The sequence below is a fragment of the Roseibium porphyridii genome (genome assembly GCF_026191725.2).
Taxonomy (GTDB): domain Bacteria; phylum Pseudomonadota; class Alphaproteobacteria; order Rhizobiales; family Stappiaceae; genus Roseibium; species Roseibium porphyridii.
In genome coordinates this window covers 1,427,299-1,484,969 of the sequence record NZ_CP120863.1, presented here as the reverse complement: position 1 = coordinate 1,484,969, position 57,671 = coordinate 1,427,299, and the positions used below count along the sequence as shown (strand labels likewise).

At 56.1% G+C, this 57,671-nt stretch carries 51 protein-coding genes (2 of these 51 only partly in view); 19 read left to right on the top strand and 32 right to left on the bottom strand.

Translation table 11 applies throughout. From position 1 onward, the window contains the following. From K1718_RS06975 to K1718_RS06955, 5 genes are all read right to left on the bottom strand, one after another. A protein-coding gene (locus tag K1718_RS06975) for a glycogen/starch/alpha-glucan phosphorylase (protein WP_265683307.1) crosses the window boundary here: on the bottom strand, positions 1-1,488 show its 5' portion. It extends 891 nt beyond the left edge of the window; only the first 1,488 of its 2,379 coding nucleotides appear in the window; its start codon is at positions 1,486-1,488; its stop codon lies beyond the left edge, outside the window. Between the two features lie 496 nt (positions 1,489-1,984). After that, positions 1,985-3,247 carry a ferredoxin reductase family protein gene (locus K1718_RS06970; RefSeq protein ID WP_265683305.1) on the bottom strand — a complete coding sequence of 421 codons (1,263 nt, stop codon included), beginning with the start codon at positions 3,245-3,247 and terminating at the stop codon, positions 1,985-1,987. Positions 3,248-3,268: 21 nt separating this feature from the next. After that, a complete protein-coding gene (locus K1718_RS06965) occupies positions 3,269-3,763 on the bottom strand; it encodes an EF-hand domain-containing protein (protein WP_265683303.1) in 495 nt (164 codons plus the stop codon). 26 nt (positions 3,764-3,789) lie between these two features. Beyond that, complete coding sequence (locus K1718_RS06960; protein WP_265683302.1) at positions 3,790-4,275, bottom strand: DUF1772 domain-containing protein; 486 nt, start codon at positions 4,273-4,275, stop codon at positions 3,790-3,792. 147 nt (positions 4,276-4,422) lie between these two features. After that, positions 4,423-5,439 carry an AraC family transcriptional regulator gene (locus K1718_RS06955; protein ID WP_265683301.1) on the bottom strand — a complete coding sequence of 339 codons (1,017 nt, stop codon included), beginning with the start codon at positions 5,437-5,439 and terminating at the stop codon, positions 4,423-4,425. Between the two features lie 404 nt (positions 5,440-5,843). Here K1718_RS06955 and K1718_RS06950 point away from each other — a divergent pair, with 404 nt between their 5' ends. Together K1718_RS06950 and K1718_RS06945 are read left to right on the top strand one after the other, a co-directional pair. Further along, positions 5,844-6,149 (top strand): hypothetical protein, encoded by a 306-nt coding sequence (locus tag K1718_RS06950; RefSeq protein ID WP_265683300.1) that lies wholly within the window; start codon positions 5,844-5,846, stop codon positions 6,147-6,149. A gap of 382 nt (positions 6,150-6,531) precedes the next feature. Beyond that, positions 6,532-7,158 (top strand): TetR/AcrR family transcriptional regulator, encoded by a 627-nt coding sequence (locus tag K1718_RS06945; protein WP_265683299.1) that lies wholly within the window; start codon positions 6,532-6,534, stop codon positions 7,156-7,158. A gap of 162 nt (positions 7,159-7,320) precedes the next feature. On the opposite strand, the gene K1718_RS06940 is transcribed toward K1718_RS06945, so the two are convergent. Further along, positions 7,321-8,484 carry a porin gene (locus K1718_RS06940; RefSeq protein WP_152500238.1) on the bottom strand — a complete coding sequence of 388 codons (1,164 nt, stop codon included), beginning with the start codon at positions 8,482-8,484 and terminating at the stop codon, positions 7,321-7,323. 571 nt (positions 8,485-9,055) lie between these two features. After that, a complete protein-coding gene (locus K1718_RS06935) occupies positions 9,056-10,000 on the bottom strand; it encodes an alpha/beta fold hydrolase (protein WP_265683298.1) in 945 nt (314 codons plus the stop codon). Positions 10,001-10,178: 178 nt separating this feature from the next. On the opposite strand from K1718_RS06935, the gene K1718_RS06930 reads away from it, so the two are divergent. Beyond that, positions 10,179-10,898: a helix-turn-helix transcriptional regulator gene (locus tag K1718_RS06930; protein ID WP_265683296.1), complete on the top strand. Its 720-nt coding sequence runs from the start codon at positions 10,179-10,181 to the stop codon at positions 10,896-10,898. A gap of 131 nt (positions 10,899-11,029) precedes the next feature. Here the strand turns inward: K1718_RS06930 and K1718_RS06925 are convergent, their stop codons facing one another. After that, on the bottom strand, positions 11,030-12,055 hold the full coding sequence (locus K1718_RS06925; RefSeq protein ID WP_265683295.1) for a LacI family DNA-binding transcriptional regulator: 1,026 nt from the start codon (positions 12,053-12,055) through the stop codon (positions 11,030-11,032). A gap of 143 nt (positions 12,056-12,198) precedes the next feature. On the opposite strand from K1718_RS06925, the gene K1718_RS06920 reads away from it, so the two are divergent. From K1718_RS06920 to K1718_RS06880, 9 genes are read left to right on the top strand one after another with little or no spacing between them, the layout of a single operon-like run. Continuing rightward, the gene (locus K1718_RS06920; RefSeq protein ID WP_152500234.1) at positions 12,199-13,278 is read left to right on the top strand and encodes a sugar ABC transporter substrate-binding protein; all 1,080 of its coding nucleotides are present in this window, start codon (positions 12,199-12,201) and stop codon (positions 13,276-13,278) included. A 56-nt stretch (positions 13,279-13,334) separates the two neighbouring features. After that, positions 13,335-14,852: a sugar ABC transporter ATP-binding protein gene (locus K1718_RS06915; protein ID WP_265683293.1), complete on the top strand. Its 1,518-nt coding sequence runs from the start codon at positions 13,335-13,337 to the stop codon at positions 14,850-14,852. Continuing rightward, a complete protein-coding gene (locus K1718_RS06910; protein WP_247649357.1) occupies positions 14,845-15,810 on the top strand; it encodes an ABC transporter permease in 966 nt (321 codons plus the stop codon). The genes K1718_RS06915 and K1718_RS06910 overlap by 8 nt, the downstream gene beginning before the upstream one ends. After that, on the top strand, positions 15,807-16,751 hold the full coding sequence (locus K1718_RS06905; RefSeq protein WP_247649356.1) for an ABC transporter permease: 945 nt from the start codon (positions 15,807-15,809) through the stop codon (positions 16,749-16,751). The genes K1718_RS06910 and K1718_RS06905 overlap by 4 nt, the downstream gene beginning before the upstream one ends. Then, entirely contained in the window at positions 16,748-17,701 is a 954-nt protein-coding gene (locus K1718_RS06900; protein ID WP_265683290.1) for an SMP-30/gluconolactonase/LRE family protein, read from the top strand. The genes K1718_RS06905 and K1718_RS06900 overlap by 4 nt, the downstream gene beginning before the upstream one ends. Positions 17,702-17,709: 8 nt before the next feature. Then, complete coding sequence (ltnD, locus tag K1718_RS06895; protein ID WP_418068130.1) at positions 17,710-18,600, top strand: L-threonate dehydrogenase; 891 nt, start codon at positions 17,710-17,712, stop codon at positions 18,598-18,600. Then, entirely contained in the window at positions 18,600-19,832 is a 1,233-nt protein-coding gene (otnK, locus tag K1718_RS06890) for a 3-oxo-tetronate kinase (protein ID WP_265683287.1), read from the top strand. Before ltnD ends, otnK begins: the two co-directional genes overlap by 1 nt. Next, positions 19,829-20,476, top strand: a complete 648-nt coding sequence (gene otnC, locus K1718_RS06885; RefSeq protein ID WP_265683285.1) for a 3-oxo-tetronate 4-phosphate decarboxylase — start codon at positions 19,829-19,831, stop codon at positions 20,474-20,476. The genes otnK and otnC overlap by 4 nt, the downstream gene beginning before the upstream one ends. After that, positions 20,473-21,231, top strand: a complete 759-nt coding sequence (locus K1718_RS06880) for a hydroxypyruvate isomerase family protein (protein ID WP_265683283.1) — start codon at positions 20,473-20,475, stop codon at positions 21,229-21,231. The genes otnC and K1718_RS06880 overlap by 4 nt, the downstream gene beginning before the upstream one ends. Positions 21,232-21,366: 135 nt before the next feature. Here the strand turns inward: K1718_RS06880 and K1718_RS06875 are convergent, their stop codons facing one another. From K1718_RS06875 to K1718_RS06830, 10 genes are all read right to left on the bottom strand, one after another. Beyond that, positions 21,367-22,122 carry a DUF3750 domain-containing protein gene (locus K1718_RS06875; RefSeq protein ID WP_265683281.1) on the bottom strand — a complete coding sequence of 252 codons (756 nt, stop codon included), beginning with the start codon at positions 22,120-22,122 and terminating at the stop codon, positions 21,367-21,369. Between the two features lie 272 nt (positions 22,123-22,394). Beyond that, a complete protein-coding gene (locus tag K1718_RS06870) occupies positions 22,395-22,793 on the bottom strand; it encodes a RidA family protein (protein ID WP_265683278.1) in 399 nt (132 codons plus the stop codon). A 145-nt stretch (positions 22,794-22,938) separates the two neighbouring features. After that, complete coding sequence (kynU, locus tag K1718_RS06865) at positions 22,939-24,126, bottom strand: kynureninase (RefSeq protein ID WP_265683276.1); 1,188 nt, start codon at positions 24,124-24,126, stop codon at positions 22,939-22,941. After that, positions 24,123-24,962 carry a tryptophan 2,3-dioxygenase gene (gene kynA, locus K1718_RS06860; protein ID WP_265683274.1) on the bottom strand — a complete coding sequence of 280 codons (840 nt, stop codon included), beginning with the start codon at positions 24,960-24,962 and terminating at the stop codon, positions 24,123-24,125. The genes kynU and kynA overlap by 4 nt, the downstream gene beginning before the upstream one ends. Next, the gene (locus tag K1718_RS06855; RefSeq protein WP_265683273.1) at positions 24,959-26,578 is read right to left on the bottom strand and encodes a benzoate-CoA ligase family protein; all 1,620 of its coding nucleotides are present in this window, start codon (positions 26,576-26,578) and stop codon (positions 24,959-24,961) included. The genes kynA and K1718_RS06855 overlap by 4 nt, the downstream gene beginning before the upstream one ends. A gap of 2 nt (positions 26,579-26,580) precedes the next feature. Next, positions 26,581-27,735, bottom strand: coding sequence for an acyl-CoA dehydrogenase family protein (locus K1718_RS06850; protein ID WP_265683272.1), 1,155 nt, complete (start codon positions 27,733-27,735; stop codon positions 26,581-26,583). Further along, the gene (locus K1718_RS06845) at positions 27,735-28,535 is read right to left on the bottom strand and encodes an enoyl-CoA hydratase family protein (protein ID WP_265683271.1); all 801 of its coding nucleotides are present in this window, start codon (positions 28,533-28,535) and stop codon (positions 27,735-27,737) included. Before K1718_RS06845 ends, K1718_RS06850 begins: the two co-directional genes overlap by 1 nt. Before the next feature lie 2 nt (positions 28,536-28,537). Continuing rightward, positions 28,538-29,011: a MarR family winged helix-turn-helix transcriptional regulator gene (locus tag K1718_RS06840; protein ID WP_152500221.1), complete on the bottom strand. Its 474-nt coding sequence runs from the start codon at positions 29,009-29,011 to the stop codon at positions 28,538-28,540. After that, entirely contained in the window at positions 29,008-29,751 is a 744-nt protein-coding gene (locus K1718_RS06835; RefSeq protein WP_265683270.1) for an SDR family NAD(P)-dependent oxidoreductase, read from the bottom strand. Before K1718_RS06835 ends, K1718_RS06840 begins: the two co-directional genes overlap by 4 nt. Next, positions 29,748-32,042, bottom strand: a complete 2,295-nt coding sequence (locus tag K1718_RS06830; protein ID WP_265683268.1) for a bifunctional salicylyl-CoA 5-hydroxylase/oxidoreductase — start codon at positions 32,040-32,042, stop codon at positions 29,748-29,750. Before K1718_RS06830 ends, K1718_RS06835 begins: the two co-directional genes overlap by 4 nt. Positions 32,043-32,396: 354 nt before the next feature. Here K1718_RS06830 and K1718_RS06825 point away from each other — a divergent pair, with 354 nt between their 5' ends. Continuing rightward, complete coding sequence (locus K1718_RS06825) at positions 32,397-34,958, top strand: GcvT family protein (RefSeq protein ID WP_265683267.1); 2,562 nt, start codon at positions 32,397-32,399, stop codon at positions 34,956-34,958. A 347-nt stretch (positions 34,959-35,305) separates the two neighbouring features. Here the strand turns inward: K1718_RS06825 and K1718_RS06820 are convergent, their stop codons facing one another. From K1718_RS06820 to iolD, 4 genes are read right to left on the bottom strand one after another with little or no spacing between them, the layout of a single operon-like run. Next, positions 35,306-36,136 carry a class II fructose-bisphosphate aldolase gene (locus K1718_RS06820; protein ID WP_265683266.1) on the bottom strand — a complete coding sequence of 277 codons (831 nt, stop codon included), beginning with the start codon at positions 36,134-36,136 and terminating at the stop codon, positions 35,306-35,308. Further along, complete coding sequence (locus tag K1718_RS06815) at positions 36,133-36,975, bottom strand: 5-deoxy-glucuronate isomerase (RefSeq protein ID WP_265683264.1); 843 nt, start codon at positions 36,973-36,975, stop codon at positions 36,133-36,135. The genes K1718_RS06820 and K1718_RS06815 overlap by 4 nt, the downstream gene beginning before the upstream one ends. Positions 36,976-36,985: 10 nt before the next feature. Further along, complete coding sequence (iolC, locus tag K1718_RS06810) at positions 36,986-37,984, bottom strand: 5-dehydro-2-deoxygluconokinase (RefSeq protein WP_265683263.1); 999 nt, start codon at positions 37,982-37,984, stop codon at positions 36,986-36,988. Next, positions 37,962-39,842, bottom strand: a complete 1,881-nt coding sequence (gene iolD, locus K1718_RS06805; RefSeq protein WP_152500212.1) for a 3D-(3,5/4)-trihydroxycyclohexane-1,2-dione acylhydrolase (decyclizing) — start codon at positions 39,840-39,842, stop codon at positions 37,962-37,964. The genes iolC and iolD overlap by 23 nt, the downstream gene beginning before the upstream one ends. Before the next feature lie 117 nt (positions 39,843-39,959). Between iolD and K1718_RS06800 the strand changes: the two genes are divergently transcribed. From K1718_RS06800 to K1718_RS06790, 3 genes are read left to right on the top strand one after another with little or no spacing between them, the layout of a single operon-like run. Continuing rightward, entirely contained in the window at positions 39,960-41,081 is a 1,122-nt protein-coding gene (locus K1718_RS06800; protein WP_265683261.1) for a Gfo/Idh/MocA family protein, read from the top strand. Between the two features lie 41 nt (positions 41,082-41,122). Further along, on the top strand, positions 41,123-42,025 hold the full coding sequence (locus K1718_RS06795) for a sugar phosphate isomerase/epimerase family protein (protein WP_265683260.1): 903 nt from the start codon (positions 41,123-41,125) through the stop codon (positions 42,023-42,025). Next, positions 42,022-43,161: a Gfo/Idh/MocA family protein gene (locus K1718_RS06790; protein WP_152500209.1), complete on the top strand. Its 1,140-nt coding sequence runs from the start codon at positions 42,022-42,024 to the stop codon at positions 43,159-43,161. Before K1718_RS06795 ends, K1718_RS06790 begins: the two co-directional genes overlap by 4 nt. Positions 43,162-43,228: 67 nt before the next feature. On the opposite strand, the gene K1718_RS06785 is transcribed toward K1718_RS06790, so the two are convergent. Next, positions 43,229-44,194: a LacI family DNA-binding transcriptional regulator gene (locus K1718_RS06785; RefSeq protein ID WP_247649354.1), complete on the bottom strand. Its 966-nt coding sequence runs from the start codon at positions 44,192-44,194 to the stop codon at positions 43,229-43,231. A 206-nt stretch (positions 44,195-44,400) separates the two neighbouring features. Here K1718_RS06785 and K1718_RS06780 point away from each other — a divergent pair, with 206 nt between their 5' ends. The 3 genes from K1718_RS06780 to K1718_RS06770 all read left to right on the top strand — a co-directional run bounded on the left by K1718_RS06780 (position 44,401) and on the right by K1718_RS06770 (position 47,463). After that, positions 44,401-45,342: a sugar ABC transporter substrate-binding protein gene (locus K1718_RS06780; protein WP_152500027.1), complete on the top strand. Its 942-nt coding sequence runs from the start codon at positions 44,401-44,403 to the stop codon at positions 45,340-45,342. Positions 45,343-45,536: 194 nt separating this feature from the next. After that, entirely contained in the window at positions 45,537-46,670 is a 1,134-nt protein-coding gene (locus tag K1718_RS06775; protein ID WP_152500026.1) for an ABC transporter permease, read from the top strand. 1 nt (position 46,671) lies between these two features. Further along, positions 46,672-47,463, top strand: coding sequence for an ATP-binding cassette domain-containing protein (locus K1718_RS06770; protein ID WP_152500025.1), 792 nt, complete (start codon positions 46,672-46,674; stop codon positions 47,461-47,463). A 141-nt stretch (positions 47,464-47,604) separates the two neighbouring features. Here the strand turns inward: K1718_RS06770 and K1718_RS06765 are convergent, their stop codons facing one another. The 9 genes from K1718_RS06765 to K1718_RS06725 all read right to left on the bottom strand — a co-directional run. Next, on the bottom strand, positions 47,605-48,288 hold the full coding sequence (locus K1718_RS06765) for a hypothetical protein (protein ID WP_173005910.1): 684 nt from the start codon (positions 48,286-48,288) through the stop codon (positions 47,605-47,607). A gap of 294 nt (positions 48,289-48,582) precedes the next feature. Then, on the bottom strand, positions 48,583-50,124 hold the full coding sequence (locus K1718_RS06760; protein WP_265683258.1) for a caspase family protein: 1,542 nt from the start codon (positions 50,122-50,124) through the stop codon (positions 48,583-48,585). Positions 50,125-50,267: 143 nt separating this feature from the next. After that, positions 50,268-51,551 (bottom strand): TRAP transporter large permease, encoded by a 1,284-nt coding sequence (locus K1718_RS06755; protein ID WP_265683256.1) that lies wholly within the window; start codon positions 51,549-51,551, stop codon positions 50,268-50,270. Beyond that, positions 51,551-52,099 (bottom strand): TRAP transporter small permease subunit, encoded by a 549-nt coding sequence (locus K1718_RS06750; RefSeq protein WP_265683254.1) that lies wholly within the window; start codon positions 52,097-52,099, stop codon positions 51,551-51,553. Before K1718_RS06750 ends, K1718_RS06755 begins: the two co-directional genes overlap by 1 nt. A 15-nt stretch (positions 52,100-52,114) precedes the next feature. Continuing rightward, the gene (locus K1718_RS06745; protein ID WP_265683253.1) at positions 52,115-53,152 is read right to left on the bottom strand and encodes a TRAP transporter substrate-binding protein; all 1,038 of its coding nucleotides are present in this window, start codon (positions 53,150-53,152) and stop codon (positions 52,115-52,117) included. A gap of 26 nt (positions 53,153-53,178) precedes the next feature. Next, positions 53,179-54,000 (bottom strand): putative hydro-lyase, encoded by an 822-nt coding sequence (locus tag K1718_RS06740; protein ID WP_265683251.1) that lies wholly within the window; start codon positions 53,998-54,000, stop codon positions 53,179-53,181. Positions 54,001-54,069: 69 nt separating this feature from the next. After that, positions 54,070-54,978 (bottom strand): LysR family transcriptional regulator, encoded by a 909-nt coding sequence (locus K1718_RS06735; protein ID WP_265683250.1) that lies wholly within the window; start codon positions 54,976-54,978, stop codon positions 54,070-54,072. 171 nt (positions 54,979-55,149) lie between these two features. Continuing rightward, on the bottom strand, positions 55,150-56,022 hold the full coding sequence (locus tag K1718_RS06730) for an amidohydrolase family protein (RefSeq protein WP_152500198.1): 873 nt from the start codon (positions 56,020-56,022) through the stop codon (positions 55,150-55,152). Between the two features lie 12 nt (positions 56,023-56,034). Then, positions 56,035-57,671, bottom strand: the 3' portion of a protein-coding gene (locus tag K1718_RS06725; RefSeq protein ID WP_265683248.1) for a feruloyl-CoA synthase. Its footprint extends 190 nt past the window's final position; only the last 1,637 of its 1,827 coding nucleotides appear in the window; its start codon lies beyond the right edge, outside the window — the gene reads right to left on this strand; the stop codon is at positions 56,035-56,037.

The window sequence follows — 57,671 nt, the reverse complement described above, 5'->3', positions numbered from 1 at the left end:
CTCCTTGTTCTGCCGCTTGGCCGCGCTGAAAGCATCCAGAAACGTGCGATCGCCGCTCTTTTGATTGAGCGCCTTCAACTGCTCCAGATCTCCGACCCAGCCTTCGCCGATCTCCTGCGTGACCAGTTCACTCAAGGGAGCGTTGCAGGTGTGCAGCCAGCGGCGCGGTGTAATGCCATTCGTCTCGTTGACGATTCGCTTCGGATGAATGCGGTTGAGATCCGCAAAGACAGTTTCCTTGACAAGGTCGGTATGAAGTGCGGAAACGCCGTTGACCTTGTGCGCCATGATGAAGGCAAGTTCCCCCATACGCACATGGTCCTGCTCCAGAATACGCGGGCTGCCAGGGTGCTTGGCCTGCTGGTCGTCCTCAATGGCGCGAATGATTTCCAGATGGCGTGGAAGAACCCGCCCCAATAGACCGATATGCCAGCGCTCCAGCGCCTCGGGAAGCAAGGTATGGTTGGTATAGCCCAGACACTGACGCGCCAGCCCGATTGCTTCGGCCATCGGGACATCATGTTCATCCACCATCAAGCGGACAAGCTCCGGACCGGCAATGGCCGGATGCGTGTCATTCAGCTGAATGGCGACGGCGTTTGGTAACTCTCGGATATTGTCATGGTCGCTCAGGAAACGGCGCAGCAGATCCATGATTGACGCCGCGGTAAAGAAATATTCCTGCTTGAGACGCAGTTCCTTGCCGGCATCCGTTGTATCGTCGGGGTAAAGCACACGGGAAATCGTTCTTGCCAATGCTTCGGAGCGGCCTGCCGCCAGATAGTCGCCACGATTGAAGCTCTTTAAATCGAATTTGGCTTCAGGTTTGGCCGACCAGAGACGCAAGGTGTTGCCCCAACTGCCCTTCCAACCGATAACCGGCGTGTCATAAGCTGTTGCCAGAACCGTTTCCCACGGGTGCCAGTGCGCCTTACCTTCGTGATGTTCCACATGACCACCGAAACCGATGCGGAACTGGACTTCCGGACGTGCAAACTCCCAGGCATTGCGCTGCGACAGCCAGGTCTCAGCGGTCTCAACCTGGCTTCCATCGACGAAGTCCTGTTTGAAAAGCCCGTGCTCGTAACGGATGCCGTAGCCATAGGCGGGAATGCCAAGGGATGCGAGAGAATCCATGAAGCAGGCCGCAAGCCTACCGAGACCGCCATTGCCAAGGGCCGCATCCGGCTCATTCAGGACGATAGCCTCATAGTCTTGCCCCAGTTCCGCCAACGCAGTCTTGGCTTCTTGAACAAGTCCAAGGTTCGCCGCTGTGTCTTCGACAAGGCGTCCGATCAGAAATTCCATCGACAGATAGTAAACGCGCTTCGCGCCGCTCTCATAGGTTTCGCGCGTGCTGCGAAACCAATGATCAACCATCCGGTCGCGCAGAGCGAGCGACAGTGCCACGCGCCAGTCGTAAACGGATGAATGCGCCGCGTCCTTGCCTTGCGAATTGCGCAGGTGTTTCAGGATTTCTTCTTTCATGTTCCGGCCTTTTGGACGTTCCCAGATCTCTTGCTTTTTGCGTCTTTCAAGACGCCGCCATCAGCCGCGACCTTATCGAAGCCCCTTTCCTTTTTCCATCGACCTGCCGAGCATAGTAATCGCTCGTGCGCGTTGCACACATTTTCTTCACATATAATTATTTCAATCGATTGATCCGGCGCGGTTCAGCCAATGGCGAACAGCAACCGCGCCCACAGAAAAAGCAGTCTCGTTCGTTCAGTGGGTGCTCTTCCAGAGGGCACAAACGGTCTTAGCCCAATCCAATGTTCCTATGACACAACAGGGTGAACCTGACACCCGGGGACGCATTGGTCGCCATACCAAGGTGAATTAATAACAGCGAGGCACAGACATTTCGGGCTTTGGCGCTTCAATGCCAAAGCCCGAAAGCTGATCATCCTTGCGATCAAGACAAGCTAATGAGATTAAACCAATGCAGCCATTGGCCGAGAACTTTTCAATGACCGCTCTATTGTCATCTGAATTCAAAAGCCTCGACGTGGATGGCCTTGCGCTTCACGCCTTCTTTTTTGAGGTCTTTCATCAATCCATCGACCATTGGTTTCGGCCCGCAGATAAAATACTCATACTCCGTGAGTTCGTCCGGCAGCCGTTCCTTCGCTGCATCGACACGCGCAAAGTCACCTTCATCGGAAAACAGAGGATAAAGCGTAAGGTTGCTTCGGTCTGCTGCGACGGCTTCGAGCTCCTCGAGAAATATCGCTTCTTCCCTGTTGCGAGCTGCATAAGCGAAATTGATTTCCCGATCGTCATCGGCACTCATTGCCCGCAGCTTTGAAAGGAACGGTGTGAGCCCTATACCTCCGGCGATCCAGACCTGCTTCTTGCACTCAGTCTTTGAGGCATCGAAGCGTCCATAAGGACCCCGAACGATGACTTCCCGTCCCGGCTGCAGTTCTTCGCGAACTTTACGCGTCCAGTCGCCAAGCACTTTCATGGTGAAACGCAGACGACGTTCGTTCGGCGCACTTGAGATTGTGAATGGATGAGGCTCCGACCAACCTTTGCCCTGTATCTCCACAAACGCAAACTGGCCCGGTTTAAACTTCAACATGTCGCCAACAGGCTTCAGAACGACTTCAGTGGCGCGTTCCAAAGAGTTTACGGTTTCTATTGTGAAACGCATGGCGGTGCGCTTGTTCATGCCGAACATGGTGTAGATGAGCGCGATCGTGCCAATCAAGGCTGCCAAAATCAGAACGATGCCCGAAGCACTAAATCGCTCGTAGAAGATCCCGGGTGCGTTCATGAAGTGGCCGATTACCAGGATATAGACCAAAGCCATGACCTTGTGTGGATTCCGCCAGCGGGAATAACTGATCTTGCGATTGAGAGCGACAAAGAGCCCGATCACCAGCAGAACCATCGACGCCATGCCGATCTGCGCTGACGGGAATGTTGAGCTGAGGATCGGGTCAACTCCTGCCGGAAGCTCCTTGGGAATACTGAAGAAGTGCACAAGGGCAAAAACTGCGGTGAATGTGCCTGCCACACGATGAACCTGATACATTCTATCCAGTCCACCGAACATTTCCTCGAAGACTTCCAGCCGCGTCGCCAGCACCACCGAACAGGTCATCAGCAGAAAACCGATGCCTCCCAGAAGTGTCGACAAGGTGGTTCGAAGGGAGTGCTGCTCGGGCGCGAAGGAGAGATGCAACACAGCGAAAACTCCAACCAGAGCGATGATGGCATTAATGCCTTGCAGACGCAGCATGACCTTGCCTCCTTTCCGGGTTTAGTTGTTCGTGGCCTGAGGGTGAATGGCAGCTTTGGCTGCCACGACAACAGAGAACCCTGAAAGATACTCCGGCTCGCTCAGCGTCTTGTCTTGATCCAGATCGGCGCGCAGGAAATCAAATTCGAGGGACTCGTCATACTCAGCTGCGGTTACCTGACTGTCCGCATTCCGATCCCAAAGCGCAAAGACCACACGCATAGCTGTTTTGAAGGCTTCGCTTTGGCCAGCGTCTTCGGCCGCGTTATGCATGCCAAAGCCCCAGTTGTAGAATTCGTCGAGCGTCAGAGCCTTGGAACTGTCATAGTCCATGGAGGAAAAAACATCGTCGCCAAAGCTCGAATACTCGCTGGGTGTCACCTTGCCATCGCCATCCTTGTCGATGGATTGAAAGGCCAGACCGGAAAGCTCTTTCCAATCATTGTCGGCAGCTGCGGTTGGCGGCACAAGCGCCAAGCAGGAAAAACATGCGATGGTTAGAATTGACCTTTTCATTTGAGGTTCCTCCAGGGTTGATGTGGTCACAGACCACTTGGCGTGATGAATCCAGTTGGTTTTTCAGAGACGTATCCGGCGCGCACCGCGCAGTAGAAACCGAGAATTCCCATGACGGTCCGGAACCAATGCATTTGTTGCCAGGTTGCTAACTCAGCAGTGCTCGCGTCCGCCCCCAGTGTTCCGCCTGCCAGCAGCGGGTTGGCCGTGCCGAAATAAGCCGGCAAGGTGGCGACCATCAGGAGGGTGGCCGCGGCAGCTGCAGCCAACCAGAATCTGGTCGGTTGCTTCTTCCAGATTGAAATCGCGGCAACAGTCATCACGGAGCCTGTCCCCAGAACGGTAAGAACAGCCATGGTGCCGCCCACGGGAAGCAGGTTTGCGCTAAATACTTGCGCGAACTCCGCCGGATCCAGACTTCGCCAGTACGGCACAAGACCGGTAGCAATCAGGAGTGAGCCACCCGCCAAAAGACCGAGCAAGACGGCCGCAAACTGTAAAAGCGCCTTCAATGTGCTTCTCCCTCTCCCGCGTCTCGAACTGAAAACAGGACGCAATGGCTCACCCGGTGCAGCGCATCGGTTAGGCTTCGCTCGATTGTTGGTAACTGCCGCTGTTCAGATCAGACCGTGAGGTCTGATCCTCCAACCTATTTCGGCTTACTCAATCGCCTTGTTGAGCTGCTTGCGAAAATCGGAAGGCGTCTGTCCGGTCCATCTTTGAAATGCTCTTCGAAAGGCTCGTTCATCTGAATACCCGAGCAGAAACGCAATTGAACCGATGTCATTGCGGTTATCGCGCAAGAGCTCCATCGCTCTGTGTTCACGGATCTTGTCGATCAAGCCTTGGACTGTCGTGCCGTTTTCTGCCGCGATCCTTTGCGCTGTCCGTACACTCATGTTGGCGGCGGCGGCAACGCTGACGGCACTGAACAAGCCAGCCCGGGCGTTTTCCGCAGCAGCGTTTCTGAGCGCTTTGAGTTCCTTTGGCTCTTTCGCAGCTTCAATTTGCTTCTTCACGCCCGAGAGGTGGGTCTGCACGTAGTTGAAAAGTTCAACATTTGCCTGCTTGATCGGCTCATCGAGCTTCTCCGGCTTCAAGATGAGGCTTATTTCGCTGGCATTGAAGTCAACTGGGACACCGAAGTAGTCGACATAATGCTGCACATCGCAATTGGGTTCGTGCGAAAAAGTTATGCGCTTGAAGCAGTCAGATAGTCCAAGAAACTCTGAAAAAAGGCGTGCAATCGACGCAGAGCCTATTTCTGCTGAACGGCCATTGTCGATGTGGTTCATGGGATGACTGGATACTATTTTTGCTTCCGAAGAATTTTCTTGGAATGCCAGCTCCAATTGATCCGAAATGACAGAGCAGTTCTTTGTCAGAAGTTTTATGGCCGTGCGAAGATCATCAGCAAACCGGGCCCCCTCTGCCAATCCTCCAAAAAACGAGAATGGAGCGGCCCGCGCAATATCGAGGGTAATCGGTTCATTTGGAAAGCGCTCGCCAAGCAGCAACATTATTCTTGGCGTGACATCTTCCGGAGGACGGGCAATTGGGTTCATCAATATGTTGCATGAGATACCCGCGGCATCCTGAACTTCAGAAATCGTCAACGCGCGCGAGAGTGCCGAAGCGACAACGGTCATGACCGTTCCATTGCTCACGGTCGTCATGATTGAGCCTCCGCAGACCTTGTCCAGGGCAAAGTGCGACGCAGTCCAGAATGTCGTTGAACTGCATTGAACTCTTCAAACCTGCTGTCTTTTGGAAAAAGGCGTTTCATCTCAACTCACTGGTCAATGACTGTTGAGATAAACATGAATGCATGAAGTTCGGTTTTACAGGACCATTTCTGCCAAATGCCGGACAATTCTCGCCAATGTGGGTCAATCCGCGCCAGCATGCAGGGGAGTTGCACTCCCTATTTGTTCTAGCGCTCAATCGGAAATGGATCAGGCTGACCATGCACGGTTCAGTCCCAAAACGCGTTTCCGTGACTGTAGTCACAGAAATAAAAAAACAAATATCTGAATATTAAACCCTAGGGAAGATTTGATACTTTAGAAGGATTTTACAAATGCCAAGATATTCTCAAGTTTCTATCAGACAGTTCAAGGATAAAACAAAGCCTGAATTCGACGATAATTTTAATTTTGCTTCAGACATCGGAGGAGAAAATGAAGATGACGCTTCTTCTTCATTCGACAATTTCGAATTCGCTTCCGGAGAGAAGGGCTCATCGGAGGATACCATTCCGACAGAAACTGTTACATTCAACTATGAGGAGATCAAGGTAACTTATCGCGAAGACGCGGTTCTTGATTTCGCGTTGACGGGAGACGACGACTTTTCCCCGGGAGCGACCGACGACTTTCTTTTCTGATCGAGAACAGGAAACGGTCGGCCTCAACTGTTTGAGGGCGGCCGGCCGCCTATGCAGCGCAGGATTTTCGGGCCGCATCGAAAAGCACCCTTTGCATGAAAACGCAGCCCTGAGTTGGCTTCAGGAAAACGCTCAAAGTACAAGGGCACGAAGCGTGCAATAGCGGCGCTCCATCGAGAATCACCACTCACGATAAAGCGTTGGAATGCTGCTTCACGAATTTGCGGCAACAGCATGACCACTCTGAATTTAAAGTGTATCAACAAAACGCACACGATTTTACGCTATTGCACCGCAACAGGGATAATTGAAAAAGTACTTGTGATTCAACAATAAAAGTCCCGTTTCAATTAAAAATTTTAACACTTCCAGCATAAACTATATGGAGTGGCATAGTAAAAGTTCGCGACAAATTGACACGATAAGTCATAAACCTTATCAAGAAAAAATGATTGAACGAGATATAAAAATTGTAGAAACCGCCTTGCAGCTGTTTGCGCACTACGGTGTCAAGAAGACAACGATGAGTGAAATCGCAAACGCCGCCGGGGTGGCCCGCCAATCTCTCTACAATGCTTATGATGGCAAGGAAGATCTGATTTACGGCGCACTGGAGCATCGCGCACGCGTCTCGGCGTCTTCAATTGTTGCAGAATGCTCGGATCTGGAAAGTGTCGGAGAGCGTCTGGACGTTGCTTTCAAATATCTTGTTCTGAAACCCTGCGAAATCATGCTGCAGGTGCCCCACCGCGAAGAGATTTTGCAGGTGGTTGAGAGTTTTGAGAACGAGAAGAAGAATAAAATTATCCAGCTTTACAACAATGTAATCATGGAAACGCTGAGCCCATTTGAGCACAAGACCCGACTGGGTCAGGTCAGCTTCGCGGAACTCTGTAATTTTATCAGGTTTTCATTCGACCAAATGAAGAAAAACGTGGTCGACCTTGAGCAGTTGCACCATACCTATTCGCCGTTGAAAAAATTGCTCGAAAACAGCGTCGATGCTTAGTTTGCCCAAATTGTAATATCGGCAGATTCTTTTCCCCAAATTCTCAGCACAAAGTGACAAGGCCGTTCTATGGGGGCGGCCCGGCAGGGTGGAACCTGCCGGGCCGAGGACTGACTAGAGGTCATAGAGGTCAAAGACCGCTGTCAGTGAGCTCGCGTCAAATCAGAACGTCCGCTGCAGGCGAACACCGAAGAGGAGTTCGTCAACATCGGAACCTGCGTCCGGATCAACATTGGCATAACCAACATCAGCACCCAGGATGAAGCCAGAGACCGGCTCCCACTGTACGGAACCATCGATCGCCCAACGGGAGAAGTCGGTGAAGCCGTTAGCCTGGTCGACGTCCATGTAAGAACCGTCGAGTGCAAGACCGATAGTGGAAGTTGCCTGGACGTATGCACCAGCTGACAGGGAGTAACCTTCGGAAGTACCGCCGGTCGCACCGAAGTCAGACACGGTCACGCCACCTTCAGTGCTGCCTGCACCGATGTAGGACAGAGCGCCGTCAGCATAGAAACCCTGGAAGTAGATGTTCGAACCGGAGTTGATCATCGGCAGGTTGAACACGACGCCACCGCCGATTGCCCAACCGAGCTCATCGTCAGCACCGTTGTTGGTTCCGCCAGTCTGGTGAGCAGCAGCTGTGCTCGGGTAGACCTGGTGCAGAGCACCGGAAAGCTGTGCAGAACCCCAGCCCTGGGAAACTGCGAGAGCAGCAACGACGTCCGGCATGCGGGTGCCGCCATAATCGCCAACCTGACGGCCAGCCTGATCTTCAAGAGCGATCGTAGCGGAGAATCCGTTGCCGAAAGCTGCAGTGTAAGCGATCTGGTTGATGGTCTCATCGGACCAGTCACGATCAACAACACCAATGAAGGACTGACCGGTGAAGATGTCGAAGTTCGAAGCGAGGTAACCAGCTGTCAGTCCGCCCCACTGAATGTAGGTAGAACCGAAGTCGAAGGTTTCAGTATCGTTGTCTACGCGCTGAGACAGCTCAACATAGGCACGCAGAGTACCGAACTCAGTTGCGGTACGAGCGTCGAGGTACAGGTAACCCTGTGTACGCCAGGAGTAACCGTCAGAATCGCGCGTGCCCCATGCACCATCATCGAGAACGTTGTTCACGATGAACTGGGTACGAACACGGCCACCAACACGCAGGCAGGTTTCTGTGCCCGGGATGTAGTAGAAGCGTGCGCCATATGCGTCACAGATACGAACGTAGTCGACCGGCTCCGGAGCAACCGGAAGATCGGCAGCCTGAGCGGTGGCAGCAGTAGCAACTGCAGCAGCGCCGAGCATCATGCCCTTAAAGAGTTTCATAGTGTTCTCCAATTTCTAAACTGCGTAGCAACCAAACGAACCGCAGAAATTAAGCCAATTTCTAATTTTTACTTAAGTTTACACGAATCATTCGATTCTAAACTTAGATCGATTGCCTGCTCGCATGATAAAAACTGATTTCCCCTCTCAATAGCAAGCCTAGAAATCACTACGAATGAACATTCGAAACCCAAGTAGCATTTTTGCAACATATTGTTTCTAAACAACTATTTAGATTTCAACACGAAAAGCCCCGGCCGATTTCCAACCAGAGATGCGAGTAGTTAATTACTTATTGGGAGAAAGTATTTCTCCGAACGAGTGGCGAGTGCAGGTTATTGCGTTTGCAACCACACATAGCTTGCTCGTGCTGCACATTTAGACTCTAAGAGTCTTTTTGTCAAATTGTCTCTTTGTAAATTTGTCAATAATGCAACTTTGTCGCACGCAGACTTGGGGTTGTGGTTTTGTCGGATTCGATGCGGTGAAGGGCTCAAGAGCGAAACCCAAGCGATTGAGCCCCAGGCAAATCAGCGACCAATTCGCCATTTCTGGACGCGCTGTTGAATTTTCAGACTTCTGACGTCTGTCTGAGCCAGTTCAGGATCACTCCGGTTGTTTCAACCGGCATTTCCTGCTGCAACCAATGACCTGCATCCAGGCAGACAACGTCGACCTTTGGCACGAAGTCGCTCAAATTGGGAGACTTCGGCACGAGATCTCGATCCCCATAAATCATGAGAGCGGGGTGCTGGATGACGGGATTGACCTTCTCCAGCAGATGCCAATTGCGATCAAGGTTGCGGTACCAATTGATACTGTTCGTAAACCCTGAAGCTTCAAAGGCAGAATCAAATACGGACAGTTCAAGATCGCTCATGAGCGGTTCCCCGACAGGGTCTTTTGCCCTGGCCAGGTTGATCATCATCATCCCCGGCTCTGGAGCCATATTCGGCTCGTTCTTTCGAAACAAATTCGTCAGGAATTGATGACGGTTTTCGTCCAGGATCGCATCCGCTACGCCGGGGCGACGATTGAAATGCACCATATAGTGATCACTTCCCAGAAAGCCTTCGATGAAGTCTATCCATGGGATTTCTCCACGTTGCTGATATGGCAAGCTGAGCGCAACGACTTTTTCAACGCGATCGGGGTGCAGCATAGCCGTGCTCCAGACAACATTTGCACCCCAGTCATGACCGACAAAAACTGCCGTCTCATATGCGAAATGATCTAGAAGCGCGACGAGGTCGCCCGTCAGTTGTTCGATATCATAGGCGGTCACATCTTTTGGCCGCGAGGAATTGCCATAGCCGCGCTGGTTGGGAACAATGACATGGTAGCCCGCAGCGGCCAATGCAGGCATCTGAAACCGCCAGGAAAAGGCATGTTCCGGCCAGCCGTGGCACAGCACAATCGGCCTTCCCACATTGTTCTGTCCGCACTCAAAGACCTCCAATTCAATGCCGTTGACCGAAATCATTGTTGGTTTGGGAAAGTCGGCCGGATCAAACATTTATCTGCCCTTCTGGAAATGAGATGAGAACAGGTGCAACCCGGGGTGACGCCGTGTTCTGGATCAGGTGTGTCGAGGCGGGTGTCACAAGTGCGAAAAGTCCTTGCTGACGCCCGTAAGTGGTGCTTAAGGTCAAACAGTGCCAAATTCTGGCACCTTTAAGGGCTTGTCTTGCCAAATGAATATTCGCCTCAGACAAGACGCCATCGTGCGCAGCCTTCGACGCTGCGGCACATCGACGATATCTGCACTCGCCGCAGAGGTTGGCGCTTCCAGGCGGACGGTTCTGCGTGACATCAGTGCGCTACGCGACCAGGGCTTCGTCATTCATGCCGAGCCGGGCCGAGGTGGCGGGTTGCAGCTTGATCCGCAATCGGTTCAAACGGCGCCGCGCCTCTCGGTCATCGAGGTCTTTGCGCTGCTGATCAGCGTTGCCTCGATGCGGGCAGCCGGATATCTGCCTTTTTCAAAGCTCGCGGATGCGGGGCTTGCAAAAATCGAGAAAGCTCTACCCTCAGACAAGGTTCGAGACTTAAGACGTTTCCTGGATTGCCTGTATGTGGGAGAACTCGCACCTCAGGTCGACCTGTCCACTATGGGATCAATGGACCCAGCCCTGCTTCCTGCATTTGAAACAGCATTTCTTCAGCGTTTGCATCTGCGTTTCAGCTATCGCGACGCAAAAGGTGAAACAAGCCGCCGATATGTCGAACCGCAGGCAATGTTGATACTGCCACCATTGTGGTATCTGGTCGCCTGGGACCCGGCACGAAATGACTTCCGACACTTCCGCATGGACCGGATCAGCAAACCGGTCTGCGTTGAAGGCGCAACCTTCAGAAGACGGAACATCGTTTTCCAGGATGGCGTGAGGCCTGTAAAGCAGATCCGGAACTGAATTCCTCAACAGGAACTGACCAATGACGGGCCGGCAGCGAGCGTAAAACTCAGGTTGATCCTTTGACGTGACATCTCGGCAACCGCTCAAACAGAGTTCGAGCACTCGGGTCGCGACGGGATTACCATCATTCAGGTGGTTTCGCCGATATGCAACTTAGTCTCCAGCTTGTCTGTCAGCTTCTCCGTTTGGGCCTCCGGCGGCGCAGATATCCAGGTTGCAGCTGCAACACCAATTTCATATCTCGGCGTTTGTGTAGTCGTGATCTTCAGGGGCAACGCAGACAGGAACCCAAGACCATTGAAGCCTGCGATAGCGACCTCGCCTGGCACGTCGAGACCTTCAGACATGCAGTGCATCAGACCGCCTGCTGCAAGGTCATCATTGGCATAGTAAATTGCGTCCGGGCGATCGGGTTGTGTCAGAATATCCTGCGTCAGATGTCTGCCGACCACCATTGAAGAAGCTTCCGTGGAAGTGCGTTGCGCAATCAATTGCCCGCCGCCTTCCCGAATACAAGTTGCAAAAGCTTCAAAACGTTTCGTCGCCCGCAGGTCATGTCCGGCTTGACTGGCGACATAGCCGAACGATCTGTAACCGCGTTCAAGCAGATGAGATGCCATATCCCGTCCAGCTTCAGTGTGCGAAACTCCAAAGCAAGCAGACATCGGCTCACCGTCGATATCCATGATCTCGGCAACCCTGACACCGGTTTGCTCAACAATGCGCCTAACCGCCTCACTGTGCTCAAGACCGGCCAGGATCAGGCCACGTGGACGCCATGACAAAAGATCGAAGACGAGCTCCTCTTCAGCTTCCTGCGTGTATTCCGACACGCCGAAAACCGGTCTCAATCCCGCTGTGCTCAGCGTATCGCTTATTCCGGAAAGAACTTCCGTAAAGACACGGTTTTGCAGTGTCGGCACCACAACGCCAACAAGCGGATTGTCATAGGCCGCGATACCGCCCGCCAGCCGATTGTGGACGTAACCGATTTCCCGCGCAGCGTTGTTTACCTGCTCGCGAACATTTCTCGAGATGTATCCTGCGCCGCGCATAACCCTGGAGACGGTCATCTGACTGACACCTGCCACACGCGCGACATCGTGCATCGTCGGCTGGTCTTTTCTGGATTTGCTGCTGCGCCTTGTGGCCATCGAAGTCTCTATAATTCAACGACTTTCATTTTTTTCTTGACGAATGTTTACATAAACACAATACCTATATCAATGTGTGTTTACGTAAACACATTGGGATTGCAGAAGTTCAATCCGACCTGTTGGTCATTTGGGAGGAAAAGATGAAGAACCTACTTTTGAGCGCGACATTTTTGCTCGCCGGTGTTGGAACAGCACTCGCAGACACTTATCGACCTGAGTGTTTTGTCCCAGCTCCGGAAACATCCACGATTTCCTATGATGCAAAGGAAGGCCCCTACAAGTTGGCCTTCGTGAACGGCTTTGCAGGCAATGACTGGCGCATTCAGGCAATCCAGTCCGCAAAGGCCTGGGCTGATCGTCCGGAGAATGCGGGTAAAATCGACACGTTCTCCATCGTGTCTGTCGGAAACGACAGTGCTGCCCAGATTGCAGCGATCGACAATTTTATTGCTGCCGGATACGACGCCATTACCTTCATCGCAGTCAATCCGACCGCTTTCGAACCGGTAATCCGGCGCGCTGAACGTGCCGGCACGATCCTCGTTCCGTTCGATAACGTGCTCGACACGGACAAGGTGGTGCAGGTCAACGAAAGCCAGAAGGAACTGGGCGCACTGAAAGCACAGACGGTTATGGACATTCTTGGCGGCAAAGCTGAGAAAATCCTGATGGTGAATGGTCTGCCTGGCAACGCGACCGACCGGGATCGCCGCCTCGGCATGATGAGTGTTCTGGAAAAGGTCGACGGATTGGAAATCGTCGAGGTTGTCGGCAATTGGGACACCGGCACGAGCCAAAAAGTGGCTGCCGATGCGCTCGCGACACACGGTCAATTCGATGCTGTCGTCTCTCAGCATGGGTCTGCTGGAACCATCAACGCGCTGCAATCCGCCGGACATCCGATTGTCCCCATGGGTGTCGACGGTGAAAACGGCGTTCGCATGTTGATGGACGAGCTGGATATTCCCGGTGTGTCGGCAAGCCAGGCACCTGCGATGTCGGCAATTGCTCTTGAAGCCGCGGTCGCTCTCCTGGAAGGCAACGAACTGCCGCAGACAATCTACCTGCCGATTCCTCAGGTCAAAGCTGACGAATTGGAGGCTGGCGTGAACTATTTCCCTGATCTGCCGAAAAGCTTCAATACCGGCACCGGCTATGCGGAATGTTTCCCGCCCTTCAGCCCAGAAGAAATTTCCGGACAAAATCCAAGCAATACATAATTCACAAATGGTCCGGCGGCACCATCGCGTGCCGCCGGACAACTTGGAAATTTTCAATGACAGACCCCGACAAGCCCCTGCTGCGGATGCAGGACATTTCGATGCACTTTGGTGCGACGAAGGCATTGAACAACGTCGATTTCGCCTGCAAGCCGTCCGAGATACATGCAATTCTCGGTGAAAATGGTGCAGGCAAATCGACACTTATGAAGCTCATCTCCGGTGTGCTGCAGCCAACCGAAGGCCGCATCATTCTGGATGGCCGGGACGTCCGGCTGACGACACCGCGCGTTGCCCAGAACCACGGGCTCGTATGCATGTTCCAGGAACTGTCTCTCGTTCCTGATCTGACCGTGCGGGAAAATTTGCTTCTTGGTGCGCCGGGAAGCGGCCTTGGATGGCTCCGTTCAGAAGCGCTGGTCAAGGCCCGAGACGTTTTGGACCGGATTGATGGCGGTCATATTAAGATGTCCGCCCGCGTGTCCGATCTGACGCTGCCATCTCGACAGCAGGTGGAAATTGCCAAGGCGCTCATGCGCAAACCAAGATTGCTTATCCTGGATGAAGCGACTTCGGCACTGAATGCATCGGTTGTGACGAAGGTCTTCGACTTGATCCGCGCAGAGCGAGACCAGGGGACAAGTGTCCTTTTCATCTCCCATAGATTTCACGAGATTGAAGCCCTGGCCGATAGGATTTCCGTGTTTCGAAACGGGAAACGCGTCGAGACATTCGACAATGGAGATCATTCCTATAACGAAATCATCAACATGATGGTCGGACAGAGGATTGAGGAACTGTTTCCACCCAAACCCCCGGCACGCGCAGATGCACAGGAAGTGCTGAAGGTTGAGAATTTTTCATGGGACGGACGCGTTATGGATATCAGCCTGACGGTTCACGAAGGAGAAATCGTCGGGCTGGGCGGTCTTGATGGCCAGGGGCAAGGAGCGTTCCTGATGGGGCTCTTCGGCCTGCTAAGGACTGCCGAAGGCAAGGTCACAGTGGCAGGAAAACCCGTTTCCGTTACAAGTCCCAAGGCCGCGAAGCAGCCGGACATTGCGTTGGCATTCATTCCTGAAGACCGGAAAACCGAGGGTTTGATTCAGGAACAGAGTATTTTGGAAAATCTGCAACTGGCTGCAATCGGATTGAAGGACCTGGACGCCTCAAACCCGGGGCTTTACGAGGATACGCTTGAACGTCTTGAACTCAAACATGGCGGCCTGGAACTGCCGGTTTCGTCGCTTTCCGGCGGCAATCAGCAGAAGGTTGTGCTGGCGAAATGGTTGGCGCTCAAACCGCGGTGCCTCCTGCTCGCAGATCCGACACGCGGCATTGACGTGAAAACCAAGACACAGATTTACGGCATGTTGCGCCGCCTCGCCGATCAGGGCACCGCAATCCTTCTTCTCAGCACGGACTATGAAGAACTCATCCAGCTTTGCGACGAGACCCACATTTTCTACGCCGGCCAGCTGGTCAGCTCCATGAGCGGGGAGGACATGACCGCACAAAACATCATCGCGGCTTCGCTGAACGTTTCCGAAAAACGCAAGGTGGCTCATGCTTGACTACATTCGAGCCAACCGGCGTGAAGTCATAGCCGCAGTCGTCCTGCTGGTGCTTCTGTCGCTCTACCTGGGAACGCATCCTCGTGGGGCTTCCACCTATGTAATGACGATCTGGGCGAACCAGTGCCTGATCCTTGGTTTCGCGGCGATTGCCCAGTTTTTTGCCGTTGTTGTGCGAGGGATCGACCTGTCGGTTGGGGCGGTGATAGCGCTCACCAACACGTTGGCCTCGCACCTGCTAGACGGATCGGCGGGAGCCATTGGTTTTGGTGTCGTTGCCGTACTCGCAGCCGGTGCCCTATGTGGCCTCCTGAATGGTCTCATCATCGTCTTCGGCCGCATACAGCCGATTGTCGTCACGCTGGCAACGGCATCTATATTTGTCGGCGGTGCCCTCATGCTCAGACCAACCCCCGGCGGCGCAGTCAACTATGATCTGGCCGATGCTCTGACACTCGACATCGCCGGCATTCCGACCGCGTTGATCATTTCCGGACTGCTGGTCTTTGCGTTCTGGTTACCCTTTCGCAGAACCGGGCTCGGGCTTGGGCTCTATGCGCTCGGGTCATCTGAGCAAGCAGCGTTTCAATCCGGCATCAACACACGCCTCATTCGCATCGCCGCTTTCACGCTTGCCGGTCTCTTCGGTGGAGCCGCCGGGCTTTACTACAGCTTTGTCACGACAACCGGTGATGCTGGAATTGCCGCAAACTTCACATTGAATTCCATTGCTGCCGTCGTGTTGGGCGGGGTGCTTTTGCGAGGTGGGGTCGGGTCTCTCATTGGGGCGTTGGCAGGCGCCTTCATATTGAAAACAATCGCTTCGCTGATGTTCTTTTCCGGCATTCCATCGTTGGCGCAACCCCTGTTTGAAGGGCTCATTTTGGCAGCTGCTATCGCGATTGGCGGCGCAGATGTCCTTCGTACACGCAACAGGTTGGAGGTCTTTGGCCGATGAGCCGCACAATCACCCCTGACAGCATGATGCCCTATTTCGGGACCGTGGTGCTCATCTTGGCGGGAAGCTTGTACTTTCCGCAAATATTGACCTTCGACTATTTGAGTCAGCAGCTTCAGATCGCTGCATTTCTCGGTCTGCTCGCAACTGGTGCGACGATCGTCATCTTGCTCGGGCATATCGATCTTTCAGTACCATGGGTCCTGACCGGCGCGGCAATTCTGTCCACGGCCCTGGTTGGGTCCGGCAATCCCGTCCTGACCGCACTGGCAGTACCGGCCGCGCTTGCCTTCGGAGCGCTGATTGGTGTCATCAATGGCATTGGCGTTGCCATCTTGCGCATTCCTTCGATGGTCTGGACGCTGGCTGTCAATTCCATTTTGCTTGGTCTTGCGGTGCTCAATACCGGCGGCTTCAATCCGAAAGGCGAAGCCAGTCAACTCATGGTTTCCTTGGCATCAGGCGACGTACTCGGCCTGCCCGTCAGCTTCCTCACCTGGATGGCTGTCAGCCTCGCAATCGTTGTCTTCCTGACCAGAACGCCGTTTGGCCGATACCTGCGTTCAATCGGCTACAACGAAAAGGCGACCTTCCTGTCCGGTGTCTCAACGCCAAGCGTTGTCTTCGCCGCCTTCGCGCTTGCTGGCATGTGTTCCGCATTGGGCGGTGTCCTGCTCGCCGGCTATGCGAACCAGGCATACCAGTCGATGGGAGATCCGTTTCTTCTGCCGACGATTGCTGCAGTCGTAATTGGCGGAACATCTATTCTCGGCGGGCGCGGCGGACTTTTCGGCACAATCGGCGGCGCGTTGTTCATAACGTTGCTGACATCGATACTCTCCGTGATGCAGATCGGAGACGCCTGGCGGAGCATCGTCTTCGGAGTGATCATCCTTGCCATGCTTTTGTTCCAGACAATGAGAAAAGGTGCACGATCATGAAGCCCGGCTATGTCACGGTCGACGCGCGTTTCGAAAGTTTTGTCGACACATCAAGTGAACCCGAAATGATCGCAGAGGGCTGCACCTGGACGGAAGGACCCGTCTGGCTTTCTGACGGTCTCTTTTTCAACGATATTCCGGGCAAACGCATGTTGCGATGGACGGAAGAAAATGGCCTCTCGATCGCACTTGCAAACAGCGAATTTGCGAACGGTAATACGCTGGACTTGGCAGGCAACATGGTGTCCTGCGAACATGGCGGGCGACGGGTTGTCAGGCGGCAGGACCCTTACGATCTGAACTCTGTGGAGACAATCGCCGATAGTTTTGAAGGCAACCGGCTGAATTCGCCAAATGATGTCGTCGTTCGCTCGGACGGCTCCGTTTGGTTCACCGACCCACCCTACGGCATAAACTCGGATGTCGAAGGATACCCGGCCGAAAGTGAGCTTGGCGGTTGCCACGTATATTGCGTTTCGACCGACGGAACGATCCATGTGGTCGCAACCGATTTCGACAAACCGAACGGCTTGGCCTTTTCACCCGATGAGACAAAACTCTATGTCGCCGATTCTGGCGCTATTCGTGGCGCGAGCTTTCCTGGGATCGACTACAATTTGCCTCATCACATCAGGGTCTTCGACGTCGACGGGCCAAGCTTGAGCAACAGTCGTGTATTTGCCGTGGTTGCGCCTGGCATTCCTGACGGGTTTCGCGTTGATCATCAAGGTTTCGTCTGGACTTCAGCTCTTGATGGCATTCATTGCCTTTCTCCCGAAGGTGCTCTGATTGGCAAGATCGTTCTGCCCGCGCAGACATCCAATATCTGTTTCGGCGGACGAGACGGCATGACAATGTTTATCACGTCCTCCGACAAGGTTTACCGGGTCCGCAGCAGCCGCAGGGATGCCGCCCAAGTGGTGCGTGAAAAGACTGGGAGGCCCTCATGACCCGGCCGGTGAAAGTCGCCGTCGTCGGCCTCGGGTCCATGGGCTTTGGCATGGCCCGATCATGTGTTCGCCAGGGATATCAGGTCTTCGGCTCCGACATTGTTACTGAACGCATGGACAGTTTACGCAATGAAGGTGGCGCAGCCGAGACTGTCGATGCTGTCGCTGCGTCACTAGATGCGGTCGTCGCCGTGGTTCTGAATGCTGATCAAACCGAGACCATTCTGTTTGGTGAAACGGGAATTGTTCCGAAATTGAAGCCTGGTGCCGTGGTTGTCGCCTGCGCGACAGTGCCTCCCGATTTTGCAAGGAGCATGGAAACACGCTGCCAGGATCACGGTGTTCATTATCTTGATGCGCCGGTATCCGGCGGATCGGTCAAGGCAGGTGAAGGCAAGCTCTCCATAATGGCAGCCGGCACACACGAAGCGTTTGCCGCCGCCCAACCGGTGCTGGAGGCAACAGCTGAAACCGTGTTCAAACTCGGAGACACAGCCGGCTCCGGATCAGCGATGAAAGCAGTCAACCAGCTCCTGGCAGGTGTGCACATTGCAGCCATGGCCGAAGCCCTGACCTTCGGCATGACACAAGGCATTGATCCGCAGAAATTCATCAACGTCATCAGCAGATGCGCCGGCACAAGCTGGATGCTTGAAAATCGGGCTCCGCACGTGGTTGCGGGCGACTACACACCACACAGCCAAACCGTCATCTGGCCCAAGGATCTTGGCATTGTACTGGAGGCAGCAAAGGGCTCAGGGCTTGAAGCGCCGATTACGGAAGCAGCTCTACGTCAATACAACAAGGCAGTTGAGATGGGTCTGGGGCATGAAGACGACGCAGCCATAACCAAAGTCTATGCCCGTAGTGCCGGTTTGCAGTTGCCGGGGGAAGGCTGATGCGGCTGGGATGCATAGGGGACGACTTCACCGGCTCAAGCGATCTGGCCAACACGCTCGCGAAACAGGGCATGCGGGTGACGCAGTATTCAGGCACACCTCGGACCGATGCTGCAGAGACCGTTGACGCAGGTGTCGTTGCGCTCAAAAGCCGATCGATCGATCCTGGCGATGCCGTCGCGCAATCCCTTGAAGCTCTGGATTGGCTGAAGTCGCAGGGCTGCGAGCAGTTTTTCTTCAAATATTGCTCAACCTTCGATTCGACACCGGAAGGCAATATCGGTCCTGTGGCGGATGCACTTGCTGAAGCACTCGACGCACAAAAAGTGATTGTCTGTCCTGCGTTTCCGGGAACCGGACGTTCCGTCTACCAAGGTCATCTGTTCGTCAAGGATACGCTCTTGAGCGAATCTGGGATGCAGACGCATCCCCTGACACCAATGACAGATCCTGACATCCGGCGTTGGCTGACACGGCAATCGCGTTTTGCTGTCGGCCATGTTGCCGCACAGCACGTACAAAGCGGCACTGATGCCATACGCCAATGTATTGAAAGTGAGCACCATTCAGGCAAGCGGTTGATCGTGATCGATGCCATCCGGGACGAGGACCTCGTTGAAATAGGCAAAACGGCAAAGGACTTGCGACTTGTCACCGGAGGCTCCGGGGTCGCACTTGGGCTGCCAGCAAACTTCGGCTACACGCCCTCGCTGGTTCCGTGGACTCCTCAGCCAGGAAAATCCATTGTTCTTTCCGGTTCCTGTTCACTGGCCACACGCCGGCAAGTGAAGGCACATATCGCGCAACATCCATCGCGGGAGGTCAACGCGGCAGAGGTAATCGAAGGACACTTGACCGCCGAAGAGACGGCTGACTGGCTGCTTGGCAGTGAAGGCATTCCGATGGCTTTCAGTTCGGCAGATCCCGACATTGTTGCCGATATCCAGGCCACCTACGGTCGAGAACGTTCGGCAGCTGCGTTGGAAACCTTTTTTTCCGACGTTGCAAAGGTCGCGCGTGCAGGCGGTGCAACGCGGATCATCACAGCGGGCGGAGAGACTTCAGGTGCAATTGTGGAAGGCCTCGGATTGGAAACACTGGAAATCGGCCCTGAAATCGATCCTGGCATCCCGGCGCTAAGGGCGGGGCCTGACCTGGTGGTCGCGCTGAAGTCCGGCAATTTCGGCGCTGAGGACTTTTTTGAAAAAGCGGACCGGATGCTCAAAGGATGAGTGAGGCAGCCTTAAGGGAACAGATGTGCCTTCTCGCCCGCTCTCTTTTCGAGCTCGGCCTGACCCACGGGTCCACCGGCAATATTTCCGCACGGACCGAGGATGGTGGTCTCCTGGTGTCCCCGACCGGAACAAGTTTCGGTCGTCTCGATCCGGCTCGACTGAGCAAATTCAATGACAAGGGAAAGCACATTGAAGGTGATCGTCCAACCAAGGAAATGCCACTACACACGGCGTTCTACGACACGCGCTCGACTGCAGGCGCCGTAGTGCACCTGCATTCCTGTCACTCCGTTGCCCTTTCCATGTTGCCCGATGTTGATCCGGAAAACTTTCTGCCACCGCTGACGCCATACGCCATCATGCAACTCGGCAGGGTAAAGCTGCTGCCGGTTTTCGTACCGGGTGATCCCGCGATGGGCGAGGCTGTCCGGGGACTGGCAGGCAAACGCAGCGCAGTCATGTTGGCCAATCACGGTCCAGTCGTTGCGGCAAAAGACGTGGAAGCTGCATGCAATGCAATAGAGGAGCTTGAAGCAACCGCGAGGCTGACACTACTACTGCGTGGAGAACAGCCAATCCCCCTCAACAAGGAACAAATTCATGCAGTCGTTTCCAAGTTCGATGTGGAGTGGGATGAGTGACTAGCTTCTCGGCAAATCTCGGCTTCTTGTGGGCCGACCGCTCCCTGCCAGCGGCAATCCGGGCAGCCAGGGCGAACGGTTTCGATGCCGTTGAATGCCATTGGCCTTATGAGACACCAGTGCTCGATGTAAAGGCGGCACTTGAGGAAACAGGGTTCAAGATGCTCGGCCTGAATACAAGGCGCGGTGATGTCTCGAAAGGAGAAAACGGTCTTGCTGCGCTTCCTGAAAGGGAAGATGAAGCTCGGGCAGCAATTGACGAAGCAATCGATTATGCGAACCGCACTGATACCGCTGCGATCCACGTAATGGCCGGGAAAGCGAGCGGACCCAAAGCGCAAGCCACCTTTTTGAAGAACCTTGACTATGCGGTGACACGAACCAGCCGAACCATCCTGATCGAACCGTTAAACCGGCATGACGCACCGGGATACTTCTTGAAGAACACCACGCAGGCAAGGGACATCATCACCAAGCTCGCCGCCCCGAACCTGAAACTCATGTTCGACTGCTATCATGTCGCACGCAACGAAGGCGACGTACTTTTCCGGCTGCAGGACCTCTTGCCTATTGTCGGTCATATTCAGATTGCATCGGTTCCCGATCGCCGAGCACCAGATCACGGCGAGCTGCACTATCCGACCGTATTTTCCAAGATTGCTGACCTCGGCTGGAAGAAACCAATCGGTGCTGAATACAAACCGGTGAGTGCCACAGAAGAGGGCCTCGACTGGATGAATAGCCATCTTTGTTAGGCACCGAAGCCACTTTGGTCCACTTTCTCATTCGCAGCAGTGAAAGCGGAAGTCCGGTATTGGCCGATACTCGCACCAGGACCGTTCTGTCCCACGTATCCTCTTTGTCACCGTTTGCGTGACAGCTTCAAAAGATCAAGTGCTCGTCGAGGGAAACTCGACCCGTCCGACCATGGGAAGCTTCAAGGAGAAATCCTTGACGTCTATTCCGTAAGTCAGGCCAAAGAGATTTAACTCAATCCCCTCCTCCCAAGCGACCAAAAGCCCAAAAAGGCCCAGGACGGACAGTTGATATCCTGTGCCGCTTGGAGCTTTGTCCCAAAGTCCGCTCTGCAGGAAATCCTTGCCGACAGCCGTCGGAGGCAAATCCAGTCTCAACTCCGGAACCACTCTGCCCAAATGAGCAATGAACGTGTTTGAGTTTGGACCGGGCCAGACGGTATAGCGGTCATCAAATTGGTAGCCGCGTATTGTTTTCAGAAGCCGAGGTATCGCAGCTTCGGCCTCTCCACCATGAAGTTCCGCGATCAGGCGCGGCGCTGATCCGAACCAGCGACTGTCCGGGGCACGGCTCGAGGAGGATACGGCTTTCCCGCCATAACGCACTCTCCAACCCGTCACCTCATAGGTGGTGAAGTGCGCCGCGTCCCGATCCTTGATGGAGATCCAGCTATGAACGCCGAAATAACCGCGCCAGCTGAAAGCCCTGGCGGAATAAACCTGAATGATGGCTTGCCGTTCCGACAGCGGATCAGGCGCAACGCCAAGCGGCGCCCTGCTCGCGCTGCTCCAATGTGCGGAAGTTGTTTGCACACCCGAAAAAACAACAAAGAGGGCTAGACCAAGATTAAAAAGCAGAAAGCCTGAAATCCAGATGAAGATCCGACGCATCGATTGTCCAACAAATCCTGTTTGACCGGTCGAGAGGAAGATCTAGTCCCTTTGAGGCAGTTGTCCATAGAACCGGTCGAGCGAAGCTCTCATTCAATCTTGGCGGTTCGATTTTGTAAAATCACGAAGCCTAAAGGATGCGTCAGGTGAGCGCTCGAATATCAAGCTTTGGCACCAGCCACATGGAGTTTGGCTTTGTGAAGTTGCCCAAGTGTTTCTTCGACAGTCCTGCGCCTTGCGTTCATTAAAACGAACAGCGGACCGAACCTCGGTCATCGCCTGACAAAAGCAGTCGCCTCGATTTCTATGACAGCCTCGTCTTCAATGAGGTCTTTGACGACGAGCATCGACATGGCCGGAAAGTGCTTGCCGAACACACGACGGTAAACCTCGCCAACCTCTCTTTGTTTTGCCAGATATTCAGTCTTGTCCTTGATGAACCATGTCAGGCGTCCAATGTCGGAGATCTCGCCGCCTGCTGCCTTGACGATGTCAGCGATGTTGGTGAGCGCCTGCTCCATCTGGGGCAAAAATCCACCGGGAGCAAAGCGCTTGTCCTTGTCCCAGCCAATCTGTCCGCCGATATGGAGCGTTCCGTCCGGCATCAGCATCCCGTTCGCATAACCGAGCGCTTTCGCCCAGCCTTCCGGATGAATGACTTCGGGTTTCATTGGCAGCTCTCCATGATGCATTGCTTGTGCTCGCCTTCAGGTGCATGCCCTCTGGCAACGCGTCCAGCTTGAAGCGCGCTCTTGTTGCATCCGCCCGGCCAGCTGGATTTCGCACAGGTCCGCATGTATCGCTTTGCATCAGTCATCAGGTTACACGTGATTTCGTCTGGTATTTCGGATCCCGCCAGAGCTCTCCGGCAATCACCTTTTCAAGAATTTTCGCGGCAGCAATGACATCTTCTTCGTCGAGATAGAGCGGCGTGAAGCCGAACCGCATGATGTCAGGTGCGCGAAAATCACCGATCACGCCCCTGTCGATCAAGGCCTGCATCGCCGCATACCCATGCTCAAACGCAAAGGACACCTGACTGCCGCGCAATTCACCCTCGCGCGGAGACGCAAGCTTGAGCACCGGACAACGCCGCTCCACTTCGGCAATGAAGCATTCCGAGAGGTCCAGCGACGCCTTGCGGATATCGCTCATGTCGACGTCATTCCACGCGTCGAGTGCTGCATCGAGGATCGAGAGCTGAACCACCGGAGGCGTCCCCACACGCAGCCGCTCCGTGGACATGGCCGGACGGTAGTCCGGTTCCATCGCAAACGGTGCTTCATGTCCCATCCAGCCTGCCAGAGCTGGTTCAACGCTTTCGATCAGATCCGGTCGAGCATAAATAAACGCCGGAGCACCCGGCCCGCCGTTGAGATATTTATAGGTGCATCCAACGGCAAACTCCGCCTTGGAACCGGAAAGATCCAGTGGCACCGCACCTGCACTATGCGCCAGATCCCAGATCATTACGGCACCTACCGCATGAGCCCTTTCCGTGACCTCTTTCATGTCATGAAGACGGCCTGAGCGGTAATCGACATGTGTCAGCATCACAGCAGCGACGTCTTCAGAAATATGATCCATCACGTCTTCCGGAGCCGGGGTGCGCAATTCATAGCCCTTGTCGACAGTGCTCATCAGACCCTGGGCCATATAGAGATCCGTTGGAAAGTTGCCCCGGTCCGAAAGGATTACACGCCGCTCAGGACGCATTTTGAAAGCGGCAGCCAACGCCTGGTAGACCTTGATCGACAAAGTGTCGCCGGTCGCGACAGAGCCTTCCGGAGCCCCAATCAAACGGGCAATCCGGTCGCCAACGCGTTTGGGCAACGCAATCCAGTCGGCCGTATTCCAGGCCCGGATCAATTCCCTGCCCCACTCTTTCTCGATCACTTCACCCGCGCGTGTTGAAGCCCCTTTCGGCAAGGGGCCGAGAGAGTTGCCGTCCAGATAAATGACATCGGCTGGAATATCGAAGAGCTCTTTCTTTGGCAGGCTCATAGCTCACCTCTCAAATGCCAGAGTTCGGGAAAGAGTTCCACTTCAAGCATCCGCCTCAAATAGGCAACCCCGGACGTGCCGCCCGTGCCACGCTTAAAGCCGATGACGCGCTCAACGGTCGTGACATGGTTGAAGCGCCAACGGCGGAAATAATCTTCCATATCGACCAGTTTTTCGCCCAGTTCATAGAGCGTCCAGTAGGTTTCAATGTTCTCGTAAACCTGCTTCCAGCGTGCCTGAATTTCGGGATGTGCCTCATGCGGCTTTTCCAGCTGTGGAGCTGGAGCATTGTCCTCATGACCATCCAGTGTTCGGAAAAGCAGGCGAACAACCTCATCATAAAAACTCGGACGGGCAAGTTCTGCAGACAGCTCCTTGTGGATGTCCGGCAAATGCGCATGGGGCTTCAACATGTTCGGATTTCGGTTGCCGAGCACATATTCGATCATGCGGTACTGGTAGGACTGGAAACCCGATGACGGACCCAGTGTTTCGCGAAACAGCGTGTAATCAGCCGGTGTCATGGTGCGCAACACATCCCACTGATTGTTGAGCTGTTCGAATATCCGGCTGACCCGGGCCAGCATCTTGAACATCTTCGCCGTGTTGCCTGTTCTCAAGGCTTCGCGGGCAGCTGCCAGTTCATGGATAATCAGCTTCATCCAGAGTTCCGACGTCTGATGCTGAACGATGAACAGCATCTCGTCATGGGCGTTGCTGAGGCAATGCTGCTGCGACAGGAGCGTGTCGATATGCAGATAGTCGCCATAGGACATGGCGTCTGAAAATCCCATCCTGGCGCCGTCTTTTTCCGGATCATAGGCTTTGCTGCTCATGACGCTGTCCTGAGCCGGAACCGCTGGATCTTGCCGCTTTCGGTTTTCGGCAGCGCATCGGCAAAAACAATACTGCGCGGGTACTTGAATGGAGCAATCGTTGCCTTCACGTGGTCCTGCAACACTTTGATCATGAGATCGGATGCTTCGTGATCAGCTCCAAGGACGACATGTGCCTCTACAATTGCACCGCGGTCTTCGTCCGCGACACCGATCACGGCACACTCGGCAACGGCTTCATGTGACAGCAAGGCCGCCTCGACCTCGGGTCCGGCAATGTTGTAACCACTGCTCAGGATGATGTCGTCATTGCGCGCGGCGAAATGAAAATACCCGTCCGCATCGCGGGTAAAGGCGTCGCCGGTAATGTTCCAGCCGTTCTGGACATATTCCGTTTGCCGCTCCCCTTTGAGGTACCGGCAACCAGTCGGCCCACGCACGGCAAGCCGCCCGACATCGCCTGCCGGCACCTCGTTACCATCGGGACCGACCACCTTGGCTTCATAGCCCGAGACAGGCCTGCCCGTGCAGGCCGGCCTGTGATCTTCAAACCGGTTGGTGATGAAGATATGCAAAAGTTCTGTCGAGCCAATTCCGTCCAGCATCGGCTTGCCCGTTTTTGCCTTCCATTCCTCATAGACCGGTGCCGGCAAGGTTTCACCGGCCGAAACGGCAGCACGCAACGAAGTCAGGTCCGCCCCTTCATCCATGGCACGCAGCATGGCGCGATAGGCGGTCGGCGCCGTAAAACAGACGGTCGCACGGTATTTTTCGATGATGTCGATCATGTTCGGCGGGGTTGCCGCTTCCAGAAGCGTTGCAGCAGCACCGAACCGCAAGGGGAAGATCGCCAACCCTCCCAGGCCGAACGTGAATGCAAGCGGCGGCGAACCGACAAAAACATCCTGCGGGCCGACATCCAACACCTCCCTAGCGTAGGCGTCCGCAATGATCAGCAGGTCCCGATGGAAATGCATCGTGCCCTTGGGCTCACCCGTTGATCCGGACGTAAACCCAATAAGCGCCACATCGTCCCGGCTGGTGGCGACAGCTTCAAACTGAACCGGTTTTTCCAGGGCCAGTCTGTCGAGCTCGGCATCGTGGTTGGATGTCCCATCGAAACCGACCACCGTTTTCAAATGTTTGCTGTCCTTCGCGCAGGCTGTCATCTCATCCATCAGCCTTGTGTCGCAAAGCGCATGAGTGATCTCAGCCTTGTTGACATACTTTGTCAGCTCACCAGCCCGCAGCATCGGCATGGTGTTGACGACAACCGCACCGGCTTTGGTCGCCGCCAGCCAGCAGGCCACCATTGCCGGATTGTTGGCCGAACGGATCAGAACCCGGTTGCCGGGCTTGAGCTTCAAATCCTCGACAAGGGCATGCGCCAGGCGATTGGTCCAGTCGGAAAGCTCTTTATAGGTGCGCCGCCGGCCATTGCCGATCAGCGCCGTGTGATCACCAAAGCCCTTTTCGACCATCCTGTCAGTTAGTTCCACAGCCGCGTTGAGATGTTCTGGATAGTCAAAACCATCCAGAAGAAAGTCCGGCCAGGTGTTCATCTCAGGCAAATTGTCCCGCGAGAACGTGTCGATATGAGCAGAATGTTGGAGCATGATCACATTCCTTGTTGTTCGGCGAGGGTCTGTCTGGCGATAACCACCCGCTGGACGTCCGATGCGCCTTCGTAAATGCGCAGGGCCCGGATTTCGCGGTAGAGCCTTTCAACGGTTTCGCCTGAGCGAACCCCGTCTCCGCCATGAAGCTGCACAGCCTTGTCGATGACCTGTTGCGCCTGATCGGTCGCAAAAAGCTTGGCCATCGCAGCTTCGCGGGTCACGCGCGGGGCACCTGCATCCTTCGTCCACGCGGCACGGTAGGTCAAAAGCGCAGCGGCATCGATATCAAGCGCCATGTCGGCGATATGACCCTGCACCATCTGCAATTCCGCAAGCGGAGAACCCTGAACATGCCGGCTGGAAACACGCTTGAGTGCCTCATCCAGCGCGCGGCGGGCAAAGCCCAGCGCGGCCGCGGCAACTGTTGACCGAAAAACATCCAGAACCGACATGGCGATCTTGAAACCCTGGCCGGGTTCGCCGATCAGCGCTGATGCAGGAAGTCGGCAATTTGAAAAACGCAGCCTGGCAAGCGGGTGCGGAGCCAGAACATCCAGCCGCTCCACTATCTCGAAGCCGGGCAGTCCGGCGGGGACGATGAAGGCGGAAAGTCCCCTCGCACCAGGAGCTTCACCAGTGCGGGCAAAAAGCGTGTAGACATCTGCAATTCCACCATTGGAAATCCAGGTCTTTTCACCCTCGAGGATAAAATGTTCTCCGTCCCGGGTCGCCGTCATGGTGGAATTCGCAACATCCGAACCCGATTGAGGTTCGGTGAGAGCAAACGCGGAGATCGCCTCGCCTGCACGCGTTTTTGAAAGCCATTCCGATTTCTGGTCAAGGGTACCGAACAGCGAAATCGCGCCGGTGCCGAGGCCCTGCATGGCAAAGGCAAAATCCGCCAGTCCGTCATGACGGGCCAGTGTCTCACGGATGAGACAGAGGCTTCTGACGTCTAGCTTGCCCGCATCCGATGAACTTAGCTTCAGGAAACCGGCATGTCCGAGATCACTGACGAGACGACGGCATGCCGCATCTGTATCGCCATGATCAACCTTTGAAAGATGCGCGCCGGCCCAGCCCTCGAGCTCCGCTGAAAGCGCGCGATGACGATCTTCAAAAAACGGCCAGTTCAGAAAGCTCTTGTCCGCCATCAGTCACCCTCAAACACCGGTTTTTCCTTGGCAACGAAGGCATGGTAAGCCCGGTGGAAGTCCTGTCCCTGCATGCAGATGGCCTGTGCCTGTGCTTCGGCTTCAATGGCCTGCTCAATCGACATGGACCATTCCTGGGCCAGCATCGTCTTTGTCATCATATTGGCAAAGCCAGGACCGGCAGCAATGCGCCGCGCAATGTCTCTTGCTGTCGCAAGCAGGTCGTCCCGCTCGACAACGCGGTTGAAGAAGCCCCAGGCATGCCCTTCCTCAGCACTCATCGACCGCCCGAGATATAGCAGCTCCGCAGCTCGCCCCTGCCCGATGATCCGGGGCAGGATTGCGCAGGCACCCATATCGCAGCCCGCAAGCCCGACACGGTTGAACAGGAAGGCCGTCTTTGCCTCAGGTGTCGCAATCCTGAGGTCCGACGCCATGGAAATGATTGCGCCAGCCCCGGCGCAGACCCCGTCGATTGCGGCGATGACGGGCTTGCCGCAATTGACCATTGCCTTGACCAGATCCCCCGTCATGCGGGTGAAGGCCAGCAGCTCTTTCATGTTCATTTTGGTCAGCGGGCCAATGATGTCGTGAACGTCACCGCCAGAGGAAAAATTACCTCCGTTCGGCCCGAAAACGACTGCCTTGACATCATCATTGTAGTGAAGCTCCCGAAACCAGTCGCGCAGCTCCGCATAGCTGTCGAATGTCAGCGGGTTCTTCCAGTCCGGACGATTGAGCGAGACTTCTGCGATCCCGTCCGCAACCGTGCAATTAAAGTGCTGAACGTCGCTGCGCATGGTCACTTCCCCTCCTCAAGCGCTTCGCTTAACCGGTCGAGGCGGCCGATCATGCCGTCAACGTCCTCAGCGTCGAGGCCACTCAGAATTTCGTCGATCCAGGCCTCATGCACTTCCGCATGCTGTGTGAAGACATCCTGTCCTTTCGGTGTGAGCCGAACAAGATTGGCGCGCCGGTCTCCGGGCACCGCGACACGCAGGGCCAGACCTTCCTCTGACAGCTTGTCCACGATGCCGGTAATGTTGCCATTGGAAACCCGCAGCATCTGCGAGATCTCGCTCATCTTCAGCCCGTCCGGTGAGCGCGCCAGCGCGGACATCACATCAAAGCGCGGCAGCGTCCAGTTGAACTCATTGCGCAAGCGCCGCCTGATCTCATCCTCAATCAGGCTGGAGGCCTTGAGCAGTTTCAGCCAGAGCCGCAGGCGTGCCTTTGAAACAGATTGCTCTGCTCCATTAAGAGCCGGTTCGTTCATACTTCTCCTCCCGACAAGGAAATGGCCTGTCCGTTCACCGACCGCGCAGCATCAGAACACAGCCACAGCGCAGTTCCGGCAACTTCATCAGTTTCGATGAACCGTTGTTGCGGATTGCCGGCGATAAGAGATGCGCGCGCATCTTCCGCGCTCAGACCCGTCTTTCGAACGATTGTTTCAATCGACCGTTCAAGGAGCGGCGTTTCCACGAAGCTCGGGCAGATCGCGTTGACGGTCACGCCCGTCTGGCCAAACTCAATCGCCAGTGAGCGGGTCAAGCCAATGACACCGTGCTTGGCCGCACTATAGCCCGCCACATAGGGATACCCCTTCAGCCCGGCGGTGGAGGCAACGGCAATCATGCGCCCCCAACCGGACGCCTTCATATCGCCAAGCGCGGCCTGCCAAAGATTGGCGACACCAATCAGGTTCACTGCCAGCATTGACTGCATCTGGTCTTGAGACAGTTTTGCGAAAGGCACGCTTTCAACGGCGCCGGCATTGGCAACAGCAACGGAAATCGGGCCGTTTTGCTGCCGGGCTGCGTCCAGTGCCTTCGCAACAGCCTCCGCATTGGTGACATCGCACAGTTGGTAGGAAAGACCCTGCGCCTTCAAAGGTTCCTCACGTCGCCCCAATATCGTAACGCGCGCGCCTTGCCGGTTGAATGCCTGCGCCGTTTCGGCACCAACACCGGAGCCGCCGCCGGTCACGACCACATGTTTGCCCGCTAGCGTCATACCCGGATTGCCTCTGCTTCACGGTCAGCAAGCCGCCAGGCCTGATCGCGCCCAGCAAGATAAGGTGGCTGCCAGACGGCCTGCCGGTCACCGATCTTCGCGCCTTCATGCAAGGTCCAATAGGGATCGGCCAGATGCGGTCTACCGATGGCGATCAAATCGGCACGTCCCGCCATCAGGATCGAGTTTGCATGATCGGCCTCATAAATGTTGCCGACCGCCATCGTGGTGATGCCTGCCTCATTGCGGATCCGGTCGGAAAACGGCGTCTGGAACATGCGCCCATAGACCGGTTTTGCCTCCGTGCTGGTCTGACCTGCGGAGACGTCGATCAGATCTGCGCCTGCTTGCTGAAAAGCGCGTGCAATCTCGACGGCTTCTTCCGGTGTTACCCCGTCCTCGCCGGCCCAGTCACTTGCGGAAATGCGCACGGACATCGGCTTGTGTGCAGGCCAGACGCGGCGCATAGCGTGGAAGACCTCAAGCGGATAACGCAGCCGGTTTTCCAGGCTGCCGCCATAGTCATCCGTCCGCATGTTGGAGAGCGGCGATATGAACGAGGACAGCAGATAGCCATGGGCAGCATGCAGCTCGATCATGTCGAACCCGGCCCGCTCCGCCATCTCGGCTGCGGCAGCAAACTCTGACTTTATCGCCTCCATATCGGCTTCGGTCGCTTCGCGCGGCACAGCATTTTCTTCAGACCAGGCGAGCGCCGATGCCGATACAAGATCCCAGTTTCCGGACGCTAAGGGCTTGTCCATACCCTCCCAGCCGATATTGGTGGAGCCCTTGCGGCCTGAATGACCGATCTGGCAACAGATCCTGGCCTCGGTCTCGCCATGCACGAAATCCACCAGCCGCTTCCAGGCAGCCTCGTGTTCCGGCGCATAAAGGCCTGGACAGCCCGGCGTAATCCGGCCCGTTTCTGAAACACAGGTCATTTCGGTGTAGACGAGACCGGCGCCGCCTTTCGCGCGCTCGCCATAATGGATCAGGTGCCAGTCTGTCGGGCTGCCGTCGACGGCCTTATACTGCGCCATGGGCGACACAACGATCCGGTTCTTCAGCTCCATCTGGCGCAGACGGAACGGCGCAAACATCGGTGCGCGCACCGGCGCATTGTCCGGAACACCGGATGCATGCTGAAACCACTGCTCAGCCGAACGTAGCCAGTCCGGATCACGCAGGCGCAGGTTCTCGTGCGAGATACGCTGCGAGCGCGTCAAAAGCGAATAGTTGAACTGCACCGGATCAAGGTCGAGATAACGCTCGACATCCTCAAACCATTCCAGCGAATTGCGCGCCGCGGACTGAAGCCGCAGCACTTCCAGCCTTCGCTCTTCCTGATAGCGTTCGAAGGCTTTCTCAAGGGTCGGTTCGCTGTGAATGAGATCGGCCAGCGCAATGGCGCTGTCGAAGGCAAGCCGCGATCCGGACCCGATGGAAAAATGCGCCGTTGCGGACGCATCGCCCAACAGAACCACATTGCCGTGGTACCACTTTTCACAAAGCACTCTCGGGAAGTTGATCCAGACCGCCGACCCGCGCAGATGGTCGGCATTCGACATCAATTTATGCCCGCCAAGATGCGCCTCGAAAGTCTTCCGGCAGGTTTCGACGATCTCCTCTTTCGACATCCCGTCAAAGCCGAAATTGGCGTAGGTTTCCTCGGTACACTCGACAATGAAAGTCGCCGTCTCATCATCGAACTGGTAGGCATGCGCCCAGATCCAGCCGTGCTCGGTCTTCTCGAAGATAAAGGTAAAGGCGTCGTCGAATTTCTGATGTGTGCCAAGCCAGACGAACTTGCACTTTCTGGTATCGATTTCCGGCTTGAAATGCTCCGCATAGGCGCTGCGCACACTGGAATTGATGCCGTCGCAGCCGACGACCAGATCATAGTCGCGGCGATAGCTTTCAATATCGTCAAACGGCGTCTCAAAGAGCAGTTTGACACCCAGTTCACGCGCACGCTCCTGAAGCAGAAGCAGCATCTGCATGCGGCCGATCCCGGCAAAACCGTGACCGCCGGAGACTGTGCGCACGCCGTCATGGACCACGGCGATATCGTCCCAATAGGCAAAGTGATCGCGGATGGCTTCAGCGCTTTTCGGGTCATTCGTTGCCAGGTTTTCCAGCGCATCGTCCGACAGCACGACACCCCAGCCAAACGTGTCGCTCGCCCGGTTGCGCTCAACGACTACGATCTCGTGCGAAGGATCGCGAAGCTTCATCGAAATGGCAAAATAGAGCCCGGCAGGCCCACCGCCCAAACACGCCACCCGCATTGATCGCACCTCCCGAATTTCGAGCGCTCCCGCGCTACGGATCGATACGAGTTAACGTAGTTCAGCCCACAGATATTTCAAGCTTGAAATTTATAAGATTGAATTATTTTAAACATCCCTATCAAGGGCTAACACGCAATTTGCGAAGCAGATGACGCAATTGAGCTATTTTGCTCCGGGATCTGTCGCGAGCCGAGGTGCGATAAATCGGAAAACTGTTTTGAGAAAAAAGGTTGGTTGACCGGGAACGGTCCACCCGGCCTTGATATGGCTTGAATGCGCCAGGCAGAAGCGGGCAATCGGTGCGTCGCATCCGATGGTGGTATGACGGCGGGAAGCAAAGAGGAATGAGACATGTCAGCTTTTCCTGACAAGGCACAAATCGTCATCGTCGGTCTGGGCGGCATTGTCGGCGCGTCAGTGGCGCATCACCTCATCGAACGTGGCTGGACGGATGTTGTCGGTATCGACAAGTCCGGCATTCCGACAGACATCGGCTCGACCGCACATGCCTCTGACTTCTGCTACACCACAAGCCACGACTATCTGTCGGTCTGGACCACGCAGTATTCCATCGATTTCTTTGAAAAGATGGGCCACTACGCGAGGGTCGGCGGCCTTGAGGTGGCGCGCACCGGTGACGACACCTGGATGGAGGAGATCAAGCGCAAGGTCACATCCGGCAAGGCGTTTGGCACCAATGTCAGCCTTGTCACCCCGGCAGAGATCAAGGAAAAATTCCCGCTGATCGAAGAGGATATGGTTCAGGGCGGCATGTGGGACCCGGATGCAGGTCTGGTCATTCCGCGCTCGCAGACCGTTGCCGGCAAGTTGGTCGACCAGTGCGAAAAATCCGGCAATCTGAAAGTCTTCGCCAACACGCCAGCGCAATCGCTTATTGTCGAGAATGGCCGCATTTCCGGCGTCAAAACCCATCGCGGCACGATCCACGCCGATCACGTGATTGTCTGTGCCGGTCTTTGGGGCCGGCAGATCGCCGAGATGGTCGGCGAGGACCTGCCGGTCATGCCCGTCGACCACCCGCTGACTTTCTTCGGCCCCTATAACGAGTTTGAAGGCACCGGCAAGGATATCGGTTACCCTCTTTTGCGTGACCAGGGCAACTCGGCCTATATGCGCGACACGGGCGACCCGAAAACTGCCGAAGGCGGGCAGATAGAATGGGGCTATTACGAGACCGACGCACCGCGTCTCTGTCATCCGCGTGACTTGCTTGAAAAGGATCAGGCCCGTCTGTCGCCCTCACAGCGCGATCTTGAGATGGAACAGGTCATCGAGCCACTGGAGCGCGCCATGGAGCTGACGCCGATCCTGGGTGAGATCGGTTATAATGAAAGCCATTCCTTCAACGGTTTGTTGCAGGTCTCCGCTGCCGGTGGCCCCTCCTGCGGCGAAAGCCAGAAAGTACGCGGGCTCTGGTACTGTGTTGCCATCTGGGTGAAGGACGGCCCGGGCTATGGCAAGTTGATTGCAGACTGGATCACCGACGGACGCACTGAAATCGATCACGCTTCCATCGACTATTCCCGCTTCTACGCCCATCAGATGACCGAGGAATTCATCGAAGGCCGCTGCTATGAGGCAGCCCAGAAGATCTATTTCCCCGCAATCCATCCACGCGAGCCTTACGCCTCCGGCCGCGGCGTCAAGCGCTCCCCTTTCCATGAGCGCGAAGTCGAACTTGGCGGTCACTTCATGGAACTTGGCGGCTGGGAACGCGCGCATGGATACGCCGCCAACGACCACCTGCTGGAAAAATACGGCAACCGCGTGCCCGTTCGGGAAAATGAATGGGACAACCGTCACTTCTGGCGTGTTTCCAATGCAGAGCAACTGGCGCTGAGCGAAGATTGCGGCATCATCAACCTGTCGCATTTCTATATGTTCGACGTTGAAGGCCCTGACCATGTTGCCCTGATGGAATGGCTATGCGCTGCCAAGATTGGCGGCGACACCATGGTCGGCAAAGGCATCTACACGCATTTCCTGGATGACGAAGGCAATGTACGGGCCGACCTGACGGTGTTCCGGATGGACGACCGCTGCCGCATCGTCGATGGCGCTGATGCCGGACCGCGCGATCTGCGCTACGTTCAACGCGTCGCCGAAGACAAGGGCTTCAACGTCACCGTAACCGATGTCAGCGAAGCCTATACCACCATCGGCATCTGGGGTCCGAACGCCCGGGAAAGCCTGAAGAAGGTCGTCTCAGATCCGGCGGCGCTCGATCCGGAGAACTTCCCCTTCGCGGCCATCCGCAAGCTTGAAATCGCCGGAAAGGAAGTGTCAGCACTCAGGCTTTCCTATGTGGGCGAACAGGGCTGGGAACTTCATATGAAATATGAAGACGGTCTTGCTGTCTGGGACGCGCTCAGAGCAATCGGTGTTATGGCCGTTGGCGTTGAAACCTATGCCAACTCGCGCCGCATGGAGAAGAGCCTGCGCCTGCAGAACGCCGATCTCCTGACCCAATACAATCTCTATGAGGCCGACCTTGCCCGACCCAAGGTGAAGGAGGCGGACTTCCGCGGCAAGGCAAAGCATCTGGAGTACCGGTCACGCGACAAACAACCGGCCATGCTGTGCACACTGGTCATGACAGACAACACCGATGGAAAGGGCGTCAAGCGCTATCCGGTAGGCGCCATGCCGGTTCAGGACCCTGAAACAGGCAAGACGCTGGTCGATAGTCTCGGGCGGATTTCCTATACAACGTCAGTTGCCTACGGCCCGACAATCGGCAAGAACATTGCGCTGGCCTACCTGCCGCAGGACTACTGCCAGGTCGGCCGCAAGCTGAACGTCGAATACTTCTCGGAAACCTATCCGGTTGAAGTGGCAGGTGTCGGTTACCAACCGCTTTATGATCCTGAAAACCTGAAACCTCGGTCATAATGCCGTATTCTGCGAGGTCTCAAAAAGACCTCGCGGCAAGCTCCGGTTATTGAAATTCAGCTTGTTAAACCCTAAATTGAATGCGTGATTGTAAGCTTTCAGGAGGGTGTCGATGCCATTCTTTTCTCCCCGCGGCCCGGTTTCGCACGGAGCGGCAGAGGCCTTTGCAAAGGGTGTAAAAAGAGGATTGGCACCTGAGACCCGAATCCCGTCTTCAGAACGGAAAGCTGAGGCTCAGACACGGCTTGCAGAAGAGCCACCGACAAGCGCCACCCGTATCACTCCAAGCCGGAAAAAGACCGACTTTCTATCTCGCTTGAAGGCTTTCTTTTTGCGCTAGGACAGCGTCAGGACGGGCCGACCGTCCTGAGAACCTTTTTGGTCGTCTCGCGCATGGCCGGCATGACCGAGCGCAGGATTTCATTGCGATCAAACACATTCGGATCGTCAGCCATTGTCTGACGGAGTGAGCGGCCGAATGTTTGCCTCAACTCGGTTCCGAAATTGAACTTGCAAACCCGCGTCTCGCGCGCAAGGCGAATACGAACATCCTGCGGAATGCCGCTACCGCCATGCAAAACCAGAGGCTTCGTTGTCACGTGCTCAACAGCGGCAAGCGCTTCAAAGTCAATGCCGTCTGTTGCTTCGGTTTGCAAATGAACATTGCCAACCGACACGGCGATTGCATCTGCCCCGCTTTCCTTGTCGAAGCGTGCGACCTCAGTCGGATCAGTAAAGGCGGACGACGCCCCTTCGGCATAACCGACATAACCGACTTCGCCTTCCACGGAGACATCGGCTTTATGGGCGGTTTCAACCAGTCCCGCAGTCAGGTCGATATTCTCAGATATCGGACGCTTCGATCCGTCGAACATCAGCGACGTGAACCCGTGATCGATCCCCTGCAAACACTCTTCAACGCTGTAACCGTGGTCCAGATGACAGACCACCGGAACGCCCGCCTGATCCGCCAGATGGCGCAGCATCTTGCCGATCACGGGCACAGGTGTATGTGCGCGGCATCCGGGTCCGGCCTGCAGGATCACGGGCAAGCCTGTTTCCTCAGCGGCTTCCACAAAGGCAACGGCGTCTTCCCAGCCGAGCACGACCAATCCGGCAAGCGCATACCCGCCACGGGCAGCATCTGCCAGTACGTCATTCAGGGGAACTGCGGTCATTTGAACTTGGCAATCATGTCCTTGATGCCGGGGATCGTCTCGATCTGCCAGGCATGATCAGGCTGGAAAAATTGAACCAGCGAGCGTTGAGACAGGCCACCCAGGATCGTGAAATAGTACATTTCATAACCCGGCGCGACGACGCAAGGATGGTAACCTTTGTCGAGCACGATCGTTGACCCGTCGACGATGTGATAGGCATCTCCGACTTTGCCGTCTTCCCGCTGAACCAGTTGCATCCCAAAGCCGTTGTTCGGGCGGAAGCGGAAATTATAGGTCTCGTCGTGACGCGTTTCTTCCGGCAAACGGTCCGTATCGTGTTTGTGTGGCGGAAAACCGGACCAGCCGCCCTGTCCAACCGTGAAAAGTTCGGACACCAAAAGGCGGCCAACCTTGTCGTGGTATTTCGTTCCCAGAATGTGTTTGATCTTGCGGTGCGTTTTTGTGTCGTCGGAGCCGTATTGCACCAGGTCGATATCTGCTGTTCTGACATCGAATGGTTCCAGCACCTTGTCGTATTTTGCCCCAGCAATGAAAACTTCGGCAGCATCGCTGACACAGACCATCTGCGCCCTGGCACCGGTCGGCACATAGACCCCTTCCGGCTCTCCGTCCCAGACATCGTCACCGCGATTGCCGAGCTTGTCGAAAGACACGCCTTCAACAGTTACGTCCACACTGCCGGTCGCCGGGACAATGGCCGTCTCGTAACCGGGAACCGAGTACTCAAATGCCTGCCCGCGTGTCAGCTTGACGATGTTGAAATAGTTGAGCGGAACACGCGTATCGTCGGTATCGATGATGGCCTTGTTCGCGTTTTCGAACGGCGGGATATGCATAACGATCTCCTCAGCTCTGTGGAGCGGTGTTTTGCTCAAGAAAAGCCGCAAGCTCTGCAGGCGTCGGCATGGCTGGGGCACAGCCAAAGCGCGACACCACCATTGCCGCAGCGGCTGAGCCGCGTAGCACGGCCTCTCTCAGCGTTGTTCCGTTGACAAGGGCGGCGATCAGAAGGGCCATGAAGGCATCGCCAGCTCCCATCGGCTTTATGGCCTCAACCGGAAAGATACCGGTCTGAAAGCTCACTTCCGGTGCGAAGACGATCGAACCCTTTTCGCCCATTTTGTAAATGGCAGTCTTGCCGTCCTCAGCCAGGTCGCTTGCCAGACGACGACCTGCCTCAGCGTCCCCTCCGGCCACGACGGCAAATTCTTCATCATTGCCGACAACAAGGTCCGTCAGTTCAATGGCCGCACCATAAGTCTCGGCAGCCTCCACGCTCCCGGGCCAACTATACGGCCGATAGTCAAGATCAATGACGACCATCATCTCGGCGGCACGCGCCTTTTCCATGGCCACGAAGCAGGCTTTGCGCGAAGGATTTGCCGCCAGCGCGGTACCGGTCATGATCAGCGCATCGAACTTGCTGAAGTCGACCGCCCTGACATGTGCTTCATCAAGCAGAAGGTCCGCAGCATTGTTTCTGTAAAGCGTGTTCTGTGTGTTTTCGATGCGTGTTTCCGTAACGGCCAGCGAGGTTCGGCATTCGCCTTCAAGCTCAACAACATGCGCCGTATCCACACCGTAGTTGCGCAGTTCCCTGCGGACAAAGCGGCCAATTGAATCCTTTGATACGCAGGTCAAAAGACTGGTTGCCACCCCTTGCCTTGCCAGACCGGCGGCAATGTTGCCGGAAGACCCGCCAAGAGCTGTCGCAAACCCGGTCGCACTTTCTGCTTCTGCACCTGGAGGGTCGGCATAAAGATCCATACCGGCCCGGCCAAGGACCAACATTCTGGACGCAGGCGAGAAGGCCTTCACCATCTCAGATGCCTTTTCTTTGCGCACTGCGGCCGGCTTCCCAATCAGCATGCGCCTTACGCACACGTTCGCTTTCCGAAACCTCCGGGGTGCCAACTTCCCACCACGTGTGGCCTTCCTGTGTCCATCCGTCGAAGGCGTCCACCTGAAGGGAAATCACATAGGTCTTGTCCGATTGCTTGGCGCGCCCGAAGGCTTCTTTCAGCTCTGCAATGGAGGAAACGGATTCCGCATTCGCCCCCATCGCCCGTGCATGCGCCTCGAAATCGACAGCAAAGGGCTCAACTGCCAGCCTGCAATCGCTGATCAGATTGTTGAAGGACTCGTTGCCGGTGTTGTTCTGCAATTTGTTGATTACGGCAAAACCGCCATTGTCGCAGACGATGACAATGAGTTTGGCTCCAGACAAAACCGAAGAATAGATGTCGGAGTTCATGAGCATATAAGAACCGTCGCCGGTAAAGACGATCGTGTCGCGGTCGGCATGGCGCTCCTGGTGTCCAAGGCGAGCCCCCCAGCCGCCTGCAATTTCATAGCCCATGCAGGAAAAACCGAATTCGACATCCACACTGCCTAAAGAGCGCGTGCGCCAGTTGGCTGTCACCTCGGCAGGCAAACCACCTGCCGCGGCAACAACCCTGTCATCATCGGCGCACACTTCGTTGACCGCACCGATCACCTGGGCATAGGACATCGGCCGGTTGCTACCGTCTTGCGCTGTCGGCGAGATATTATCGTCGACATAAGCGTTCCAGGCAGCCCGTTCCTTGGCGGCTTTCTGCCTCCAGTCAGCTGGTGCCTCGTAAGTCCCAAGCGCGTCTGCAAGAAGCGGCAGCGTCAACTTGGCATCTCCGACAACCGGCAGAGCCATATGCTTGCCGGCATCAACGCGTCCGACATTCAGGGAAACGATTTTCGCATCGCCCGCAAATGCCGTCCACGACCCGGTGGTGAAATCCTGCAGGCGGGTGCCGACTGCAAGCACGACATCTGCTTCACCGGCAAGCGCATTGGCCGAATTGGAGCCGGTCACACCGATCGGCCCGCAATTCAGTTCATCCGAGTGGACCAGGTTGGCACGTCCTGCGATCGTTTCAACAACCGGGATCTTGTGCCGGCGTGCGAAGTCCTGCAGCTCCTGAGTAGCAAGCGAGTACTGGACACCGCCGCCAGCGATGATCAGCGGGCGTTCGGCAGCTTTCAGGCACTCGGCAGCCGCCGCAAGTTCGCGCGCATCAGCGGTCTGGCGACGCAGATAGTGGGTTTTTGGTTCAAAGAAGGCGTCAGGATAGTCATAGGCCCACCCCTGAACGTCCTGCGGAAGCCCCAGGAACGCCGGCCCGCAGTCTGCAGGGTCAATCAGCGTGTTGATCGCAGCCGGCAACGATTGCAACAGTTGCGCCGGATGTGTGAGCCGATCCCAATATCTGGTGACGCTCTTGAAAGCATCGTTGACCGACAGGCTCGGATTACCGGTATGTTCAACCTGTTGCAAAACCGGATCCGGCAAGCGCGTGACAAAGGCATCGCCGGAGAGCATGAGCAGCGGCAGTCTGTTGGTGTGCGCGATCCCTGCGGATGTCAGCATGTTGGTCGTGCCCGGACCGGCTGACGACGTTGCGAACATGAAGCGTTGCCGCAGCTGCTGTTTGGCGTAGGCAACCGCGGCCATTGCCATGGATTGCTCGTTCTGACCACGCCAAAGCGGCAGTTCTTCGCGATGCTCGTAAAGCGCTTCGCCAAGGCAAGTGACATTGCCATGGCCGAAAATGCCGAAACCGCCGGCACAAAGCCTGACTGACTTGCCGTCCACTTCGACGAATTGCGCAGCAAGATAGCGGACAAGTGCCTGAGCCATGGTCAGGCGAAGGGTTTTCTGGGCCATGCGCCTCAATTCCTCCCGGACAGCTTTTTCTATCGGCTCTTGGAGCCCTTGACGGCGAAAGCTAATCGGTGTTTACGTATTTTGCAAGCGGTTGCAAAAAAGATCGGATGAAACGGGATGGAAACGCGCAAACTTGGTGTCGGCATCGTCGGCGGCGGGTATATGGGAAAGGCGCATTCAGTGGCGATGCACGCCGTTGGTGCCGTGTTTGACACAGCCTTGCGCCCTGCCCTTGAAATGGTCTGCACGACAACGCCGGAGGGAGCTGCGCGAAAAGCCAGCGAACTCGGCTTTTCAAACGCGACGTCCGACTGGCGGGAGCTTGTCAACAATCCTGCCGTCGAAGCTATCGTGATCGCTTCACCGCAGGAAACACATTTGGAAATTTCCAGCGCTGCCTTTGAGCTGGGAAAGCCCGTCTTTTGTGAAAAACCTCTGGGGCGAAATCTGGCGGACAGTCGTGCCATGACTGCTGCGGCCAAGGCGTCGAACTGCATCAACATGGTTGGCTTCAACTATATCAGGACACCTGCCTCGCAGCTGGCTCGAGAGATAATAGGTTCAGGCGAAATCGGCGACGTTACCTATATTCGCGGCGAGCACACCGAAGACTTCTTTGCCGACCCGGAAAGCCCTGCAACATGGCGTACCGAAGGTCGGTCAAATGGCACCATGGGCGACCTGGCTCCACACATCATCAATGCCTCGCAGGCTCTCGGCGGTCCGATGGAACGCGTTCTGGCAGAGATCGAGACGGTGGTGAAGGAACGGCCGGGAAAGGCGGGCATGCAGAAGGTCACAAATGACGATCATGCCCAGATCATGTGCCGGTTCACGTCCGGAGCGCTTGGCGCATTCTACGTCAGCCGCACGGCCTTTGGACGGAAAATGGGTTATGCCTACGACATCTTCGGAACAAAGGGTTCCATCCGATTTGATCAGGAAGACCAGAATGCACTCTGGCTTTATGAAGGTGGCCAGAACCCGTCACGGGAAGGCTTCAAGAAAGTCCTGACCGGCCCACACCACCCGGACTACGTCAACTTTTGCCTCGGAGCCGGACACGGAACAGGTTACCAGGATCAGATCATTATCGAAGCCCGGGATTTCCTGAAGGCCATTGAAACGGGAACAAACATTTGGCCAACTTTCGAGGACGGCCTTTATGTGAACCAGGTTGTTGAAGCGTCCTGGCAGTCCAACGAATCCAGAAGCTGGATCAATCTCGACCAAGTTTAGGCCAAGGGCACCCTGCCCGGCCTCTATTCCGGAAACATCACATGACTATCAAGATTGGAAACGCCCCCTGCTCCTGGGGTGTCGAATTCGCAGATGACCCGCGCAACCCGGCCTGGAAGAAGGTGCTCGATGAGTGCCGCGATGCGGGTTATCGTGGCATCGAACTTGGTCCTGTCGGCTTCATGCCCGAAGATCCGGCAGAGCTTGGAGATGCGCTCGCGGAACGGGGCTTGGAGCTGATCGGCGGCGTCGTGTTTCGCCCCTTTCACGATCCGGCGCAATGGGACGATGTCAAGGATGGCTCCATCCGGACCTGCGCGGCCTTGAAGGCACACGGCGCGGAACATCTGGTTATGATCGATTCCATTTCACCGCGCCGCGCGCCGACCGCAGGTCGCCCGGCTGAAGCGGAAAAAATGTCTTCTGAGGAATGGACCATCTATCGCGACAGGATCCAGGAGATTGCCAAGATGGCAAGCGAGGAATACGGGCTGACACCGTCCATTCACCCGCATGCCGGCGGCTTCATGGACTTTGAGGACGAGGTTGAGCAACTCCTGGAAGAAGTCGACGAAAAGCACATGAAGATCTGTCTTGATACGGGTCACAGCGTCTATGCCGGTTTCGATCCCGTCGCGTTTATGACGCGGCATATGGATCGCATTTCCTATATGCATTTCAAGGATATCGACCCAGTCGTCATGAAGAATGTCATCGCAAGCCAGACAGATTTTTATGAAGCCTGCGGCGACGGCATCTTCTGCAATCTCGGCAAGGGCAGTGTCGACTTCGCCGCCGTCAGGCAACTGCTGCTGGACAAATGCTTTACTGGCTGGTGTACGGTTGAACAGGACTGTGATCCCGCCAAGGCGCAATCACCACTCGACGACGCGCGCGAGAACCGTGCCTTTCTCAAATCCATCGGCTTCGAGGTAACCGCATGACAAAGCTCAATTGGGGAATGATCGGCGGCGGCGCAGGCTCGCAAATCGGTCCGACCCACCGTATCAGCGCCGGTCTCGATGGCCACTTTCTTCTGTGTGCCGGTGCCTTTGACATTGACCCGGACCGCGGCAAGGCTTTCGCAGGTTCACTCGGCGTTTCAGCTGATCGTGCCTATGGCGACTGGCGCGAAATGCTCGCAGCCGAAAGTGCGCGCGACGACAGACTGGACCTTGTCACAATTGCAACTCCCAACGCCACACACTATGAAATCTCGCGCGCTTTTCTCGAAGCGGGCTTCAACGTCTTGTGTGAAAAGCCGCTGACAATGACGGCAAATGAGGCACGAGAAATCGTTGAAATTACGAAGGAGTCCGGCAAGGTCTGCGCCGTGAATTATGGCTATAGCGGTTACCCGCTGGTCCGCCAGATGCGTGCCATGATTGCCAATGGCGACCTTGGAAAAATCAGGCTCATCAAGGCGGAGTTCGCGCATGGCTTTCATGCCGATGCCGAAGAAGCGGACAATCCGCGCGTACGCTGGCGCTATGACCCGGCTCAGGCCGGAACATCGGCTGTGTTCGCAGATGCCGGCATTCATGCGTTTCACATGGCCTGTTTCGTCTCGGGTCAGACCCCGACGGAATTGTCAGCGGATTTCGCCTCGCTAGTCGGAGATCGCCAGTTGGAAGATGATGCCATGATCAACTTCCACTTCAACGGCGGTGCGGTCTGCAGGCTCTGGACAAGTGCAGTCGCCGTTGGCCGGATGCACGGATTGACGCTTCAGGTTTTCGGAGAAAAGGGCGGACTTTCCTGGCAGCAGCAGCATCCCGAGCAACTGCATTGGACGCCGCTGAACGGAAGGACCCAGATCCTTGAACGTGGTGACTCGGATTTGTCGGAACAGGCCGTCCGCGCTTCACGCATTCCGATTGGTCATGCCGAAGGCATGCCTGTAGCCTTTGCAAACATCTACATGGACCTGGCGGATGTCTTGAATGCCCAAAGGACGGGTGCAAAGCCCGACCCGATGGCACTCGACTTCCCACAGGCCGAAGACGGGTACTGGTCGATGCGGGCAATCGAAGCCGCCGCTTCATCTGCCAAGGCAAACGGCGCCTGGACCAAACTTTAACAAGACTCGGCCGGGCGCTCGCCAAAGAATCGCTCGGCCTTGCGAACACAATCGAGGCTTTCTTGGATCAGACAGGTTTCAGGGAACCACGCTCAATGATGGTGCAGGGAAACAAGCGAATCTCGGCACTGCGCGTCGGGTTTTCCACCATACCGACCACCAGTTCCACAGAACTCAGGATGATGTCTCGAATGGGTTGGCGGATGGTTGTCAGCGAATAGGCATCCCATCCTGCCATCGCAATGTCGTTGAAACCCATGAAGCCGATTTCCTCAGGGATCGAAAGACCGGCAGCACGCGCTGCATCCATGGCGCCCATGCAGATCAGATCGTCACCGCAAAAAACGGCTTCAATCCCGTCTTCACGCAAGACCTGCTGCATGGCATCCCGCCCGGCCTGATAGGTGTAGTTTTCCGCAAAGCAGGTGGCTGCCACCTCAAGACCTTTGTCATGCGCAGCCTTCAAAAACCCTGCTGCGCGGTCCTGCGTCGATGTTGCTGCTTCCGGTCCGCCCAACAACGCAACTTTCCGGTATCCGCGCTCTGAGAACAGGTCAGCTGCCATAGCGCCGCAATAGACATTGTCGATCCCGACAACATGTACATTGGCATTCGCTTCATATTTGCCGAAAGTGTGAATCACCGGGATGCCGGCAGCCTGAAAGGACGTCGCAAAGCTTGTCGGGAGCGTCGATGTCGCAACGATGACCCCATCAACGCTGTATTGCCTCAGCAGCTCGACGAATTTCTTCGGCGAGGTCTCAGCAGACAAATTGACGAGCAAAGGGCGGAAGCCGCGTTTCTGCAATTCGCTGGTGAAGAGGTCAAAGACGTCGAGAAAGGCCGGGTTCTGAAAATTATTCGCGACCAGACCGATCAGCTTGGTGCGATTTGTCGCCAGACTGCGCGCAATCAGGGAAGGCTTGTAGCCAAGGGACTTCGCCGCCTTCTCGACTTTTTCCCGTGTGCGGGCGGAAACGCTTGCACCATCGGTGAAAGTCCGGGAGACCGCCGAACGCGATACGCCCGCCAATTCCGCAACCTCCTTTAATGTAACCGCCAAATTCCAGCCCCAGCCCAGTTGGTCCTCATCCTTCGGAAAACCTACACGAATGCCAGACCGCGTCAATTTTTTTGCAACCGGTTGCAATTTCTCTGGTGCTGTGCTTGTCTACCAGCAGGCACGGTCTCGAGGATAAATTCCGGGATTGTAGAAAGCCTGAAAATTGGGAGGAACTAATGAAGAAGACATTGATTGCGCTTGCGACGGCCGCCATTGCGTTTACGGGTGTGAGCGGATCGGCAGTTGCGGACGGCGAGCGTTTTGTTCTTGTGAGCCATGCGCCTGACAGCGACAGCTGGTGGAACACGATCAAGAACGGCCTTGCACTTGCTGGCGAGCAGGTTGGAGCAGAGGTTGAGTATCGCAATCCGCCGACAGGCGACATTGCCGACATGGCGCGCATCATCGAGCAGACGGCTGCGTCCAACCCGGATGGCATCATCACCACGCTTGCCGATCCTGACGTTCTGTCCGGACCGATCCAGAATGCGGTTGCCAAGGGTGTTCCCGTGATCATCATCAACTCCGGCACGCCTGAGCAGGCAGCCGATGTCGGTGCGCTGATGTATGTCGGCCAGCCTGAGTATGATGCCGGTCTTGCAGCCGGTCAGCGCGCCAAGCGTGATGGCGTTGGCTCGTTCCTGTGTGTCAACCACGTTGTCTCCAACCCTGTGGTTGGCGAGCGCTGCCGCGGCTTTGCCGACGGTCTGGGTGTGGATCTGGGCACCAGCATGATCGACAGTGGCCAGGATCCGGCCGAGATCAAGAACAAGGTCAAGGCGTATCTTCTGGCCAACCCGGACACGGAAGCTGTCCTGACGCTCGGCCCGACCTCCGCGGACCCGACCATCCAGGCGCTTCAGGAAATGGGCAAGGCCGGCGACATCTACTTCGGCACCTTTGATCTGGGCACCGAGATCGTCAAGGCGATCAAGGACGGCACCATTCAGTGGGGCATTGACCAGCAGCCGTTCCTGCAGGCCTACCTGCCGGTGATCGTTCTGGCCAACTACCAGCGCTATGGTGTGCTTCCGGGCAACAACATCAACTCCGGCCCGGGCTTCATCACCAAGGACGCTCTGGCGAAGGTTGAAGAATTCGCCGGCGAGTACCGCTAAGGCAGTGGCCGCCCGAGCGGTCGACTGGAGAGGCGGTTTCCCCGCCTCTCCCTTCTCAAGAACGTAACCCAGGCGCTCCTTAGTCGAAGTCGAGCGCGCTTCATCCAGAACATTGTTCTGCGGCCGGGCCGCATGGGAGCGGGCCTTTCCTGCTTCTCAAGGCGGCCGGCCACACCGGCACGCAGGAGGACACCATGGCTGAGACCCAAACGGCAGCCCCACCAGAACCAGAGAAAGACGAACGCGTCCGCGAGATGTCTCGCATGCGCAAGGCGTTGATCCGCCCAGAGCTCGGCGCCATTTGCGGCACCATTCTCGTATTCATGTTCTTCCTCGGCATAGCCAGCGACAGCGGCATGTTCGCCGCCGAAGGCATCATCAACTGGGGCACCGTTTCTGCCCAGTTCGCCATCATCGCTGTCGGCGCCTGCCTGTTGATGATCGCCGGCGAGTTCGACCTGTCCGTCGGCTCCATGATCGGGTTTTCCGGCATCATCATCGCTCTCATGAGCGTGCAATGGGGCTTTCCCGTCTGGTTCGCCATTCTGGTCGCCTTCGCCCTGTCCCTTTGCATTGGCGCCCTCAACGGCTATCTGGTCATCAAGACCGGCCTGCCCTCCTTCATCGTCACGCTCGCCTTCCTCTATATCCTGCGCGGGCTGACGATCTTCATTGCCATTGCCACCACCCGCAAGACCATCATCGGCGGCGTCAAGGATGTTGCCGAGGGCGACCCGATCGCCTGGCTGTTCGGCGGCAAGGTCTTTTCCGGAGTGTTCGTCTGGCTGGCGGATCTGGGCCTTGTCGGCACCTTCGTGGCCGGCCCCAAGGCCGGTCTGCCCGTGGTCGAGGGCATTCCCATGCTGATGATCTGGGCCATTGCCCTCATCATCTTCGGCCACATTCTTCTGACCCGCACCCGCTTCGGCAACTGGATCTTTGCCTCCGGCGGGGATGCCCAGGCCGCCCGCTATGTCGGTGTGCCGGTCAGCCGGGTGAAGATCTCCATGTTCATGTTCACTGCCTTCTGCGCCACCGTCTTTGCCACCTGTCAGGTGATGGAGTTCGGCTCGGCGGCCGCCGACCGCGGTCTGTTGAAGGAGTTCGAGGCGATCATCTCCGTGGTGATCGGCGGTGCGCTTCTGACCGGCGGCTACGGCTCGGTCATCGGGGCCGCCCTTGGCGCGCTGATCTTCGGCGTCGTCCAGCAGGGCCTGTTCTTTGCCGGCGTGGAGAGTTCGCTCTTCAGAGTGTTCCTCGGGGTGATCCTGCTGCTTGCCGTGATCCTCAACACCTATATCCGCCGCATGATCACAGGAGAACGTTGAGATGCCCGATGCAAACACAGCTCCCCTGATCGAACTGGTCGACATCGAGAAGCATTTCGGGCCGGTGATTGCTCTCAACGGCGTCTCCGTCTCCGTCAAGGCCGGCGAATGCCATTGCCTGCTCGGCGACAACGGCGCCGGCAAGTCCACCTTCATCAAGACCATGTCCGGTGTGCACAAGCCCACCCGCGGCAAGATCCTGATCGACGGCAAGGAGATGGCCTTCTCAACGCCCCGCGATGCCATGGAGGCCGGCATTGCCACGGTGTACCAGGATCTGGCGATGATCCCGCTGATGTCGGTGACCCGGAACTTCTGGATGGGCCGCGAGCCCAGAAAGAGCGTCGGCCCGTTCAAGTTCTTCGACTTTGCCGAGGCCAACGAGGTCACCATGGCCGAGATGGCCAAGATGGGCATTCACCTGCGCTCGCCCGACCAGGCTGTTGGCACCCTGTCGGGCGGGGAACGCCAGACGGTCGCCATTTCCAGGGCGGTTTATTTCGGGGCAAAGGTGCTCATTCTCGATGAGCCGACATCCGCCCTCGGTGTGCGACAGACCTCCAATGTGCTCGCCACAATCGACAAGGTCCGCAAAAAGGGCATCGGCGTTGTCTTCATCACCCACAATGTCCGCCATGCCATGGCCGTCGGAGACCGGTTTACCGTGCTCAACCGCGGGAAAACCCTCGGAACAGCCGAGCGCGGAGACATCAAGGCAGAAGAACTCCAGGAATTGATGGCTGGCGGACAGGAACTCGCTCAACTCGAAGGATCCCTCGGAGGAACCGTGTAAAAAACTGGTCTCACAACGGACAAAAGAATGCGGGCGCCTTGGGCGCCCGCTTTTTTGTTTTAACGGCATCAAAGATCCTCTCATGGAGTGTCCCCGCCATCTTGAGTCGAACGTTAACTCGGTCAAGCAGGTGCCTGCCGATCAGGACCTCAGCAGCCTCTTGGTTGAGCCAACTGCCGTTGCGATCTGGGCGTAGTGGGTCTTCCGCTTTTCCGAGTTCCCAGCTGAACGCAGTAGTTTGGTGACCGTCTCGTCGATCGCAGCTGCCGCTTCACGGTTCGCCTGCGCCAGGTTTGCTTTTGAAACAGCCCGATAGGTGCGCCGCTTCTTTGTGACTTTCGGAGCTGCCGGGTCCGCATATTTCGTCCGGATCGCCTTCAGTTTCCGCGACAGTCTTCTAAGCTCCTGCCCGGCTTGCTGGTAATTGGGACGCCGCTCAATGGTTGATGCAATTCGGCCGAAGTTCACGGCCAGGCAGTCGAGACGGTATTCAGGGCGCGTATCGTTCTCACACTCCTTGCCGCCATCGACAATCAGCCTGGCAACACCTCGCGTAACTGTGTCGCTATAGCCGCCTGTTGCGGCAAGCCTCGGGTCCCGCTCATTGTCGCCGGTGTAACTGGTCCGATCTTCCGGCGAAGAATCGGAATAGGAATCATTATACTGAGCAAGCAGGATGTAGTTACCCAGACGCTCAGTCTTGACCTTTTCATGGTTTGCGTCGCGTGGAGAAACAGCAGCACCTGCCGGGAGAACCGACATTGCTGCCAACTGTCCTGCCAAAAGACAGGCAATCACGCCATTCAGGCATTGTTTATCAATCATTTTCACCCCCTGAGAATTGTCTTAACAAACTTCCAAATACTGTGACTTGTTTAATCTCAAGTCATAAATACGGAGAACAAGTCAGTTAACTGGACACGCCGAAGCACACAAAACAAATGACGATAGGCGAAACACCTTCAGGCTGAAATATTGCCTTCCGCCAGAGACTGCATTGAGCGTCATCAAAAAGAGTATTCAATTTTTATTAGATCGAAAAACCCTAATACACGATATCAAAAAGATTACTCTGCGGCAATTTTCACCGCCTGGCCAAAGCCGTTTGATCGCCGCGAGTTATTCTGACAATCCGTAAGCCTTGCGCAGGCTACGCTTGGTTTGCGGCCCAAATTGACCATCTATCGATCCACTGTAGAAAGCGCGCTCCGACAGCTTGCGCTGCAGAGACCGTCGTGTCGCAGCCTTGAACATTTTCGGATTTTCCGAAAGCTGGTTGAGCACTTCTTCATTGCCGGATCTAAGCGCTCTATAGAGAAACTCAGCCGCGTCATCTGGCTGTTTGCCGTCCACAACTCCGTCATCGATCAGGGCGGCATAGTTGAACATCGCTTCAGGGTGCCGCCGGTCTGCTGCCCGCCCGAACATTTCAATGGCCTTCTTCGGGTCCCGCGTTACACCCAGCCCGCCCTGATAGTAGAGAAAGCCAAGGTCATTGATCGCATCTGCAAAGTCTTCGTCGGCAGACTTGCGGAACAATTCCAATGCCTTGTCGACATCCTGCTCAACGCCAATTCCACGTTCATACATGCGTGCGAGCTCAAACATCGCTTCGGGGTCACCGGCTTCTGCAGCCGTCTTCAACAAGGCTGCTGCACGGCTCGGATCATAGCGATCTTCGTTCGGATTCAAACGCATATAGGCAAGACCTTTGAGCGCTCTGCTGTCGCCCTCGCGCGCAGCCGCCTGCAACTGATCTTCCTGGTCCACTTCCAGCCGTCCCCAGGCATCCCGCCGTGCTGAGGCTGCAAGCGCATTCACTTCCTGGCTACCGCCCGCCAGAAAATAGGGTTTGCCGGAAAGGGATCCGTATGTGTGTGGCTCTTGCGCGTTTGCGGTTGCCTTGAGAACGCTATCGCGGACCTGCCGAAATGCCAGACCTATTTCCAGATCCTGAACCTTCAGGGTCTGTGCGAGAGCCAGCGCAAAAGGACTGTTGTCGCCAGCACCATCCAACGCAACCTTCCCGGCTTCAGCTGCATAGGCGACAAGTGTACCGCGTTCGGGCGAGGCCGGTGCAAGCCCCTGTCTTGCGCTTGTATTGACCGTCAGGGTTTCCGTGGCGTCCCCGTCGGCAAAGGGATCGTTGCGGCAGGAATCCAGGATTACAATCCGGAGTTGGCGCGCCTTGTCGACCGCCTGCAAAATTTCATCCAGTGAGACGGAAGTATCTGCAACCCGTTGTCGATTAGCCGAATCTGCGTCCGAGGGCACAAGAAAATTGCGCCCACCGACCTCAACTCCGTGGCCGGCAAAATAAACAAGAGCGACATCCGCGGTTTCCGCTTCAAACGAAAACCTCTCTAGCAGCTCCTTGAATTCGGCCAGTCCGATATCGAAGTGTTCCGCCACCCTGAAGTTCAGCTCATTCAGCGTATCGGCGATCAGCCGGCCGTCTCTGGTCGTGTTGTATAGATCCGGCGCATTCTGATAGCTGGAAATGCCGACCACCAAGGCCATGCGGCGTTCCGCGAACGGATCTGTCGAGGCATAGACAAAGGTGGCCGTGCACAGCGCCAGTATCAACAGGACGCAATGCCCGAAGGATGTCCGCAGCCGCAAAAGCAGCCGGAACCTGTCTGGGACTTGCCGCAAACGCATGAGTATTATGTTCCGCTTCAAGGTTCAGCTTGAATGACACCTGGGAACATCATTGGTGGAAAGGCCGACCAAGACAAGTGCTTTTCGCGACGTAAGGTCTTTTGCGGAAACGCGTCGCCCCCGCTCGCACGCTCTAGACCGGCTCAATTCATCGCCTTTGGCAGGAAAAGCGCAAGATCCGGAAGTGCGATCAAGGCGATAACCATAGCCAGCATGGCCAGTACATAGGGGACTGCGCCGATCATGACCTCGGCAATTGAGCCACCACGACGCGCGCCTTGAACTACGAAGAGATTGAGACCAACCGGTGGTGTGATCAGAGCCATTTCGATCAGCACGATCATCAGAATTCCGAACCAGACCGGATCATAGCCAAGCGCGGTGACGATCGGCACGACAATCGGGATGGTGATCACCATCAATGACAAGGTTTCGATGAAAAACCCAAGCACGACATACATCAGCACGATCACAAGCAGCGTCCAGAGCGGATTGAAGCCGAGACCTTCCAGAAATCCACGAAGCTCTTGCGACAGGCCAGCCGCTGACAGGGTGAAATTCAGGAAAGAAGCTCCGATCACCACCAGCATGATCATTGCCGTCACCTTCACGGTGCCAATCAGTGCGGCCCCGATCATTCGGATATTGAGGCCGCCAAAGAGCAAGGCAATTGCCAGTGCCCCGGCGACACCGACAGAGGCTGCTTCCGTCGGCGTTGCCCAGCCCTTGTAGATGGATCCGATGATGGCCGAAAACAGCAGGATAATCGGCAGAAGGTCGGCAAGCCCTTTCAGCATCTCAATCAGGGGAAAGGTCCTGCGCGCACCCCCGAGTTCTGGTTTGACCATGCACACAAATGCAGTGACAACGATGAAGCCGAGCGCCAGCAAAATGCCGGGCAAAAGCCCAGCAAGGAAAAGCTGCGGGATCGAAGTCTGTGTCAGGAACCCATAGACAATCAGATTGATCGACGGTGGGATCATGATGCCGAGAGTGCCACCGGCTGCAATCGCGCCGGAAAACAGTTTCGGATCATAGCCAAGACGGTCCGCCTGCGGCATGGCAACCGTTGCAACGGTCGCGGCGGTTGCGACGGACGATCCGGACGTTGCGGAAAACATGGTCGCGGTCGCCACATTGGCATGTACCAGACCTCCCGGAAGCCAGGACACCCAGCGGTCAAGCGCTGAATATGTCCGTGCGGCAATTCCGGTTCTGACCAGGACCTCCCCTAGAAGCACAAAAAACGGAATGGCGATCAGAGCCGCATTTTCCGATGTTGACCAGACCATCGAGCCTAGTCCGCGCATCAGCGGAAAGGGCGTAAAGAACTGGTCTATGCCGAAACCCAGAAGAAACAGGACAATTCCGACCGGTATGGACAGGGACAAGAGTGCCAGAAGCCCGACTGAGACAAACGCAAGCATCAGACCGCCTCACTTTCCGGAAAGACACCAATGACTTGCTCCGATCTTGAAAAATTGCCCTGATAGACCAGCGCAAGTGCGCAGAGAAAGGTCAGCCAGGCGGTTAACGCAAACCATATCCAACCGGCAAACCACGGCACCTGAACAAGCGCCAATGGCGTTTCAAGCGGTGTGTTGGCTCGAGACCCGTTGCGCAGCGTGGTTTCCACCACCGGCCAGCACTGTAATGCCACGATCGTGATCGTTCCGGCCAGAGCCAGCAACGACACCAGGTCCAGTATCATTCGCCATTTCGGAATGCCGATGGCGCGCCTTAGAAAGTCGATCCTGACATGTGACAGTTCAACCAGTCCAAAGGCCATGCCCCAGGCTGTGCCTATCGCCATGACATAGCCTGAGATTTCATCGGTTCCGCCCAGGGAAGCGCCAAGGCGACGGAGCAGGATATCGGCAAGGACGAGCCCTGCGCACAGGAGAAACAGAACGCCGACCGAAATCGCAACCAGTCGGTTCGCCCGTTTCAACAAATTGAATGCCGTCTCCGCCACCTGTTCACTCCGGCCTTAGTTGGTTTTGATCGTCACGCCGACAACAGCGCCAACACTTTGGTTCCAGCGTGCAGCCCAGTCACCACCCGCCCGTTCAGCCCATTCCGGCAATACTTCTGATTGGAGGATTTCACGCGCTTTTTCTATGTCCCCGTCGCTTGCCTCAACCAGTACCAGATTGCGGCTGTCGCCTGACGCGCATTCGCCTTTGCCCGTCAGACAGGCGATGTCGTTGGCAAGCGCACCTTCTGCAGTCGACCATGCAGGTGCTTCAAATTTCTCGGCAATTTCCTTTTCGATCAGTGCTTGGGTGTCGGCGTCAAGCGACTCCCATTTGTCCATGTTCATCGCCGTTACCACCGGATCCCAGCCTCCAAGGGGTATCGGCAAAAGATGCGTCGTGACTTCCCACCAGCCTGCGCTGTAGCCCGAACCGGCTCCGGTCACGGCACAGTCGACCACACCCTTTTGCAGCGCTCCTGGCACCTCGGAAAAGGAAACCGTAATACCCTCTGCTCCCAGAGCCTCCAGGAACTTGGCCGTCATGCGTCCTGAGGCACGGACCTTCAATCCTTTCAGATCATCGAGTGACCCGACTTCAGCATTGCAGAAAACGACCTGTGGCGGATAAGGCGCAATCGCCAGAACCTTGGAATTGAAGCGTTTGGCAAATATTTCGTCGATCATCGGCCGCGCGGCTTTCACCGCCGCTTCGGCCTTGTCGGCGGACATGGCAACCAGCGGCACATCAAGGCCCTCAAGTTCCGGGGCATCAGCGACAGCGTAGTCGCCAACGGTCATGCCGACATCAAAAACACCCTGGCCCAACAGACGAAAGACTTCACCGACACCAAGGTTCATCTGGTTGTGAGTGGTCACCGTTGTCTGGAGGTTGCCACCAGAGGCTTCGGGCAATGTGGCCTGCCAGAACGGAGCTTCATACTCCTTGTGCAGCGGTAGGCTCGACCAGCTGCCGACAACAGACAGGCTTTCTGCCATGACCGGCGATGCAATGGCGGCGCTCGCCATGAGGGAAATCAGAAGTCTTTTCATGGGTCCTCTCCGTGAAGGTTGGAAGTCTACATTGTTGTTGTTGCTATGATTGGATTTTCAGCGTCGTTCGGAATATCGGTGATCAGCATGTGACCGGGCTTGTGGGTGATGCAGATCGGCAGCGCGGCGTCTTGAATAACGGCTTGCGGAGTGACGCCGCAGGCCCAGAAAACGGGAGTATGTCCAGCCTGGATCGGCACTGGATCGCCCCAGTCGGGAGCATTAATATCGTCGATACCTATCAGGGCCGGATCGCCGATATGAACTGGTGAACCATGCGCCAGGGGATAACGGGCCGAGATTTCAGACGCTTTTGAGACCCTCTGATCGGGGATCATCCGCATCGACACGACCATCGGCCCCTGAAAGCATCCCGCGGGTACGGTGTTCAGGGATGTTCGGAACATGGGAACCGTGGTGTTGTTGGAAATGTGCCAGAGATCGATGCCCGCTTCGATCAAGGCATGCTCAAACGTGAAAGAACAGCCGATCGCAAAAGCAACCAGGGTGTCGCTCCAAAGCGATGTCAGATCGGCGACCGTGCTCGACAACAATCCATTTCGGTAGATGTTGTAGGCCGGCACGTCGGTCCGAATGTCGATGTGATGGCCAAGCGTGAACATCAACGGATTGCCGGTGTCAGAGACGCCGATCAGCGGACACGGCTTGGGATTGCGTTGACAGAACCGCATGAAGTCGAGCGCAAATTCTTCCGGCATGATCGCAAGGTTGGCCTGCAGCAAATCCTTGCCAAGTCCAGCCGTGTGGGAGGCATAGCCGCCGCTCCGGATGTACCGGCGCACGGTTTCAGCTGGCTCTTTCCGCAGGATTTCGTAACTCGACACCATGGGCCTCCCTTCGCAATGGAGGCTCCCGCAGTTGATCTATAAATTCAAATTCAAATTTTTTAGCAATTTTTATAAAGTATTTTTATAGCCATCATAGGCAAGCGCGACCTGCAGTGCCTTTTGGGCAGCGGCCGCCACCAGATGACTTCTTGGATCGCCAAGATAGCTTGCCGAAAACGACAGGGCCTCGGGCACCCAGCCGGGATCGAATTCCGCGATCCGCCCCTGGTCGACATAAGGCTGACCCATCACCCTGGGCAGGGCCGCAACCCCGAGCCCGGCCTCTACCAGCCTGAAACAGGCAGACAATGAAGATGACGGAAACATCCGAACGTCAGGCGCAATCCGCTCAAAGAGTGCCGTTTTCAGTTCCCGATAAGGACGGGTATGACGCGCGTAGGTGATCACCGGCTTCTCCCGGATTAAGGCCTCTCCCGCCTTTCCATCAGCGGTCATCCCGACTGGAGCATACCAGGCCAGATCAAAGCCAGGCAATTCGACATTGTCGACGGAGTATTCCGAAACCGGACCAAGCAGCAGCGCAAGGTCAATTTCACGATCAAGAAGCCCGGAACGCAGGTTCACCGAGATGTCGACATTGATCTCAACGACTAGGTTTGGAAATTCCGCATGCAGTTCCGCGACGAGATCCGGTAACCAGCATTGAGCAATTGTTTCTGACGCACCGATACGCAAATGCCGGTCGATGCCATCTTTTGCGACGACAGTCTCTTCCACCTTGTCGGACAGCCTTTCAAACTGTTCAGCATAGGTTTGAAGCATCTCGCCCCGTTTGGTCAGTTTCAGTCGGCCCGGTGAGCGCTCAAAGAGATCTGTTCCAAGCGCTTCTTCCAGTCGCTTGAGCCGGGTAGTGACAGCCGGTTGTGTCAGGCTCAGCGTCTGCGCCGCCTTGTTGACACCGCCGTGCCGGACAACCGCCAGGAACGCTCTCAATTGGTCCAGGTTGAGGGGATGCATACTGGCGAACCCTGTCTTGTTTTGAGCGCGAGCGTGCGCCAAGGGAAGCTGAGCCTCGTGACCCGGCAATCCAAAGTAATACCCCTGCGCGCTCGCCAAGCAAGCACAGTGATGCGGCAACGCCGAAACGTGTCGGGCCAAATAGCGGTCGAAAAACGCACCAGTGCCTGGTCAGGCAAGACCAAGGAGACGGGCGGCATTGCCTTTGATGATGTCAGGACGCAGTTCGTCTTTGATGGCAATCTTTTCGAAATCGGACAACCAGCGTTCAGGGGTGATCATCGGCCAGTCCGAGCCGAACAAAACCTTCTTTTTCAGGATCGAATTACAATATTTGACCAGGATTTCCGGGAAATACTTCGGCGACCATCCGGACAGATCAATATAGACATTGGGTTTGTGCTGCGCGACCGCCAATGCTTCTTCCTGCCAGGGAAAGGACGGGTGTGCGAGAATGATCTTCATGTCCGGAAAATCAACCGCGACGTCGTCCATATACATCGGATTGGAGTATTTCAGACGCATGCCGTTGCCCCCCCGCATACCACTGCCGACGCCCGTCTGGCCGGTGTGGAACAAGGCGATACCGCCGGCTTCCGCTATGGCCTCATAGAGCTCATAAGCCATCCTGTCATTCGGGAAAAACCCTTGCATGGTCGGGTGAAACTTGAAGCCCTTGATACCGAAATCGCGGATCAGTCGGCGTGCTTCCCGCGCACCAATACGGCCCTTGTGCGGATCGATGGAAGCAAACGGGATCAGGACGTCATCATTGTCCGCAGCGATCTCGGCAACTTCTTCATTCTTGTAGCGTCGATATCCGGTCTCGCGTTCCGCATCGACGGGAAAAATGACAGCTGCGATGTTTTGCGCGCGATAATGCGCCGCCGTTTCCGGCACGGTGGGCGGATGCTTCCAAGGTGCCCGGAAATACTCAGCCATGGTTGCCTGAAGGTCGTCATAGCCGTCATCGGTATGGCAACCACAGGGTTCTTCTGCATGTGTGTGAATATCGATTGCGCGAACCTTGCTGATATCGACCATCTCGTGCCTTCCCTAAATCCTGACCGTCGCAGGGTCATCGTCGGAATAAAGCCGCTCAAGCAATGGTGCGCGGCGTGTCAGAACCTTGCGGATATTCAAGTTGCCCTTGGCTGTCATTTCACCTTCCGCCGTAGAAGGCGGTTCGGATAATACGATTGCGCGCGACACCCTGGCTGAACTGCCACTGACAGTCCTCGCGCGCTCCGTGAGCCGCCGGTGAATTTCTCTCTGCAGCCGATCACACTGAAAGGCGCCGCTTTCGTCCGACGTTTGAAAACCCGCCCGGCTCAACGCGCTCATATTCGGAAAGATCATCACGCCAATCTCGGTACGATCCGCACCGGTCACGACCAGGTCGGCCGCCAAGGGTGCAAGAGCCGACAGCATGTCGAGTTTCAGTTGCGCCGCGCGCACCCAGGTTCCCGACTGCAATTTGAAATCCTCGGAAATACGGCCATCGAAACGCATTCCTTTGTTGGGATCTTCAGCGTCCAGAAAGACCATCGCATCACCGGTGATGAAATATCCTTCTTCGTCGAAAGCAGCCTTGGTCTTGTCCGGGTCCTCGAAATACCCGGGCATGACGCTTGGCCCTTTGATCCGGACTTCGCAGCGCATGTCCTCATCAGGCAGAAGCTTCAAGGTAACGCCATTGACAGGCACTCCGACAATCCCTGAACGTGGCGCAGGTTCCTGCTGCATCATCGCCGATGGCGCTGTTTCGGTCAGTCCCCAGGACGACGTCATCAGCGGCACCTCGCCCTTTTCGCTCAGAGCCATCTGCTCCAGGCCGGACCACACATCCTGCGGCAGTGAAGCACCGGCGTAGAAGATCAAATCCAGGTCCTGAAAAAAACGGCGCCGGAAGCCCTCGTCCGTCTTCAGTGCATCGAGCAGCATGCCAAAGCCAAGTGGAACATTGAAGGCAAGCGTGCCTGTTGTCAGATGCAGGTTCTCCAGTGTCCTCTCAAAGAGCCCTTTCACGGGCTTACCATCATCGATGTAAAAACTGCCGCCATTGGCCAGCATCATATTGAAGTTGTGGGATCCGCCGAAAACGTGGTTCCAGGGCAGCCAATCCACGATAATCGGAGGGCGTTTGCGCAAAAACGGCAAGGCATCTGCCAGTTGTGCCTGGTTGACGCACATCATGCGATGGGTGGTCAGCACCCCTTTCGGGCTCGAGGTCGAGCCGCTGGTCATCAGGATTTTTCCAACCGTGTCGGCTGTAACCTCGGCAAAAGCCGCATCGACACCAGCAGCCCCATCCTCCTTGAGAAGGTCAGTGAATTTCGTGACCTTGCCCGCCCCAGCACGGGTCGACAGCCGGCTCGCAACAATTTCGACATCGCAGAGTCCCTCAAGGTTCAGCGCCTCTTGGAACTGATCCTGATCGATCACATAAGCAAGTTTTGGCTTGATCAGATGAATGACATCGCGCAAGCGGCCGTGTGCCCCATGGACCAGTGAATACTGTTCAGCCACAGGCACCAGCGGCACACCGACATACTGCGCAGCGAGTGCCAGGATGCCATGATCGACACTGTTTCCGGACATGACAAGAATTGGCGTTTTCTGGTTCATGCCACGTGCAAGAAGCGCAGCGCCGACCGCGCGCACCTTTGCCAGTGTCGTTTCATAAGTCTCTT

Excerpts from the sequence above, each read along its gene's own strand:
- K1718_RS06970 (WP_265683305.1), bottom strand. The coding sequence starts at position 3,247 with ATGCTGCGTCTGCAAGGCATTAATGCCATCATCGCTCTGGTTGGAGTT.
- K1718_RS06965 (WP_265683303.1), bottom strand. The coding sequence starts at position 3,763 with ATGAAAAGGTCAATTCTAACCATCGCATGTTTTTCCTGCTTGGCGCTT.
- K1718_RS06955 (WP_265683301.1), bottom strand. The coding sequence starts at position 5,439 with ATGACGACCGTGAGCAATGGAACGGTCATGACCGTTGTCGCTTCGGCA.
- K1718_RS06950 (WP_265683300.1), top strand. The coding sequence starts at position 5,844 with ATGCCAAGATATTCTCAAGTTTCTATCAGACAGTTCAAGGATAAAACA.
- K1718_RS06945 (WP_265683299.1), top strand. The coding sequence starts at position 6,532 with ATGGAGTGGCATAGTAAAAGTTCGCGACAAATTGACACGATAAGTCAT.
- K1718_RS06940 (WP_152500238.1), bottom strand. The coding sequence starts at position 8,484 with ATGAAACTCTTTAAGGGCATGATGCTCGGCGCTGCTGCAGTTGCTACT.
- K1718_RS06935 (WP_265683298.1), bottom strand. The coding sequence starts at position 10,000 with ATGTTTGATCCGGCCGACTTTCCCAAACCAACAATGATTTCGGTCAAC.
- K1718_RS06930 (WP_265683296.1), top strand. The coding sequence starts at position 10,179 with ATGAATATTCGCCTCAGACAAGACGCCATCGTGCGCAGCCTTCGACGC.
- K1718_RS06925 (WP_265683295.1), bottom strand. The coding sequence starts at position 12,055 with ATGGCCACAAGGCGCAGCAGCAAATCCAGAAAAGACCAGCCGACGATG.
- K1718_RS06920 (WP_152500234.1), top strand. The coding sequence starts at position 12,199 with ATGAAGAACCTACTTTTGAGCGCGACATTTTTGCTCGCCGGTGTTGGA.
- K1718_RS06915 (WP_265683293.1), top strand. The coding sequence starts at position 13,335 with ATGACAGACCCCGACAAGCCCCTGCTGCGGATGCAGGACATTTCGATG.
- K1718_RS06910 (WP_247649357.1), top strand. The coding sequence starts at position 14,845 with ATGCTTGACTACATTCGAGCCAACCGGCGTGAAGTCATAGCCGCAGTC.
- K1718_RS06905 (WP_247649356.1), top strand. The coding sequence starts at position 15,807 with ATGAGCCGCACAATCACCCCTGACAGCATGATGCCCTATTTCGGGACC.
- K1718_RS06900 (WP_265683290.1), top strand. The coding sequence starts at position 16,748 with ATGAAGCCCGGCTATGTCACGGTCGACGCGCGTTTCGAAAGTTTTGTC.
- otnK (WP_265683287.1), top strand. The coding sequence starts at position 18,600 with ATGCGGCTGGGATGCATAGGGGACGACTTCACCGGCTCAAGCGATCTG.
- otnC (WP_265683285.1), top strand. The coding sequence starts at position 19,829 with ATGAGTGAGGCAGCCTTAAGGGAACAGATGTGCCTTCTCGCCCGCTCT.
- K1718_RS06875 (WP_265683281.1), bottom strand. The coding sequence starts at position 22,122 with ATGCGTCGGATCTTCATCTGGATTTCAGGCTTTCTGCTTTTTAATCTT.
- K1718_RS06870 (WP_265683278.1), bottom strand. The coding sequence starts at position 22,793 with ATGAAACCCGAAGTCATTCATCCGGAAGGCTGGGCGAAAGCGCTCGGT.
- kynU (WP_265683276.1), bottom strand. The coding sequence starts at position 24,126 with ATGAGCCTGCCAAAGAAAGAGCTCTTCGATATTCCAGCCGATGTCATT.
- kynA (WP_265683274.1), bottom strand. The coding sequence starts at position 24,962 with ATGAGCAGCAAAGCCTATGATCCGGAAAAAGACGGCGCCAGGATGGGA.
- K1718_RS06855 (WP_265683273.1), bottom strand. The coding sequence starts at position 26,578 with ATGCTCCAACATTCTGCTCATATCGACACGTTCTCGCGGGACAATTTG.
- K1718_RS06850 (WP_265683272.1), bottom strand. The coding sequence starts at position 27,735 with ATGGCGGACAAGAGCTTTCTGAACTGGCCGTTTTTTGAAGATCGTCAT.
- K1718_RS06845 (WP_265683271.1), bottom strand. The coding sequence starts at position 28,535 with ATGCGCAGCGACGTTCAGCACTTTAATTGCACGGTTGCGGACGGGATC.
- K1718_RS06840 (WP_152500221.1), bottom strand. The coding sequence starts at position 29,011 with ATGAACGAACCGGCTCTTAATGGAGCAGAGCAATCTGTTTCAAAGGCA.
- K1718_RS06835 (WP_265683270.1), bottom strand. The coding sequence starts at position 29,751 with ATGACGCTAGCGGGCAAACATGTGGTCGTGACCGGCGGCGGCTCCGGT.
- K1718_RS06830 (WP_265683268.1), bottom strand. The coding sequence starts at position 32,042 with ATGCGGGTGGCGTGTTTGGGCGGTGGGCCTGCCGGGCTCTATTTTGCC.
- K1718_RS06825 (WP_265683267.1), top strand. The coding sequence starts at position 32,397 with ATGTCAGCTTTTCCTGACAAGGCACAAATCGTCATCGTCGGTCTGGGC.
- K1718_RS06820 (WP_265683266.1), bottom strand. The coding sequence starts at position 36,136 with ATGACCGCAGTTCCCCTGAATGACGTACTGGCAGATGCTGCCCGTGGC.
- K1718_RS06815 (WP_265683264.1), bottom strand. The coding sequence starts at position 36,975 with ATGCATATCCCGCCGTTCGAAAACGCGAACAAGGCCATCATCGATACC.
- iolD (WP_152500212.1), bottom strand. The coding sequence starts at position 39,842 with ATGGCCCAGAAAACCCTTCGCCTGACCATGGCTCAGGCACTTGTCCGC.
- K1718_RS06800 (WP_265683261.1), top strand. The coding sequence starts at position 39,960 with ATGGAAACGCGCAAACTTGGTGTCGGCATCGTCGGCGGCGGGTATATG.
- K1718_RS06795 (WP_265683260.1), top strand. The coding sequence starts at position 41,123 with ATGACTATCAAGATTGGAAACGCCCCCTGCTCCTGGGGTGTCGAATTC.
- K1718_RS06790 (WP_152500209.1), top strand. The coding sequence starts at position 42,022 with ATGACAAAGCTCAATTGGGGAATGATCGGCGGCGGCGCAGGCTCGCAA.
- K1718_RS06780 (WP_152500027.1), top strand. The coding sequence starts at position 44,401 with ATGAAGAAGACATTGATTGCGCTTGCGACGGCCGCCATTGCGTTTACG.
- K1718_RS06775 (WP_152500026.1), top strand. The coding sequence starts at position 45,537 with ATGGCTGAGACCCAAACGGCAGCCCCACCAGAACCAGAGAAAGACGAA.
- K1718_RS06770 (WP_152500025.1), top strand. The coding sequence starts at position 46,672 with ATGCCCGATGCAAACACAGCTCCCCTGATCGAACTGGTCGACATCGAG.
- K1718_RS06765 (WP_173005910.1), bottom strand. The coding sequence starts at position 48,288 with ATGATTGATAAACAATGCCTGAATGGCGTGATTGCCTGTCTTTTGGCA.
- K1718_RS06760 (WP_265683258.1), bottom strand. The coding sequence starts at position 50,124 with ATGCGTTTGCGGCAAGTCCCAGACAGGTTCCGGCTGCTTTTGCGGCTG.
- K1718_RS06755 (WP_265683256.1), bottom strand. The coding sequence starts at position 51,551 with ATGCTTGCGTTTGTCTCAGTCGGGCTTCTGGCACTCTTGTCCCTGTCC.
- K1718_RS06745 (WP_265683253.1), bottom strand. The coding sequence starts at position 53,152 with ATGAAAAGACTTCTGATTTCCCTCATGGCGAGCGCCGCCATTGCATCG.
- K1718_RS06740 (WP_265683251.1), bottom strand. The coding sequence starts at position 54,000 with ATGGTGTCGAGTTACGAAATCCTGCGGAAAGAGCCAGCTGAAACCGTG.
- K1718_RS06735 (WP_265683250.1), bottom strand. The coding sequence starts at position 54,978 with ATGCATCCCCTCAACCTGGACCAATTGAGAGCGTTCCTGGCGGTTGTC.
- K1718_RS06730 (WP_152500198.1), bottom strand. The coding sequence starts at position 56,022 with ATGGTCGATATCAGCAAGGTTCGCGCAATCGATATTCACACACATGCA.